The organism is Cyanobium sp. L1E-Cus (assembly GCF_024345755.1).
GTDB classification, from domain to species: Bacteria; Cyanobacteriota; Cyanobacteriia; order PCC-6307; family Cyanobiaceae; genus Cyanobium_A; species Cyanobium_A usitatum.
Window position 1 is genome coordinate 222,377 of record NZ_JAGQBS010000002.1, and the last position, 53,791, is coordinate 276,167.

Sequence of the window (53,791 nt, forward strand, 5' to 3'; positions counted from 1 at the left end):
ATCGCCACCGATGACCAGCAGATCTATCCCCGCGTAATCCAACCATCACTATTGAAGGCACTCAAATCAGTCTTTTCGCAGTACGAGTTGGTGACTATTGCCACCGAATGGAACTCCATTTCGGAGCTGGTGCAGGAGAAGGTGGCGGAGGAGCTGCGCAAATTTGATTACGTGAGCGTGCAAGGTCTCGATCTCACCGGCCTGCAAATTGCCGAGGAATACCGCGCCGCTATCGAACAAAAACAAATTGCCGAGCAGCAGCTTTTGCGTGCCCAGACCGAGGTCTTGATCGCCGAGCAGGAAGCCAAGCGCTACGAAACGCTCAACTCAAGCCTCGATGACCAGGTGCTCTACAAGCTCTTCCTCGACAAGTGGGATGGCCAGACCTCCGTGGTGCCAGCCCTGCCGGGTACGGCTGGGGGGAGCGGCAACTCGGTGATCGTCAACGGACGGCGCTGATGGCGGCTTTAATCAGCCAGTCTTGAGCAACTGCGCAGGCCAGCAATGTCAACTTTCCTAGTTACCGGCAGCAACCGCGGCATCGGCCTCGAGTACTGCAGACAACTACAGGCCCGCGGCGATCAGGTGATCGCCGTCTGCCGCACGCCATCGCCGGAACTGGAGGCGCTGGGGGTGCGCCTCGAGGCGGGGATCGAGCTCACCGCTGAAGAGGATCTTGATGCTCTGGTGCAACGGCTAGCTGGCCAGCCGCTTGATGGGGTGATCCTCAATGCCGGCATCCTCGAAGGCAACCGCCTGGAGAATCTCGACAGCGACAGCCTCAGGCGTCAGTTTGAGGTGAATGCCCTGGCGCCCCTGCGACTCGTGGCCGCCCTGCTGCCGAATCTGCAGCCCGGTTCCAAGCTGGCGCTGATGACAAGCCGCATGGGCTCGATTGACGACAACAGTTCCGGCTCCTCCTACGGCTACCGGATGTCAAAGGTGGCGCTGAACATGGCGGGGCGATCCCTGGCGATCGACCTGCGCCCCCGCGGCATCGCCGTGGCACTGCTGCACCCGGGGCTGGTGCGCACCCGCATGGTCAACTTCAACCCCCAGGGCATCAGCCCCGAGGAGGCGGTGCGGGGCCTGCTGGCCCGCATTGATGCTCTCAGCCTGGAAACCAGCGGAGGCTTCTGGCACGCCAACGGCGAGGTGCTGCCTTGGTAATACCGCTCAACCGCCCAAGCTGACGACGCCGCGCCGGTGAATCTCGCTGGCGTAGTCGGTCCAGACCCCCTGGCCCCAGTAGCGAAAGCAGCTCGTTTCCAGCAGCAGCAGGTGCAGCAGCGCCTGCTGGTAGGGCTGGGTCTGGGTAACTGAGGGATCGGCCGCCACCAGGGGATCGAAGTGCTGGTGAAAGGCGGCGCTGAGGCTGGTCATCGGCTCCAGCACGTTGGCGTAGCCCTCCACCCAGCTCAGGTTGTTGGTCCAGGAGGCACCGGCCATCGAGAAGGAGGGATCATGGGCCTGGAGCTCGGCGATGGCCGCCTCAACATTTGCAGAGTTGGAAGTCTCTCCCAGCTGCTGCCAGAGCTTGTGTTGCTGCACCGCCTGAATCGGCGGGAAATCGCGGGCTGACACCCCAACGGCCTCGAGCATCTCCAGGTATTCAGTTCCGTTGATCGCCACCGTGCCAGCACCACCGCCCTCGGCGGCGATGCGCTGGTGGGCCTGGATGAAGGCCTGGGGGAATTCGTTCATCATCACGCCACCGTTCTCGCCATCGGCGATCTGGGAGACGAGGGCCGGCACGGACTTGCCGCCAAGGGGTATGGGGCCACGCCCCAGGGCTTCGTAGTAAGGCTGCATCTGCCCCACCAGCTTGGTGTCGGAGCCTTGGGTTTTGATCAGCGCCGTGATCGAGGCCACCTCACCGCTGGAGCTGCGTGCCACCAATTGGTTGGGCACCAGCTTCTGCTCCTGGCTAAGGGCGGAACCATCGGGATTCTCAACGCTGTGCTCCTGCACCAGCAGCCAGCGGTAGCCGCACTCCCGCAGGGCCTTGATGAATTCGTAGAGCGTGTCTGGGTGGTTGGGTAGATGCATCTCCGGCGGCGAAAAACCCTTCACCCGCTGCAGGGCCTCATCGCCAAACATGGCCGCAAAGTGATGCTGCCAGGCCAGGATCTGCAGCTTGAGATCCGGGATTGGCGTGGAGGGTGCCACGGCATGGCTCCAAAAGGTGCCGAGCCACTCCACATGGGGTTGAAGGGCAGGATCACAGACCAGCCGCTGCAGGGCATCGAGGATGTCGTGGCGACCCATCTGCTGGAATCCCCACAGCAAATTGCCTGAGTAATCCAGCATGATCCGCGGATTGGCGCCCTCCGCAATCAACTGGGGGATGATGTCGGCCAAACGCCGATAGCAATGGGCGAAGGCTTCAGCGTTGTGGTTGTCACCCTCGCCGGGATGCTCAACCATGTATTGGAGGTGGGAGATCAGCTCTCCATTGGCACCAGCTGGAATCGTGGGCTGGTGCATGTGCAGGGCACAGGCGAAGCCTGAACGAAGCTGCTCTAGCTTGAGATTGGTGGTGGGCAGAAATACAGGCTGCTGCTGCTGCACCAGGGCGAGGATTTCTGCTTCGCGGCCAGCGATGGGCGGCAGGGAGGGATTGCTCACAGGTTTGAGATCGTCAAAGAGTGGCAATGCGCTGGCGAATCAGCGGCACTGATGAACTTGCAAGCTGCTGAGAAAGGATGGTTTGACCGCGCTCCCAAGCAGATCGGCGCGACAAAAGCTCCAAATCATCAAACCAAGCCGACTTGGTCATCTGGCCAACATGTAGGCGTATGTGATAGACATAATCGGAAATAAGTACGCCTGGGGCACTACTTGTAACCGCAATCATCATGCCTACATCTTCACCTTGTGGCAGGCCCATCCAGCCACCGACACGCTTGAGTAGGGCAGCCTGGACAAGCAGGGTTGTTGGCCCCAGGGGAATGCTGTCATGGGGGGATGGCCAGGCTCGCCAAACATCACCCGCTAGGCATGGCCCAGCGGCCACAATGGCAGGATCATTTTTGAGATCGTCAGTGCAATAACCGGCTGCCCACTGGGCCCCTGCCTGGCCATTGATTGCGGCCAGTCGCTTGTCGATGGAATGGGGGTAAAGCCAGTCGTCGTCGTCGGCACTGGTGATCCACTCCCCCCGAGCAACAAGCAGGCCAAGATTGCGCGCTGCCGCCTGACCAATCGGCCGGGCAGAAGCAATCACTGTGGCGTTGGCGGCAAGCTCGGCAGGCAGGGATTCGAGGTCGTTGCCATCAACGACAATCACATGTTCAATACTGCAATTATTTTCGTTCAGGCTACGATTAAGCTTGCTCAGCATAGGCAATCGATCAGGCAAAAGCCTGGTCGGAGTAATGACGCTAACGGTCGTCAAATTAGTTGAATTATTGCGAGCTCATCCATCCTAGTCGACCCTGGAGACCCCAAGCCCTTTGCTCGATGATCAAATAGGCAAAATCCGAATGATTTGACCACGAAAACTGATCAAATCAAACTTTCTAAAACTTGAGCGCAAAGGCGCCCAGCACGGATGTCGCCCTGGACCTTTGCGCACCACCAGGCCTGCGGCATCCTGGGTTGAGCCCCTGATCTACCCGCGGTGGACACTGCCCAGCTGCGCGCCTTGTTCAACAAGCCCTACGGCGCCCCCGGCCCGAGCGAGGCGCAATGGCGGCAGGTTTACGCCGAGGACGTGCACTTCAGCGATCCCACCCAAGAGAGAGAAGGCATTTCGGCCTACATCAAAGCCCAGGAGGGCCTGCTGAAACGCTGTGACGACACCTACCTCACCCCTGGCGCGATTGCGATCGAAGCCAATTCGGCCTTCGTGGAGTGGGAGATGGGTCTGAAGATCAAGGGCATTGAGTTTGTGTATCCAGGCACCTCCCGGCTGCTTTTCAACAGCGAGGGCAAAATCTGCGACCACCGCGACTACTTCGACTTCGTGGGCCCCACCTTCGGACCGGTGCCTGTGCTCGGCGGCTTTGTGCGCTGGCTTTACAAGCGCTTTGTGGGCTGAGGCAGCTGCAGGAGCCGTGATGCGCCCTTTCTCCACACTCGCTCTGCTCGCCCTGGCTACGGGGCTGTTCGGCTGCGGCACCAACAAGCAACCCAAACCAGGACCGGTCGCCGGTACCGGTCCCATCCGGATCGAGCTCGACCCAAAGGATCCCTCCAGGAGCTTCGGGGTGCTGCCACGGGGCGAGGACCGCACCATTTTTAAAGTGGGCTTCGGCCGCAACGGCATCACCTGCGCCGGCAGCCGCTTCCAGGAGGGCTACACACCCCTGGGCCGCTTCCGGGTGAATGCCATCCTCAGCGGCAACACCTTCGTGATGGATCCCGCCCTGATCGCCAAGTCGGGCAAGAGCGAGGCCGAGCTGCGCAAAACCCTTTTTGGCAACATGAACGCCATCGACTTCGACGGCGATGGCGAAAACGGCGAATACGGCAACGGCTACGTAAGCCTGGAGCCTGTGGACAGCGTCAAGCAGCCCTTCGCTTTCAACACCTACGACGGCAAGTTTCGCTGGTACAGCTTCGCCATTCACGGCAGCAACAACGACAAACGCATCGGCCAGAAGGTGACCGGCGGCTGCGTGAACGTGGCCGAACCAGATTTGAAGCTCCTACTCTCAGCCGTGAAGCTCGGCGATGAGGTGGTGATCAACGCCGCTGGCGGCAAGTGTGTTTAAGACGAACAGCTGTAGTGCGACACCCCACCAGCATTGAAGAACTCCCTGGGCTTGAGGCGGTCGTAGGTCGCCGCCAGCTCTGCTGAGGGCGCTTCGTAGGGATTGCTGAACACCGCTTGCAGCTCCTGAATCAGGCTGGTGTCTCCCTGCTCCGCCTGTTGATAGGCCGGTGCAATCAGCCACTCGCGCCAGGTGATGGCGGGGTTGCAGCGTTTCATGGCTGCGGAGGTCTCGAACAGGTCGCCAATCTGGGCACGCCAACGCTCCAGCCAGCCGCTCCATGCCGCGTCATGGGCTTCCGAACTCGGCTCATAGAAGCTCTGCTTCAGGGCTGAGAGGTGCTCGGGGGTGGTGACAGGAATCTCCGACAACCTTCGGAAGAAGATCGTGTAATCCGCCTGGGAGCGCAGCATCAGCTCCAGCAGCTCGTTCACCAGGGGAGCATCAGGGGCAGCCAGGCCCAGCTTGCGGGCCCACATCGCCTCGAGCTCCTGGTTCATCGCGCCGGCAAAGCCGTCACGGATGGAATCCAGCTGGGCCAGGGCCTCGCTGTTATCAGCCAGCAGGGGCCGCAGGGCCGACCAGAACATCTGGTAGTTGGCTCCGGCGGCCACGGGCTGGTTGAAGAAGCTGAAGTGCTCGCCGCCACCGGTCCAGGGCTGGAAGCCGGGATCGAACCGTTCGCAGAAACCGAACGGGCCGTAGTCGAGGGTGTAGCCACCGGCAGCGCAGTTATCGCTGTTGAAATTGCCCTGGCAAAACCCCACCCGCATCCATTGGGACACCAAGACAATCAGCCGCGTGCGAAACAGGCCGGCCAGCTCCAGCACCTGGTCGCTGAAGGGCAGGCTCGGATCGATCTCCGGCCGGTAGTTGCGCTCAATCAGGTGGGCCACGATCAGGCGCAGCTCGTTTAGCGCCTCCGGATGGGCCTGGCGGCGCACGCGGCGGGCAAACAGCTCCAGCTGCCCCACCCGCAGAAACGACGGCGCCACGCGGGTTGTGATCGCCGCTGGATTGTCGACCAGCACGTCGGGATCAAAGGAGGTGGACCCCAGCGCGTACCAGGGCCGGCGCACGGTTTCAGCGCCAGACCCATAGAGGGTCAAGGAGCGGGAGGTGGGAACGCCCAGGGCGTGCATGAACTCCTGGGCCAGAAATTCGCGCACGCTGGAGCGCAGCACGGCCCGACCATCGGCACCGCGGCAGTAGGGCGTGGGGCCACCGCCCTTGAGCTGCAGCTCCCAGCGCTGGCCGTTGAACACGCCTTCAAACACGGAAATGGCCCGGCCATCGCCGTAGCCATTGCCGGTGCCAAACGGACACTGCTGGATGTATTCAGCGCCGTAGATGGAGAGGGCGTAGCCGGTAGCCCAGCCGTAGGGGCGCATGGGCTGCCGCGCCACGCTGATGTCGCCGGAAAACAGCCGCAGGAAGGCCTCGTCGTGAGCCATGTCGTCGCTCAGGCCCAGCTCCTGGAACAGGCTGTGGCTGTGCGCCAGGTAGGCAGGTACTGGCAGGGGCGTGGGTGTGACCGGCACGTAATGGCCTGAGAACACCTGACGAGGGCGATGATCGTGGCCATCCAGCGTGGCCTGGGGATCCGGTTGCAGCGACTCCAGCAGCGAATAATCAGCCCGTTGCGCGAACTCAGCGAAGGATGTGATCGGAGTGGTGCTCACGGGGCTCGGGGGTTCTGGCCGGCAGGGATCAGTGGAGGCTAGGGATGGAGGCCTCAGCTTGAGCGATTGGGCGTCCCATGGATCAGACGACAAACCCAAGGATTTGCCCAACAACCGCCAACACCTCCTCCAGCTGGGAGTCCTGCAGTCGCCCAATCGGATGGGGACGAGCGCCCCTGGCGCGCCAGTCGAAGGATTTGAGTTGCTGGCACAGCACATAGCTGTGGGAGTCGGGCCGATCGGGGATGGGGCCAAGGTCCACAGAAAGGGTGGAACCACGGTTGTAGGGCGCTGAAGTCATGGCGCAGCCCACCACTAAGCCCACCTTGGTGTGGAAGGAAGCTGTGGACAAGACGGCAAAGGGATGGTGATCCTTCATCTCCCGACCAGCCTGGGGGTTGTGGTCGATCCAGATCACGTAGCCGCGATCGGGCACCCAGCCCTGAACCACTTGGCGGGGACTCACTCGGTGACCTCAACACCGAGCGGATGGAAGGCCATTGCTTCGGTGGGTTCGCCAGCCATGGGCTCGTACGCTGCGAGCCGCTCTGCCAGAGACAGGCGTCGCTGCACGGGCCTGATCATCACGCCTCCCTCCACAACGGAGAGTTCCACGGCCTGATCCTCCTGCAGCTGAGCCTCCCGGGCGATGGATGCGGGCAAGCGGATACCGAGGCTGTTGCCCCAGCGGCGCAGGGCCTGCCGGGAAGGGGTGGCGGCCATGAGAATCAGACGTATAAACAAAAGGATAAACGCCCCAGGCCGATGGGGCTGCACAGCAGCGACATCTACCCGGTGAGCGAGGGGCACACCCTGGCGATCCCGGGTCGTCATAAGGCCGACGGGAAGGCTTGCTCTACGCAAGGGGGGGCTGAAATCAGGCGAGACGCCGGGGCATTCGGTATTTCATGCGCATTGGCTTCTAATCCCCCGGCGAACAGGTGATGACAAATCCCCCCGTGGAGGCGTTCGGTGGGTTATCAAAGGCAATCAGCCCTACTGAGCCGTGGCCACCAAGACGCCAACGCGCAAGAAGCTCGATCGGACTGCGGTCTTAACAAGGATCGAAGAGATACTCTCGGCTGGGCCTCCGGATGCCGAAAGCCTGTTGGCGTTTGCAGAGTTAATTAACGGAAAGCCTTTCCCAGAACCAGTTATCACGCTGACCGAGCTCAAAGCATCAGTCTGCAAGGTATTTGGTAGCAAGAACGCTGCTGAGCTGCGCAAATCGAGTGAATTCAACCTTGCGATGGCGGGCCGAACATTTGATCTAAAAACAAAGGCTGATTGGCTCAAGCTCTATCGCGAGTGGGTTGGAGTTCCCCAGAACGAGCGTGCCAAAACGAGCAAAACATCCATTAACGGCATCCATGTTTTAGAAAATTTCAGACCGTGGCATGTGTTCTCGCTTGATCCATCAACAGCCAGCGCCGAAGACATAAAAGAGGCTTTTCGCAGGCTTGCCAAGGAACATCATCCCGATGTTGGCGGCGATCCGCGCGTGATGGAGCGGCTCCAAAAAATGCGTGACTCCCTCCTTGCCTTCCTGTAAAAAAGCAGATGACGACTACATCCAACCGATCACGTGATGCCTTTTCCTTTCAAGAGACAGCAAAAATACTTGGTATCAGCGCGAAGAAGCTCAGCGGCATCTGCCAGTTCTTTGATGCCGATGCTGATGATGAATGGGAGCTAATCGAAGGTGAATTCTTTGAATACGAATCTGGCCAAGCTCGCAGCCGCCGCTTTTACGAAGAAGGCGTGATGGCTATCGCCAAGTATCTGGAGGAAAAAGAAGTTGGAAGCATACTGGCCAAGATTTATGAGTTATTCACCCAGCATCGAGCGCGGGTGACACGCACGCTCGTTAAACGGCGCATCATTCAAGTCACACAAGATCGAAGCTCCATCCAGATTCGAGGTGATCTGGTTTTTCTGGAGCAGCGGTCTGTTGTGAGGGTACTGGGCACCAACGGCAAAGGGATCGCTGGCACCATTACAAGAATTCAAGAAGAAAGTTCTGGACTAGAAGGTGCTGAGGGATTAGAGATAGGTGTGCATTTTGATAGCTTTGAGGGCAAAGACCAGCGGCACTGGAGCCAGCGCGGAATCGTTCGTCTGGCGAAGACAATGAGGGATAAAGGCAGGATCACCAAGGCACGAAAGGCATGGGTTAAAGCAGTGGCCGATGTGGCAGAAGAGTGCTTTGAAGTCCAGCGAAAGCTGCTCGAAAGCCACGAAGCCAGGGTTAAGACAGCGAAGGACAAGGTTCGTCAGAGGGCACTACGCAAAGATGGATATGGCTGTGCCGTCTCCGGCCACAAACCATCTGAATCCGATCAGCATTCAGTTGAACTCGAAGCACATCATCTGTTCGATGCCAGCTCACGCCCCGATTTGGCAGCCTATGAAGAAAACCTTATCGCCATCAGCAGCAGTATTCATCGAAACTTCCACAAGTAGATGGGAGCCAAGCCTTGCGAGCCAAAAGACTTTGTTGACTATCTCTTGGGCAATGAGATGAGCCATTTTGATGGGTCACCTAGTGTCAAAAGGAGGAAGGAGCAGAAGCTCCAAAAGCTAATGAATCGGCTTGAGCTGCTACAGGCCAGATTTGAAGGAAATCACTTACTGTACTAACGGTTGAATCGAGTCGCGCCACGAAGCGGCGTCGGCTTGAATATATTGTTAGCCCGAAATCAAGGCTGCGATCACCACTTTACGATGCCAAGAGTTACCTTGATGCTACCAACAAGTGTTGAGCCTCCATAATCTTTTGCAAGGCGCATCAATGAGTCATGAAAACCTAAGTTTGGGAACTCCGACTCGACTTCTGCTATCGCAGCTCTGCTAATACCCTTACGGAGCATTCCTTTAGAAGCATCGATCCAGTCAGCCTTACGGCAGGCCTCAATGATTGCTCTATGTGGACCCGTGTAGGGAAAAATCTTGTGGTGCCAATGAATGGCGGCGCGAAGCAAATCAGGATCCAAACCAAGCCCCAACTTCTGATTGTCGGAAACTGCTACAGCCTCGGATGGCTCTAGATAGGCTAATTCGTGATCCGTCCAAAGACCGATGTCGTGATAGACAAACGCAGCTTCGACAAGCCTCTCGTGTTCTTTGGCATTGCCTAGAAAATGCATTGCATAAGTGATGGTGCGATACACATGGTTGCGATAGCCGGGAAAATCTCTGCCAATCAACACCTCGTATCGGGCGAATAGATCTTCGACGAAAGGTCTTTCTGTTTTGATCATGATTTCTGGCATGAACAATGGCTCCTTGGTTGATGTAGTTGCTGTCGAGTGTACCGAAGTGAAAGGGGCTAACGCTGCCCCTGAGTGGCAGGCAGGGAGCCTGGGGTGGCGCAGTAGAGGGTTGATGGAGGCCTGTCCACTCGAGGGGCTTGTTCGGAGGGAGCATGGTCAATAAATTAGGCTGTCTTAAATGCGTTGAGGTGCTTTCAGTCCATTCTTTATTTCATACCCGCGAAGCATAATTATGCTAGAACAATAAAGACCTTCTGTTATTATCTTATTTTATCAACTTGGTTCTCTATGTCTGCCAAGGGTAGACAAGCCGCATAAATTCAGGCAATGAGCAATCTCATTATTCGCTGAAGATATCGATAATTCAAGCAAGTGATTACTCTTGTTGCAGGATCCTGCAGCACTGGTCATAATTCTGGAGAGTCCCATCCTCCTATGCCGCTCCAACGTTTTCGGCAGGCCTTGACCATTGGCGCCACCCTGGTCCTAGCCGCCACGCCTGCCGCTTCCTTGGCCTGCTCCCGGGTGACCTGGACCGGCCCAAATCAGCAGGTGATCACAGGACGGTCGATGGATTGGCCCTACGGCTTCAACTCCCACTTCCATGTGATCCCCCGCGGCGAGGCAATCGAGGGTGCCGGCGGCATCAACAGCCTGCGCTTCAACAGCCGCTATGGTGCCGTGCTGGTGAGTGGCAGCACTGAGCCCGGCGGAGCCGTGGATGCGGTGTTCGATGGCATGAACGAGAAAGGACTGGCCGCCAACCTTCTTTACTTGGCCGAGAACGACTTCGGTCTCGCTACTGCTGGGGCAAAACGCCCTCGCCTCTCCTTTGCTGCCTGGACCCTCTATCTGCTCAGCCAATACGCCACAGTGAAGGAGCTAGTGGTGGCTGTGCAACAGGACCGCATCCAGATCGTTCCAGTGCCCTTCGGGCCCGGTGGAAAGGCAAAGGCCACAGTCCATATGGCGGTATCGGATGCTAGCGGTGATTCGGCGGTGATCGAATACCTCAGTGGCAAACCGGTGATTCACCATGGCCGACAGTATCAGGTGATGACGAACAGCCCGGTGTACAGCGAGCAGTTGAAGCTTAATGCCTTCTGGGCTACCAAGGATCGTACTCACGACCTTCCTGGCTCGATCCAGTCACCCGACCGCTTTGTGCGGGGTATGTACTACAACGAGCAGTTGCCGCCCACCACCGATCCACGCCAAGCCCTGGCCGGCGTAATGAGCGTGATGCGCAACATCTCCGTTCCCTGGGGCACCCCCGATCCCGAGCACCCCAACATATCTCCCACTTGGTGGCGCACCCTGCTCGATCAGAAGAACGGCGTTTATTACTTCGATTCAGCCCTCTCCCCACAGATGGTCTGGCTGAATCTGCGCCAAATCGATTTCAGCCCCGGCAGCGGTGTCCGCGCCATCGCTATCGAGAGCAATCCATCCCTTCAGGGCAATCTCAACGCCCAGCTCAAAGTTGCACCCCCGATCTCTTTCCTGGCTCCAAAACCCTAAGCCAGCGGCCCTAAGTTCAACTCACTTCTAACGGCTACTTCTCTCCACGCACCAGTTCCACTGACCATCCTTCGAACGCTTGCCATCACCTGGCCGCAAGAAATGCTCAGCGAAGAAGAAAAGCTTACGGCGGCGGCTCAGGTGGATTGTGGTGTTAGCTGACCAGTGCCTTTACCTGGGGCGCTGGCGCACCTCGAAGCAGGCCATCCACACTTAAATCCTCATCGATATCTGGCCAGTGGATTCCGTAGCCAGCCCCAGCAATCTCCCAGTTGTCACGCTCCTGGGAAGTTGCATGAAGAAGCCGTGGGAACCAAGCCAACGGCACCGAGATAGATCGTCCATCCGCCAAGTCGACGATCAGCCTGTCCTCAGTCAAGGCAACGTCAGTGACCTGCTCACCAGGGTTAGCCATGAAACTCCTCCCATGCCTTCAACAGGCTAGCTCTGTTCAAGCTGACCAGTCGTTCAATCTCTCGCTGCTCCCTGTCGCCAAAGCCAAGGCTCGATGCCAGTGCAACGGGAAAAAGCCAGACTTTGCATGACGCCTTATCTCTGTCAACATGAACATGGGGTGGCTCGTTTGGCTCGTGACTATAGAAGTAGATCCGGTAAGGTCCACTTCTGAGGATTGTGGGCATCCGAAATCGCTACCATCACCATGAGGATACCGACCACGGCCTTCCTGTGCAGCTAACGGCTGCCCCTGAGTGGCAGGCAAGGACTAATTGCGAAACGGAAAAAGGGTGGTGGTCTGTCCACTCCAGGGGCTTGTTATCCGTTCCTTTATGCCGTGACACTTCTCTGGAGTGCTTCTTGCGCGAGCGTATTGAGACTCTTTCCCTGCACCTCCGCAGTCATCGCCAATTTCTCGTGTAGTTCAGGCGGAATCCGAAGATTGAATCTGCCAGAAAATTGTCTGCGGGGCTCGATTCCTTGCTCCTTGCAGACCTGAAGAAAGACATCCAATGACTTTTTGAACTCTCGGCGAAGCTCATCCGGACTGGATCCATAGAAGTCCGCTCCACCAGAAAGGCCAAGAATTTCCCCGCGAAACTGATTCGTTTCTTCGTCGTACACAATTCTAGCGTGGTAAGCATCCACATTCATCAGGTTCATGGTGTCACTCCGTGTTCTTCAAACCATTTGCGGATTGAAGCAACAGCACCCTTGTCTGTATCAGGCGATGGGTGGGGTCTGTGAAAGACCCTGACTTCGCCAAACAGAACGACCGCGACTCGGCTGCCCGCCCGCTCACTGACATCCCCACCAAGCTCCTGAAACAGGGCTTCAATGTCCCTCCACGGCAAGCTGCCGCTTACGGGTCGGGAGAAGATCAGCTCAAGGGTGCGCTGGTGCTTCCGCTTCATCCATGCATGGTACTACCAATCGGTACCAGGTGCGACTTGCGGTCAACGGCTTGCTGGATACGGATAACGCTGCCCCTGAGTGGCAGGCAGGGAGTTTGTGGAGGTAGAACAGAGTGCTGCGGAGGCCTGTCCACTCAAGGGGCTTGTTCGGAGTCCGCTCGTGCCAAATGAACAACCTAGAAAACTCCGCCTTGGATTCCATGCCCAACCGATGTTCGCCGAGCAAGCTCACGCCGCAACTCAACATTCTTGAATATGCCGGCTCCATTCAGACCGTTGATTCTCTCAATATGAGCCTCAAGGGGGGAAAGATTAGAGTTTAGGTGAGCATAGTACATATGCGATGTTCCTCGTTCACACACAAACTCAACAAGGCTGATCCCAAATTTAGCCAATAAGCCTGCCATATACTCGGCTGAACGTAGATCTTGAGCGCTCGGAAGATTAGCCCTATAGCGAGAAGGGTTTGGATTTGGGTGGTTGTGCAAGATGGCGAGAGCGTCTGGCTTATGGAGACGGATGGCATTATCGAGGTAGCCTCCTCTTAGATGAGGAGAGACTGATTTTCCGTCACTCCCTTTATTCCACCACAGATATTCAGCGTGAGACTCACGGATAAAGACAATTACTATCCACTCATGCTTTTTATACTTGAGGAGTCCAGCTACTGCTGATGGCATTTCTGAATATGAAAGATCACATCTGACAAACTGTCCGGATCCTTTCATGGCTTTTTTCTCTGCTGGATCCGCAGGCCTTTGCGTTCCCGAGAATGCATAGGCTGTAAGCAATCTTTCCCACTGCCTTCTGCGGGCCAGCTCTTGAACCTCTTCGGGGCCTAGGGGATGCCTGTGCCTCAGAATATCGCTTATCCAGCCAATACCAAATAACGCAAAAACTAAAAAGAAGAATAGAAGTAGCCCCATATAGACCTAATAGGGGTTGCGGCTCTGGGAATCAGAGTACGATAGTCTGTTTGCAAGAGGGGGGCATGAGGCACTCCGAACGCTGCCCCTGAGTGGCAGGCAGGGAGCCTGGGGTGGCGCAGTAGAGGGTTGATGGAGGCCTGTCCACTCGAGGGGCTTGTTAGGAGGGAGCATGGTCAATAAATTAGGCTGTCTTAAATGCGTTGAGGTGCTTTCAGTCCATTCTTTATTTCATACCCGCGAAGCATAATTATGCTAGAACAATAAAGGCCTTCTGTTATTATCTTATTTTATCAACTTGGTTCTCTATGTCTGCCAAGGGTAGACAAGCCGCATAAATTCAGGCAATGAGCAATCTCATTATTGGCTGAAGATATCGATAATTCAAGCAAGTGATTACTCTTGTTGCCAGATCCTGCAGCACTGGTCATAATTCTGGAGAGTGCTTTCCTCCTATGCCGCTCCAACGTTTTCGGCAGGCCTTGACCATTGGCGCCACCCTGGTCCTAGCCGCCACGCCTGCCGCTTCCTTGGCCTGCTCCCGGGTGACCTGGACCGGCCCAAATCAGCAGGTGATCACAGGACGGTCGATGGATTGGCCCTACGGCTTCAACTCCCACTTCCATGTGATCCCCCGCGGCGAGGCAATCGAGGGTGCCGGCGGCATCAACAGCCTGCGCTTCAACAGCCGCTATGGTGCCGTGCTGGTGAGTGGCAGCACTGAGCCCGGCGGAGCCGTGGATGCGGTGTTCGATGGCATGAACGAGAAAGGACTGGCCGCCAACCTTCTTTACTTGGCCGAGAACGACTTCGGTCTCGCTACTGCTGGGGCAAAACGCCCTCGCCTCTCCTTTGCTGCCTGGACCCTCTATCTGCTCAGCCAATACGCCACAGTGAAGGAGCTAGTGGTGGCTGTGCAACAGGACCGCATCCAGATCGTTCCAGTGCCCTTCGGGCCCGGTGGAAAGGCAAAGGCCACAGTCCATATGGCGGTATCGGATGCTAGCGGTGATTCGGCGGTGATCGAATACCTCAGTGGCAAACCGGTGATTCACCATGGCCGACAGTATCAGGTGATGACGAACAGCCCGGTGTACAGCGAGCAGTTGAAGCTTAATGCCTTCTGGGCTACCAAGGATCGTACTCACGACCTTCCTGGCTCGATCCAGTCACCCGACCGCTTTGTGCGGGGTATGTACTACAACGAGCAGTTGCCGCCCACCACCGATCCACGCCAAGCCCTGGCCGGCGTAATGAGCGTGATGCGCAACATCTCCGTTCCCTGGGGCACCCCCGATCCCGAGCACCCCAACATATCTCCCACTTGGTGGCGCACCCTGCTCGATCAGAAGAACGGCGTTTATTACTTCGATTCAGCCCTCTCCCCACAGATGGTCTGGCTGAATCTGCGCCAAATCGATTTCAGCCCCGGCAGCGGTGTCCGCGCCATCGCTATCGAGAGCAATCCATCCCTTCAGGGCAATCTCAACGCCCAGCTCAAAGTTGCACCCCCGATCTCTTTCCTGGCTCCAAAACCCTAAGCCAGCGGCCCTAAGTTCAACTCACTTCTAACGGCTACTTCTCTCCACGCACCAGTTCCACTGACCATCCTTCGAACGCTGCCCCTGAGTGGCAGGCCAAGAGTGTAGATCGTGAACATGGACCTTATGGAGGCCTGTCCACTCAAGGGGCTTGTTAGCCATCTTACTATGCCTAGATCCCAAATCTTTCAGCCTTGGCGGCTTTAAGTGATTCAACATACTTTCGTCCAAAAGAATTTCTTTGCATACGCTCATCGTCGCGGTGTACGGTAAAAAAGCGACCCGTACTAGGCTCAAGCTTGAGATAGCCCATCCAATATTCATCAATCCATCTTACATATGGCTCGTAGTCTTGCAGAAATACGCATCCGAGTGTCCTTCCCTCGTGTAAATGGCAGACCAGGTCAAAAGGCTTGCAGGATGGATTGCCATCCAAGATCAAAAGGCTCTTTCCTGCCTCCGTGGTGAAGCGCTGGAGTTTGTCCATATACTCTTCTTGCTCAAACTTATCGAAGTCATCAGGCTTTACTTCCACGAAATACTCATCATTATTCGGCAGACGTATCTCGAAGTCAGGAAGGTAATGGCCTCCAGTCTCTAATTCATATCCTTGGTTTTCATATGTCCACTCCCAGTTCAAGTTCGTGAAGAATACAGCCCACCTTGCCTCGGTCCTGGACCGGAAGGTGGTGCCGTTGTACTTCGTGGGCAATGGTTTCATTTAGGCTTACTAGAATGGCTAACGCCCGCCTTGTGCCTCCGAGCGCCAGCCGCTGGCGCGAGGTAGGGCACCAAGGCGTGGTTAGCCCTTAATTCCAATAATAACCACGTGGTCCTCGGGGAACTGATCGCGCTCAAGCAGGATACATCTGCATCCGGCAGCCTTCATTATTCGCAGATACTCGTCCTCGTCCAGTGAACTGTGGTAAAAAGTCTCGCCCTGCATGGTGCCCATGATGACTCCGTCAGTGGCACCGACCGTAATCAGAATAACGCCCTTATCCGCAAGGGAACCGCAGAGGCTTCTCGTTACTTTCCTCTGCATGCGATACGGGATATGGATTAGACTGTCCCAAGCGATGATTATGTCAAATGCTTCAGATGACTCCCATGTGCAAACATCGCCCAGCACGAAATTGACGCCTCGATGATTGTCCCTTGCGATCTTCAGCATATTCTGTGAAACGTCTATTCCCGTGACGTCAAACCCCGCGTTTACGAGAGCCGTGACGATTCTTCCCCCTGTTCCGCAACCGACATCCAAGGCTTTCTGGCGTTTTGCGCATAGGCCAATGGCGCGCTCAATATACGGTAGCCCTCGGATAGACGTCTGCAACTCGCCGCTCCACCAAGAAGCGATTTTGTCATAGGCTTTGCCGATCTCTACTGGTTTCATAATCTTCTCCTATGGCTAACGCTCGCCATCACCTGGCCGCAGAGAATCGGTGGGGGAGACGAGAATCGCTGGCGGCGGCTCAGGTGCATGGCAGTGTTAGACAGTATTTTAAGCCAATACGACATGGTTGACAACCATGAAGCTGCAACAAGCTATGGCAGCATTTGAAGAATATCTCTAATAAATATGGCCTCAACTATCCCCGCATTTGTACTGTAGTCCCTCAGATCATCCTTCGTTTCGGGATTAATTGGATACTCTGTTCTGAAAGCAGAAATTGTTCCAAAGATCTGTGCCGGTCCCTTTGGGTTCATCGGATTTATCCAAACAGCAGGGCCACCTGAAAAGCCTCTGTTTGCATGGCCATCAAGATAAGTGATGACTATGCCTTCTTTTTCAGAGTGCATTCCTGATATTAAGCCTGCCTTGATGAGTGGGAGAGGAAAGCGTCGATTTATGTCCGATCCTCCCGTGGTCACCATATAAGGAAAGCCTAAGAAGTAGGCCCAGCTACCGAGGATCATCTTATCTGTAGTGTAAGCCACTGGAAGCCGTGGAGATAGATCAAATGTAAGCCGAAATACGATAGTATCGCCATCTCCCGTCCAGTTTCGGATCACATCTACAGGAACCGTCTTCCAGCTATTGTCATGATATATTGTAATTGCATCTAGCTCTTTTTCTCCTTCGAATACGTGCGATGCGGAAACTAGATATTGCTGGCCTCCTTTTTCGATTGTGTAAGCACTACCGGTTTTGTTGTTGTGCTGAACTCGGAAGACCCTGTGAAGAACGTTTGAAGTGATCATTGGAGTTTTTTGATTCTAGCCTATTGGCCATGCGTTGCTGTCTAACGCTGGCCATCACCTGCCCGCAAAGAGCTGCAGCGTCCGTGTCTCCGTGGGCTCACTAAAATAATTGAGGCGGATCAGGTGTATGGCAGGGTTGGGAAGTGCTCTTGGCCCTTAGCGGGAACCTTGCCGGATGCCGTATCGACTCGACAGACAAGTCAACATCTAGATCAGGCCAATAAAGATGGTCCGAGGTCGGACGCAGTACGTTAAGGATCTGATGAATAGTTGCCGCTTTAAACCAGGGAAACTCTGAATAGGGAAGCGCTAGCTCTTCATCATCGATAAGCATCCAAACACAATGTCCCGAGACGTTCGTAACCTCAGCCGCCAAAGTGGTTGTTCCAGGCATCGATGATCTCCTGTTGACGTGTCTCGACCAGGCGCTCTGCTTCTTTGATCCTCTGTGAGCTTAGCCCGATATTGCGCGCGAGTTCAACGGTTGGGCTGAGCCAGAACTTCGCCTCACCATCAGGATGACTCACATGGACGTGAGGACGGCTCTCCTCCCGTGAGAAGAAGAAGAAGAATCGAAATTCGCCATCCCTGAAGACGGTTGGTGACAAATTAAATATGGAACGCCTGTCTCAGAATAGCCGCGCCTGCAATGGCTGTTCACATCTTTCCAACGCCAAGATCAGAAGCGGCGAAGCCGTCTGCTGCATCTTGATGTTGGGCGGCGAATCAGGGTCTTTGGCAGTGCTCCTTGGATCATCCCGGGTACTGGAGATTCTAACGGTTTGCAGATATAAGAAGTTGGAGATTCTGGAGACTAAAACTGACTACCAGCACTGAGCTTGATACAAAGCTCAAGGCTTCATTTAAGCACTGAACTTCCAATTTCCTGTGGCTGCTGTTAGCGTCTGTAGTTTTTTCGGTTCGGCTATGCAATGTGTTTTTATCCATTATCAAAAGGCGCTGTGTCTATATGTTTTGATGTATTGATGATTAACTCTCTAAACTTATCTGTTTCAATCATGTGATACATTAACATCAACGACGGTTTTATTCTTAAAACTGGGTCGTGGCCATTTAGGTATAGGCCAGAAGCGACATTTATTTTTGCCTGCCAACCTTGACCCAAAAGCCCTTTTTGCTTCAGATATATAATTGTTTTCGAATGTGTATATGAGTTAGTCCTCTCTAAGGGGTCATAAAACACTTGCGAATAGCTGTCAAAGTCAGGAAATACGTTCAGAAGTCTTTCTTTGAGAAAGTCAACTCCTTTGCTGTTAGCTATTTCATTGTGTAGATTCAACTCCTCAATTGGCTGATTTAAAGTGGCTTTCTTCCAAACGTTTCTATCCAAGATAGTGATGCCGTCTTTAAAATGTAAAGCAAAAAGAGCTCCATTGCAAGTTGCCTCTGGAGCAATTAAATCCTGGTCAGAAAAGTCAATTCTCTTTCCTGGAGTTACTTTACTTGTCTGCTGATAAGCTTTGCCGTCTATTTTGACTAAATCATATCTGTAAAATCTATTTTTTCCGTAAACGGCACTTTTTTCGGAAATGTTGTAAGGCTGATTATTCCCAATTCCAATGTAAATTGGAACTATGCTGTCATCTTCAAAGACCAAAAATTCAGTATGGATTTTTTCTAGGTCTTCAAGTGCCATAAGGTTTCCTAGCTCTTTAAGGTCGTCCTTTGACCAATTGCCGTTAACCAAATATTCTTGGATAAAGTCTTTAAGCTCCTCGTTTTTAGAGTCTTCTAGCAATGAAGTCTTTTCATAAAACTCTATGTCAATTCGGGATACTGGCTTTTTCCCATCTTTCGTCACTTCCTGTAAATGCTCGGGAATTTTGTTTATTTTGTTGCTAATATCAATCCTAATTGGCGTTTTAACAACATCATTTTCGTTGAAAGAATAAACAGCAAAAGTTGTATTGTTGAACCTCTGCTTCTCCGCCTTTGTCTCATCTTCTAATAGTTGAAATGTTGGGTAGATTTCAAATTCTGTGTTAAACCTCTTGAATAAAAAGTCTGCGTTTGACTTTTGTGAAATCGTCTCAAGACCAGAGCATCTGTAGACATAATCTTCTAATGACTGTTGGAATTCTTTTGAAAAAAGCTCATCCTTTTTCTCCTGCCAAATGGCAACGTCTTTCAGTGTCTGCTCAAAGTCGATATTCATTCTGTTTGTACCTGTTGCTTATCGTATGAGTGCAGTGTTAATATTACTTGTCAACATAGTAATAAAAGCACCTTCTGCGATTGTGCGCCCTATGCATCTTTGATATTTGTAACGTTTAGTCGTCTTCCAGCCACAGCCAAGCGCTCCGAAACGATTGACCCCTCCGCCCAACGCTCAAGATCAGAAGCGGGCCAACACCTCGGCGATGTCGCCTCCTTCCGCTCCCGGCTTCTGCATCTTGATGTTAGGTGCTCTCCAGATGGTCAGGACTTACACTGTCTTCCGCCGGGGAAAGAATAGAAGAAATAGCATCCCTTCCAATGTAGTCCGCAAGTGATGTGCTGGAATCAGGGAGACACCGTGGATCAAGTCGTGCAATTGCCTGACCTACGACCACTTCCCAAGGCTTGTTAGAGCCAGAGGTTATCGGACAAATAAGATTGCGAATTGCCTTGATCTTTGAATGCCTCATCCTGTCTGATGAAGCGATAAGTGAGCTAAGCATGTCGATATCCTTGTGATTCTGGTTCTCGGCAATCCATTCGGTTGCGCGTTGGCAAAATATTACCCATGTAGAGCCAAGAAGATCTAAACACTCATCACTCAGGAGGCAGTTTTCTATTGCATAGCAGTTTAAGCGATACCTTTGCAGTGCACCAACAGGTGTAAGTCCATCAAGGATCCCATCCCCATCACGTACAGAATAGCCAATGGGTTTGTCGTATAGTGCGCCCAGCAAGCTAGAGCACAACTGCTCTAGGCTACCTTGATGGTCTACACTTTCTGCCAATACTGGGAACAGCCTTATCCGCCCTCCAGCAGATCTAGCAGCTTGCTGCCAAACTCTCTCATCGTCTTCACCTTCTAGAATCAGCATCGCATCACCGCTAAGACAAAGCGAAAGCGGATGCCCGAAGAAAGGAGCAACCTTCCTGAGCTGATCAGAAACTCTTGCAAAGCTTATACTGTTAACCCCAAACTGCTTTACTCCGATCGATACAAGGTCGGCTGATGCGAGTGCGCATACAAGGGAAGTACTATGCGTTGCAAGACAGATCGCAGTGTTTTCTCGCCGACTGTCGCTCAAGGAGCAAACCTCCTCGATAATCATCTGAGCAAGTCGTGCCTGTAGATCGGGATGCAAATGTACATCGGGTTCATCGAGTAGCAGAAGGTTAAACCTATTTTCATCAGTTGTTTCAAAGAAGTAGAGGATCTCTGCGGCGAGTGAGACTGCCTCTGACTCTCCACTACTAATCTCATCAGGTGGGATCTGCTGACCGGATAACGTCTTGAATACAAAGCTGGCTCCTTCTAGATCTAGGCTGATGTTGCTGAGTAGGCGATTAATCTTTTCAAGTCGATCAGTCTTGAAATTCCGATCAGGATCGTTTCGTAGTTCCGGAGTGTTTTGTAGCCTCCGAAGATAAGCTAGCTCGACATCCCGCAAGAAATATGCAGAGGCGGCCTTGAAGTTCTCAGCTTGATTCTTCCTCCGTACGTTTCGGAGCCATTGTGGATCTCTTTCTAAGTTCGTTTCAGTATTGCCATCTTTCCGGAAGACACCTGCTCTCTCGGGGCTTACATATCGTAAATTAAATTCGGCATTTCTCTCGAGCTCGGCATCAATACTGCGCAGAAGTCTGCTCTTCCCTGCGCCATTGCGTCCTAATATTATGTTGACGCTCGTAAGTGAATCAAGTTTTATTTCACCAGCCTCGATAAGTGTCCTGACTGGCATTGTTAAGAGCTACATGCTTTGTTGAGCTTAGAGCACTGACTGATGCACCTAACTCTTTATTGGACGGTTCCGTGAACCGAGGCGTGCAAGCTGTGCCTTTCCGATAACCAAAGACACCTCGGGTCGTCAATTCCCTGAGACTTTTTACCCTGCATAGGGTCTTTCAGAACATCCACCCAAGATAGCCGTGGTTCACGGGTCCGAGAACCAACGGTTCAGATGGTTACAGAACGTCCGCGGGGCTGCGTACACCGTGAGGGCCTCTATTAAGGACGTGGGTATAGATCATGGTGGTACTGACGTCCTTGTGGCCCAGCAGCTCCTGAATCGTTCGTATGTCCTGGCCCCTCTCCAGTAGGTGCGTGGCAAAAGAGTGGCGGAAGGTGTGACAGCTGGCCGCCTTGGTCACACCGGCTTCAAGTAGTGCCCGCTTCACAGCCTTCTGTACCACGCTCGGATCGATGTGGTGTCGCCCCTGAGCACCAGAATCTTTGTCGCACCATCGCTTTTGCTGGGGAAACACCCACTGCCACGCCCATTCACGTTCCGCATTCGGATACTTGCGGGCCAAGGCATAGGGCATCAACACGCGGCCCCAACCCGCCGCCAAATCGCTTCGGTGCAGCTGACGCACTTGCTCCAGATGCTCCTGCAGCCCAGGCACCAAGCTCTGGGGCACCATCGTCATCCGATCTTTGCCGCCTTTTCCATCGCGCACGACGAGCTCCCGCCGCTGGAAATCCAGATCCTTCACCCGCAGCCTCAGTGCCTCCATTAGCCGGAGACCACTGCCGTACAACAACCCAACCACTAGCGCAGGCTCACCCTCCAGCCGTTCCCGTACCGCCCTCACCTCGCCTTCACTGAGCACCACCGGCACCCGCTGACGCGTCCGGGCACGCACCACCCCATCGAGCTCCAGCTCGCGCTCCAACAGATCTCGGTAGAGAAAAAGCAATGCCGCCAGTGCCTGGTTCTGAGTGGAGGCACTCACCTGCTCCTCCACAGCTAGGTGGCTCAGAAAGGCATTCACCTCGTGGCTCCCCATCTCTCGGGGGTGGCGTAGGTGATGAAAGCGCAGAAACCGCCGCAGCCACTGCTCATAGGTCTTCACCGTGCGGCGCGCGTAGTGGCGTGTCTGAAGTAATTCCCGATAGCGCTGTATCAGTCCAGGAGGTTTGACTACAGGGGCCATGGTTGTTGGTAGTGGGTTCTCTACAGAGTTCCCCTACGCGACCATCAAGCGGCTCGCTACCTTCCCCATCAACTTGCACCCTGCTGCTAATGGGGGGATTCCCAGTAAGCCCGGGCCGGTTTTATGGGGTACAACAGGTCAATAGCCAGGCAGGATCAATGCCCTCCTACTGGTGGGTGAACCACAAACAGACCTACCGGCACGAAATCGACGGCGGCTACATCTGGTCGCCGAAGGCCAATGCCAACGGCGCCCGCAATGTGAGCTACGACAACCTCACCCGCTGCCAGCGGGGGGATGTGGTGTTTAGCTATGCCAATGGGCGGATCAGCCAGTTGGGCCTGGTGGAAACGGCGGCGGTCACGGCCACTAAGCCCCCAGAGTTCGGCTCAGCAGGGGAGAACTGGAGCCAGGAGGGCTGGCTGGTGCGGGTGAACTGGCAGCCGCTGCGCCAGGCCCTGGTGCCGCAGACGTTCTTTGAGCTGCTGCAGCCGCTACTGCCAGAACGCCACAGCCCTATCAGCACCAGCACAGGTCGGGGCAACCAAGGGGTGTACCTGGCGGGGCTGAGCGAAACCCTGGGATTGATGCTGCTGAAGCTGATCGAAGATCACGCCGATCCGGCGGTGCGAGTGCACCTGGTGGTGTTGGCGGAAGAGGGCGCCTACACCGAGGCCCTGCTCGATGACATGCAGCAGCTGCGGGAGGTGCCCAGCAGCACCGAGCGCGATGCGCTCACCAAGGCGCGGCTGGGGCAGGGGTTATTTCGCCATCGGGTGTCTGAACTGGAGCCGGCCTGCCGGGTCACGGGCCTGGCGCGGCAGCAGTTCCTGGTGGCGAGCCACATCAAACCCTGGCGATCCTGCGACAACAGCGAACGGCTGAGCGGAGCCAATGGCCTGCTGCTCTCCCCTCATGTGGACAAGCTGTTTGATCGCCATTGGATCAGCTTCGATTCAGGCGGCGAGCTGATCTGGCAGCACGAGGCAGCAGGGGAGGCCTTGCGCTGCTGGGGCATCGAAGGCGCGAATCTGATCCGGCCGTTCAGCCGGGAGCAGGAGATGTTTTTGAGTGCCCATCGGGATGCCTTGAGGCACTAAGTGTAATTAGGGCGCTGGTGCCAACATCGCCCGCGACTGCGCCACCGCCGAGTGCCTTGGCCTCAACCTTGTCTACGAATATCCCTTCGACTAACACCTCCTGGGCTAGCTAAACAAGCCATTCTTCGCAACAGCTTTGCGACAGGCAAGCGACAGCTCAATAGGCTGAATTCAGCTGCTTCCGATACGAGTGAAAATGCAGAATTGGGCGCTCAGCAGCTGGATGTTTCTCAAGCGGACGCCAACACTGGTGTTTGCCATGGCGGTGCTTGGACTCGGGCTCACCACCGCCAGTGGCGTCATGGTGAGGGGCATCCGCAACGCCAACGACACGATCACAGTTACTGGAGCCAGCACCGAGCGAATTACATCCGACTACGTCGACTGGTCGGTGAAGGTCTCCCAGAGCGGGGCCAGCCAGCAAGCTTCATACCAAGGGCTTCAGCCTGCAGTAGAGCAAACCGTGGCCTTCCTCAAGGCCCAGGGCATCGAGGCCGATGAGATGGAGCTCGACTCGGTCAAATCGGAAAAGCAGGAGGTGCGCGATCCCCGCACCGGGGAGCTGCGCTCCACCACCTGGACCACCACCCAAGCAGTGCTGATCGGCAGCTGGAATGTCGCCAAGATCTATAAGATTTCTGGTCAGATTGGAGAGTTGATCGGCAAGGGCGTGCCTCTATAGCGGGTCGACATGCTGGCGAAGGCCACCAAGGACGCCCGGGCTCGGGCGCGGGCCATAGCCTCGGAGGCCGGCGCCGGCATCGGAGCGATCACAAACGCCGACACCGGCTCGTTCCAGATCACCTCCCCCAACTCAACGGAGACCAGTGACAGCGGCTCCTACGACACCCGCACAATCGAGAAGGACATCACCGCAGTGATGGCCGTGACCTTCAGGGTTGAGTGAATGTGCCTGCAGCGCCGCGGCAGCAGTGTGCTGATACCTAAGGTCTCAGGGGCCTTTCGGGGTCGCCTCAAATCCTCCTTGCCCTGCGGCAGCTTCATTGACTCCACCTGTTTCCCTGCCGTCCCTCGCCACCGCGCAGGCCGCCACGCCAGCAGCCACCTATCCCAGCAAAGCTGAGCTGCTTGCCTGCCTCCCTTCTGAGTTAACCCAGATAAACCCGTTTAAAGCCTGGGGAAGTCTGGCCATGTCCCTTGGCCTGTCTGTTTTGGCCTATGGCCTGGGAACCCTGATCCCCCTGCAGCTCAGCGCTGCGCCCCTCTGGCTGCTCTACGCCGTGGTCACTGGAACAGTGGCGGGAGGTTGCTGGGTAATTGCCCATGAGTGCGGTCACCGTGCCTTCCATCCCAACCCCCGCGTCGAAGCGGTGGTGGGATTTGTGCTTCACAGCTTGCTGCTTGTGCCCTACTTCAGCTGGCAGCGCAGCCATGCGGTGCACCACGCCAACTGCAACCACCTCGAGGCAGGTGAAACCCATGTGCCGCCTCGCTCCGATTCCAGCTCGGGACGCTTCGTGGCTGGAACAAGACGGCAGCTGGGCCAGGGCCTCTACGGCGTGGCCTCCCTGTTTACCCACCTGGTGCTGGGTTGGCCCCTTTATCTGATGTTTGGTGTTGCCGGCGGCGAAGAGTACGGCAGCCCCACCTCCCATTTCACTACGGCTGCACCCTTCCGCAACGGTGGGCGCCAGCTATTTCCCGACTCCTGCCGTCGCCTGATGGTGATCTCAAACCTCGGCCTACTGGCGATGGTGGCGGCACTGGTGTGGGCCTCCATCCACACCTCCCCGGCGAGAGTGCTGCTGGTGTACGGCCTGCCCTATCTGGTGGTCAACGCTTGGTTGGTTGGCTACACCTGGCTGCAGCACACCGATACCGATATTCCCCACTTCTCCACCAGCGACTGGAATTGGGCGAAAGGTGCTCTACAGACGGTGGATCGTCCTTATGGCCCCCTGCTCAACCTGCTGCATCACGGCATCGGCTCAACCCATGTGTGCCATCACATCAACCCGAAAATCCCTCACTACAACGCCTGGCGGGCCAACGCCTTACTCAAGCAGCGTTTTCCCGAGCTAGTTCGCTACGACCCCACTCCTATCCATCGCGCCTTATGGCGGGTTGCAACTCAATGCACAGTTGTTAGTCAAACTGGAGTGAATGGTGGCTTCTATTACAGTTCGAGGCCAGCCAGCTAGATCTAGCTAAATCTAGCTAGATCTAGCCAACTGCCCATAAAAAAAGCCCGGAGCAAGAACTTCGGGCTTTTATTTTAGGGATTGAAATTACTGGTAAAAACCAGAGACTATGAGCTCTGGCAATCAGCCCAGGCCCAGTTGAGCAGCGATGCTTTGGCCGGTGAGCAGCTCGGTGCCAAGACCAATCACAAAGCCCATCATGGCCAAGCGGCCATTCCAGGTCTCAGCAAAAGCAACAAATCCGAAGCGAGCGGTGGATTCGGTCATGAGTGTTGAGGAATGTTTCAACAACTATAACTGGTTGTAAAGACGTCGGCCAGCCCAGATGTTGAAAGCAAGAGAGGAGCTGCTGGTCCTGTTGCGTCGTGGCGCCAGGGGGGACGCCCAACGCCAGGGGCCGCGGGTGCGGGAGTTGATTCTCGAGCTCGAGCGCACCTCTCCAATAGATCTCGCCGCCCCTGGTGCCCTCGAACTGCTGGAGGGGGTATGGGAGTTGCGCTGGAGCAGCAGCAGCCAGCCCTACCTCCAGGCTGTGCCATGGCTGGAGAACCTGCAGATACTGGCTCCATCGCGGGGGCGCGCCCTGAATCTGTTGAGGCCGCCAGGGCAGCTGGCCGGCCTGGGTGGCATAGCTGTAGAGGCGAGCATCCAGCTCGAATCAAGCCCTGGCGATATCAGCTCAACTCCACAGCAGCGGGTGCAGGTTCGCTTCCAGCGCGGTGGCTGGCGCGGTCCCCTGCTGGGCACCACACGCTTGCAGCTGCAACGGGAGGTGCAGCAAAGCTTTCCAGCCTGGCTCGACATCACCGTGCTCACCGAGGAGCTGAGGCTGTGCCGTGGCAACGCCGGCACCATCTTTGCCCTGCTGCGTCGCCCCGATCTAGCCGTTGCAGACTTTTTCGACAATCAATAAAAACGGTGCAAGACACCCCAAGCATGAGCAGCTCCCTGGTGCTGGCTGCAGACAATCCCCCTGCCCTGGCAATGTTTTACGCCGATTTGCTGGCGGTAGAGCCCCTGCAGGGGCTTGGTGCCAGCCATTGGCGGGTGCCCTGGCCCGCCGGTGGCTTCCTGGAGATCTACGCCCCATCCCAGAGCCGGCCCCAAGCGAAGCAACCAGGCCGGCTAGCAACGTGCCTGCAGCGCAGCGTGCCTGCCGGCAACAACCAGGCAGCTGCCATGGCCCTGCTGCAGGCCTGGCTGGCGAGCGCCATTGGGCTGGGCGCCACGCTTCTGGACGGTCCGCGCCAGGAGGCCTTCGGAGTGGAGGCCTGGCTGCTGGATCCGGAGGCAAACAGGCTGCTGCTGCTGGTGCAAAACCAGGTCAGTTAGGGCGGGCGTAGGGACCAAAGGCAACGGCGCACTCGGCGCCGCAGCGGGCGCCCAGGCCTATTGCTGCGGCTGCGCTCCAACCAGCCGCCAGTCCTGCCATCACCCCGGCTGCAAAGCTGTCGCCGCAGCCATAACTGTCGACCGGCGGGGCCACCAGGGCCTGGGCAGCGAAGCGCCCGCCGGGTTCGCTCCAGCCCCCAGCCGCCCCTTCGGTGGCGATTCGCAGTCGCGGGGGGCGCGATAGGACGCCAGCGGGCACCTGCTCACCCGGGTCGAGGGCGCTGCCGATCAGGGCATCGCAGCTCACCCCGCTGGCCTCCAAGAGCGGCAAGCCAACCCGTGGCGTGGCGCCGAGCAGCCGGGCCCGGCGGCATTGCTGCAGAGCTGCCGCGTCGGCCGCGGTCACAAAGACGCCATCGCAGTAAGCCAGATCAGCCCAGGGGAGTGGATCCCTAGCCAACGGGGCCAGTCGCTCGCCGATCACTGTGATGCTGCGGTCACCGGCCCGATCCACAAAGCTCACCCCCCGGCGGGTTGGGGCATCCCGCCAGGCCACCTCAAGATCAAGACCCAGCTCCGTGAGCCGCTCCGCTGAGCGCTCGCCGGTGGCGTCCCGGCCCAGGGAGGTGAAAAACCGCACCCGCTTGCCGCTGAGACGGGCCAGCTGCACCGCCACCACCGCCCCACCACCGGCGGGTTCCTCCAGAAAGGCGGTGGCCCGGTCGATCGAGCCAGCAACCGGCAGCTGCTCCACTGCCACAAAGCTCACCCACTCCACATGACCCACAACCGCCAGGTTGAGGGCAGCGAGGGCGGAATCCGGGGCCATGGCAAAAGGGCAACCTCACCAGCATGGGCCGGCGTAGCCTTGCACCCACCTATCTATGACTGCCATGCGTGCCGTGCCGCTGCACCTCGAAGCCGGCAGTGATGTGCGCCGCAGCCTGGAGCAGCTGGCCCTAGAGCACAACGCTGGCGGCTTTGTGCTGAGTGTGGTGGGCAACCTCTCCCAAGCCGCCTTTGCCTGCCCTGGCAAAAGCGCACCCACGGTTTTGGCTGGCGAGCTGGAGATCATCACCCTGCAGGGCACGATCAGCCCAGATGGGGTGCACCTGCACCTGAGCTTCTCCGATGCCAGCTGCCAGGTGTGGGGTGGCCACCTCGAGCACGGCACCCTGGTGTTGCGCGGCGCCGACCTGCTGGTGGGCCTGCTCAGCAACGGCACCAGCCCAGCGCCAAGTGCAGCGCCGATTAGATCAGTAAGCAGCGAACCGCGAGTTGAAATCGCCGGCCGGCCGGAATGTCCCTTTTCGCGCCGGGCCCTGCGCATGCTGCGCACCCTGGGCATTGCCTTCGTGGAAATCGAACCCGACGAGACGGGACCGGTGCCCCAGCTCTACATCGATGGCGTCGCCATTGGTGGCTACAACGAGCTGGCCGAACTGCACAGCCGCGGCGAATTAGACGCACTGCGCAGCCTGTGACCCCCGAGTTTGGGGTTGGCACGTTGCAGCTAGCCACCAGTAAGGGCTGTGGCCTGGCCATCGGCGCCTATCCTCACTTCAGCTACGACGCCAGCGGCGGCGGCGGAACCGGTGAGCTCGGCCCCGGCCCAGCTGGCGGCCCGCAAACCGTGAGCTTCGAGCCCGCCAGCCTGTTGATTCCGCCACTCAACTGGCGCACCACCCGGGTGCTGGGCCTGCCCCTGCCCCCGGGCCTGGAGATCGCCATCGCCCCTGAGCAGCTGGCGGGCAGCATCGATTCAGCAACAGGAGCTGTGCAACTGCACTTCCGGGCCCGCTTTCGCTTCCGCATTGCCGGGCTCTACCGCGCCCCCGACCTACTGATCGACACCCTGCTCAGCACGGGCGCAGCCCAGGGGCAACGCCACCGGGCCATGGGCCAGCCCCTCAGCGCCGATCGCACGGCCCTGCTGGTGGGGGTGGCAAGCGTGCCACCGTGCGGGGACCCCTGGCTGGATCGTCTGCTGGGCCTGCCTGATGAAGCCCTTGCCATGCTGCGCTGCAGCTTCAAGTGCGAGCCGTGAGCGAATCTCTGCCCCAACGTCTGGATCGCTTGATCGCCCGAGCAGGTTTCAATCTGCTGCTTCCGCCGCTGATCTTGCTGATTCCCTGGCTCCAGGAGCTGGTGGACCAGCTGGTTTTCGGTGGCAACTGGAACCTGCCGATGACGCCCGGAGGCTCCTTCCTCGGGGTGCTGACAGCCCCCTTCAGCCATAGCGGTTTTGGCCATCTCCTGGGCAATTCGCTCACCTTTCTGCCCCTCTCCTGGCTGGTATTGCTGCGCGGCCGCCGCGACTATCTGGCCGTTTGGTTGGGGGTTTATGCCACGGCTATTCCGGTATGGCTGCTCTGGCCCAACGGCAGTCACGGACTCTCCGGGGTCGTGTACGGGCTGCTGGGCTACCTGCTGCTGATCGGCTGGCTGGAGAAGCGGCCCCTCTCCCTGCTCCTTTCGGTGCTGGCCCTGGTCACCTATGCGGGGGTGCTGCCCAGCCTGCTGCCCATTTTTTCACCACCAGGGGTGAGCTGGATTGGCCACCTCAGCGGTTTTGGCGGCGGCCTGCTGGCGGCCCTGGCCGTAGCTCGCGAGTCGCCATAGGTGGCCAGGGCTAGCGGTTGAGCTAACGCATCTGCCAGGTAACCCAGGTGCCCACCGGGCTCCAGAGCAGGTAAGGCAGCAGCAAAGCAGCCGCCAGCAAGCTTTCGCTAGCCACAGCGAGGGTGAGGGCAATGCCCCACACCCAGCCAGCAAAGCCAATGGCAGTGCCCCTACCCAGGCTGCGGCTACGGCAGATCACAAGCGTGTAGCTCTGCACCAATACCAGCTGCACCAGGAAAGCCGCCATCCACAGGCCGCTCCAGCTGGCCTGCCAGGTGAGCCAAGCCGAGATGTAGAAGCAGGCGTAGATCAGCAACCAAATCACGGGAATCAAACCCTCAAACACCAGCCAGCGAGGGCGGCGCAGCCGGATAAACCAGGCAAAATCCTGCCGGCTTGGATTAAGGCTCCACGCCACCGCCACAATCACCAACAGAATCACCAGGGCGGCGAGCACTGCAAAAAGAATCAGCGGCACTCCAGCCTGCAGGTTCAACGCCCCTGATGCAGCAAACCAGGCCACGCCAAAAATGACCCCAACCAGCAATCCAGATCAAGCCAGCGAAGTACCCAGCCAGGAAGAAATCCTTGCCGCCTCCAGTCCCTGGGTGGCTGTAGTGCTCAACCTGGTGCCTGGTTTAGGTACGGGATACATCTATCAACGCCGCTGGCGGGCCTACTGGATCAGCTCAGGTATGGCAACGGCCTGGTTTGTGGCGGGAGGTGTCCTAAGCCAAAACGTGGACGAGGTGTTGATGCCCGATTTGGTGCAGCAAAATCAACTGATCGGGCTAGGCGGGCTGCTGCTGCTGGCTGTTGTAACTGCAACGGAGGCTGGCCTCGCCGCCCGCCGCGCTCAGCCCAGCTCCAGGCAGGCCAACCCGTAGACATCGCCAAGGGGAACCGGCGGCAGGCTGCCCCGGTACATCCTCAGCGTCTCGGCGACCACCGCAAAACCCAACTGCAGCAGCAGGGGCCCTGCCTCCGGATTGGCGGCAGGGGCATCGATTAACACCACGCCGGCATGGCGGGCCATCAGGGCGTTGAGAAGCTGGGCCGCCAGGGCAGGCGTGTCGGCTAGCAGGGGCCCGATCCGCCAACCCTCGCCTCGATGCAGCAGGCAGGGCCGGATCCGGCCAAAGCCATGGCAGGAGCCATCCGGGCCGATCAGGGCCAGCACCGTGCCGGCCGGATGGTGCAGCCAGTCGGCGAGGAAGTGGGGCCGAGGGCTGAGCTCCCGCTGGGCGTCATAGGCCTGCACGGCCCTGTCGGGTATGGCACTTCCCTCAAGCAGGCTCAGGCCCTCTGGAGTAGCGGCGGGCGGGAGGTTGCCATCACTGATCCGCTGCCAGCGCTGGGTTGGCGACGCCGGCGCAAACCCAGCGCTGGCGTAGTCACCGATGCGATCGGGGGCGGCCTCAATGCCGATGCAAGTAAGGCCCTCCAGATGCTGCAAGGCCCGCTGCCAAAGCTCACGGCCAAATCCCTGCCCCCGGTGCTCTGGTTGCACCAAAAACATGCCGATAAAGCCGTATTCGGCGTTGTAACGGACCCCGGCAATACAGCCGATCGGACGACCGTTGAGGCAACCAACCCAGAGCCCCTGGCGGTCCGTATGGCGGTAAATGGCTACGTCTCCCTGGCCCGGCGCGAAGTGTTCAGCGCGGGCCCAGGCGGTGACATCGGCGAGATCGCCCTTCTCCAGGGCCCGAATCCGCAAAAGGGATGGGGCCACCCCGCTCAGTTGGAGCCGTAGGCGATGTGGCAGCTGGCATTGAGCACCTGGGCCTGGTCGGCCGTGGTCGGTGCCATGCCATTGATCAGCCCTTGCTTGCAATCGCTGGTGGCTGTCATCAGGGGCATACCGGCAACGCCGTAGGCAAACTGAACTTGATTAGGTGGCAGCGCTTGAACCGAGCCGTAGTCGAGCTGCAAGCTGGTTTGGGGCACCACGATCACGGTCGACTGCTGATACGTAGCTGCGTTAACAGCACTGGTGATCGCAGCAGCAGTGGCCAAGCTGCCCACTCCCCAGGCCACCGAACTGGCTCGCCACCAGGGCCAGGCCGCTGGATAGGGCCGATACCAGCCGGTGTTCCAGGTGCGCGACGACCAGTACCCCCCTTGGCGGCCCCAGGCCGGATTCCAGGCAGAGGCCCCTGGGGCGCGGGTGAAACCAGCGCCAGGGGCACCCCAGCCCACACCAGGGCGAGCTCCCGCTCCGGGTGCTCCTACTCCGGGTGCTCCCACACCAACGCCCGGTCTCGTTCCGGCGCCAGGAGCACCCCAGCCCGCCCCTGGACGCACCCCCGCACCGGATCCCGGCCCGCCAAAGCCGCCGCCGCCCATGGGGCGGGCCAGAGCGGTGAAGCTGCCCGCAGCTGCTACGACGAGCCCTAAGCCAATCGCCGTGATCAGTTCCGTCCGCTTGGCCATGGTGTTGCCGATGCGTTTACTAAAGATGGTCTAACCGCGAACGAAGCCCACGGCACGGCAGCTAGTTGTATTCCCCGGGCAGGTCCTGCTTGGTAACCGTTACGCGGCCTACTTTTTTGCCTGAAAGCCTCAGCAGCTCGTCGCCAGAAAATTCAAAGCCCAGGCCTGCCCCGATCTTGGCCACGTCATCAGCAGTAGCAGCGGCTTGCACGGCTTGCCGAAGCGACTGGTCATCCTGAACCTTGCCCAGGAAGGCCTTCAGCTGATCGAGGGACATGGGGTCTAGTCGACAGTGCGATCCAGGATTGCGACCACATCTTGATCGACCTGGGCCAGCCGCTCGAGCACTAGCTGCAGATCAAGGGCGGTGAGCTCCCCATCGGGCTGCCATTTGAGGCAGGTGCGTCCCAGGCAGCTGGTTGTCAAAACTTGGGTGGTGTGGACCATGGCCCACCTCGGTTCTGTGTTCAATTCATCATCATCTGGATTGCTGCCCATGTATGCCCCCATCTGGGGGTGATTTCCACTGAAACAAGCCAAGGGCTGGTCAAAATGGCTCAAAAGCCGTCTCCTGCGCCATGACCCTTGAAACCGGGCCCAGCAGCTCGCAGCGAGATCGTCAGCTTGACCTGCTCAGGGTGGTTTGCTGCGTGGCCTGGGCCGATGGCGATGTTTCCGCAGACGAAAAGCGGCTGCTCGAGAAACTCGTGGCCAAGTACTTCCCCTGTGGAGATGGCTCGGGGGCAAACCAGGAAGCTGCGCTTCAGCTAGCTGCCTGGACAGTCGACTCGTCCGTGCTGGAAGATGTGATTCCCAGGCTCACTAGCGGGGAAGACCGGGCTCTGGCCCTGAAGCTCAGCTACATGATGGCCAAAGTGGGCCAACGCCCTCAGGACAGCTCGCCGATCAACCCAGCAGAGAAGGTGCTCTACAGACAGCTGGTGGAAGCTCTTGGCCTAAGCGAATCTGAAGTGGCAGAGGCCGAGTGGGCCGCTGAACAGGAGCTGTCCAGCGGCAAAGGAATATGGGCTGCCCTAGGGGCAGCCTTTGCAGGTCTCGGTGCCTGGCCCAGCCAGGAAATGCTGGAAACCCCGGGCATGCAGTGGCTTTGAAGCCAGCTGATCAGGCCCGATCGAAACTCAGCCCAGACCGATCTGGCTCAGGATGCCCTGGCCAGTAAGCAACTCGGTGCCCAAACCGATCACGAAACCGAGCATGGCCAGGCGGCCATTCCAGGTTTCGGCGAAGGCAACGAAGCCAAAGCGGGTTGTGGAGTCAGCCATGAGAAGAATCCTTAAGGAAACGTGAACTGAATGTAACGCCTCATGAAGCTGGCGTTTGTGTCCCCTGATGCAAAAGGGCAGCATCCAAGCTCGCCAGCAGTGCCGCGCCATAGCGATCGAGCTTGGCCTGGCCTACACCGCCGATCCCAGCCAGCTGCTCCAGGGAGCGGGGCCGGCGGGCCACCACCTCCACCAGGGTGCGGTCGTGAAACACCACGTAGGGCGGCACCCCCTGCTGCCGCGCCTGCTCGCGGCGCCAATCCTTCAGCGCCTGCAACACGGGCGCCTCGTCAGGGTTCAGCTCTGCCGCAGCAGGAGCGGGGCTCACCCCAGGCTGGCGGCGGCGCTCACGCTTCGCTGGCGGCAGCCGCAGCAGTAACTGGGTCTCACCCCGCAGCAACGGCTTGAGCCGCCCGTCCTCGCCGAATCCCAGAGCCCCATAGCGCTCGGAGTCGGCCTGCAGCAACCCCTGGGCCACCAGCTGGCGAAACAAGCTGCGCCACTGGCCGCGATCAAGCTCCTTGCCAATGCCATACACACCCAGCTGCTGGTGGCCGAGCTCGCGAATTCGGGCCGTTTCTGCCCCCAGCAGCACATCCACCAAATGGGCGGCACCAAAGCGGCTGCCCGTGCGGTACACAGCCGATAGGGCCTTGCGCACCGACTCGGTGGCATCGACGGCCGTATCTGGCTCTAAGCAGAGATCGCAATTGCCACAGGGCTCGGGCAGGGTCTCGCCGAAGTGGCTGAGCAACACCTGACGGCGGCAGCCGCTCGCCTCGGTGAAGCCAATCAGGGCATCGAGTTTGCCGTGCTCAACCCGTTTTTGCTGCTGCTCCGCGTCGGAGTCGTCGATGAAGCGGCGCAGCTGGGGCACATCGCCGCCGCCATGCACCATCCAGGCCAGGGCCGGCAGACCATCCCGGCCGGCGCGGCCGGTTTCCTGGTAGTAGGCCTCCAGGCTTTTGGGCAGGTCCACGTGGGCCACAAAGCGCACATCCGGCTTGTCGATGCCCATGCCAAAAGCGATCGTGGCAACCACCACCACGCCGCTATCGCGGCGGAAGCGCTCCAGAGCGGCGCTGCGCACCGCCCCATCCAATCCGGCGTGATAGGCAACGGCGTCATATCCCGCCGCCTGCAGGTCACGGCAGAAGCCATCCACCCGGTTGCGGGAGCGGGCATACACAATCCCTGAAGCGCCGCGGTGATCTGCGAGCAGCTCAAGCAATTGGCTGCGAACGTCGTCCTTATCGCGCAGCAAATAGCGAATGTTGGGGCGATCAAAGCTGGCCAGAAACACTCGCCCCTGCTCCAGCTGCAGCCGGGCACGGATCTCATCTCGGGTGCGGGGATCGGCCGTAGCGGTGAGTGCCAGCCGCGGCACGGCGGGAAATCGCTGGGCCAGCACCGAAAGCTGCAGGTATTCCGGGCGGAAGTCATGCCCCCACTGGGAAACGCAGTGGGCCTCATCAATGGCAAACAGGGCCAGGGGTAGGGCAGCAAGCCGCTCGAGGGTGTCCCCCGCCAGCAAGCGCTCGGGAGATAAATAAACCAAATCCAGTTGGCCCGCCCGCAGCAGGCGCCAGGTGTTGGCGGTTTCCTCAGCGCTACAGCCCGAATGCAGAGCCGCAGCCCGCACCCCCGCCTGACGCAGTCCCTCAACCTGGTCTTGCATCAGGGCGATCAGGGGCGAAATCACCACCGCCGTTCCCGCTCGGCAGAGGGCCGGGATCTGGTAGCAAAGCGATTTGCCCCCACCGGTGGGCATCAGCACCAGGGCCGAGCCACCAGCCACCACATGCTCAACAATCTCCTGCTGGGGCCCGCGAAAAGCTCCATAGCCAAAAACCTCGCGCAGCACCTGCTGGGGAGAGGCAGGGCTCGCCGCAACGGGCTCTGGCATGGGGATTTCCCTGATCAGACCTTGGCGAACTTCATCGCCGCCGGAGCACCCCAGTCACCAGTCACCTGATAGCCGCGGGGATTGGCGCAGAGGTGGCGCAGGATCCAGAACAGGCTCTCTGGGCTGTCCGTGCCCAAGGCCTGCTGCAACTCCTGCAAACTGCGCTCCTGGCCATCACTGAGCAGGGCTTCGAGCCGCTCTTGCAGGGCCAGGATCAGGGCTGCTGCCTTTTTGCCGGCCTCCACCCCAGGCTGGTCGTAGGCGTTGACGTTTACCAGTTCGGCGTAGAGACCCACGGCGCGCTCAAACAGGGCGATCAGGGCACCGAGGGCTGTGGCATCAAAGCGGCGCAGAGTGATCGAGAGGCTCTGGCGGCCCCCTTCCATCAGGGCCGAACGGGTGCCTTGCAGGAAGCCATCGAGGAAGTCGCCAGGGATCTCATCACCGATGGGCGGGATATCGCTGGGCTCTTCCAAGGCCTCGATGAAGGTCACAAAGAAGTTGTCGATGCCATCGCGCAGCTGCTGCACATAGGCGTGCTGGTCGGTAGAGCCCTTGTTGCCGTAAACGGCGATGCCCTGGTGCACCACCTCGCCGCCGCGGTCGTGCTTCTTACCAAGGCTCTCCATCACCAACTGCTGGAGATAACGGCTGAACACCTCCAGCCGATCGCGATAGGGGAGCACAACCATGTCGCGTTTGCCCTGGCCATGGCCGGCCACAAACCACGCGGCAGCCATCAGGGCAGCCGGGTTATGGAGCAGATCTGACACCCGGGTCAGGGCGTCCATTCGGGCGGCGCCAGCCAAAAAGCTGCGCAGATCGGCGCCCACCAGGGCCGCCGGCAGCAGGCCAACCGCACTGGTGATGCTGGTGCGGCCACCCACCCAATCGAACATGTCAAAGCGGCGCAACCACTGACCGGCCACGGCCACCTGGTCGAGCTTGCTGTCGAGCATGGTGACCGCCACAGCCTGGGCAGCCCACTGCCCGCCCCGGGCCTCGAGCCGAGCCTGGGCTTGCTCCATGCCGATATGGGGCTCAGGGGTGCCGCCCGACTTGCTCACCACCACAACCAAAGTGGTGGCCAGGCGGCCGTCCAGGCCCGCCAAGGTGCGGCTCATGCCGGCGGGGTCAACGTTGTCGAAGAAGTGGAAGGGGAGACCCTGACCCTCTTCCTGCAGGGCTCGCACCATCAGCAGCGGGCCGAGGCCGGAACCGCCAATACCGATCCAAAGCACGTCGGTGAACGGCTGGCCATTGGGAGCACAAAGGCTGCCATCGAGCACCTCGCGGCCAAAGGTCTCGATTCGCTCCACCTCGGCGTTGATGTGCGCGGTGGTGGTGGCGTCTGGTGCCAGCTCTGGGGTGCGCAGCCAGTAGTGGCCAACCTGGCGCTGTTCGTCCGGATTGGCGATTGCACCACCCTCCAGGGCCGCCATCGCCGCAAAGGCCAGCTCGAATCGAGGAGCCAAGGCATCGAGATCGGCCTGGCCGATCGCCATGCGACTCACATCGAGCCAGATACCAAGATCTCTTTCATACCAAAGCAAGTCGCAGAAGCGTTGCCATTGGATCTCGGCATTGGAGCCATCAAAGTTGGCAAGCATGGGCTTGCGGCTCAAGCCGCTCTCGTCGCCAGAACTTAGATCTGACCCCGCCCCAACACCAGCCCCAACACCACTACTAGCCCCAGCCCAAGCCCGAGGGACGGACGGAAGACCGTTCCGTAGTCAGGTGACTGACCCAAAAAAATTCCGTAATATAAAACCAAACTAATAAGTGTTTGTGCCTAACCCCACCAGCTACCCGCGCTGGCTTGCCCTAGGCAAGCGGCTGGTAGGGGTCCGGCGTCTCACCGGCGTTGCAGCAGCCCTACTGGCTGTTGCAAGCATCCCTCTCCTTAACGGTCCAAAAACGCCCCTGCTGCTGCTAGATCCCGGGCTGAGCGGCAGTATCAGCTCCGCCCCTGGAGAAGGTCAACTTGGTGATCCACTGCAATTTTCCACAGACGAACTGAAGGAGCTGCAGCGCCGCTTTGGTGTCCACGGCCCCCAGCCCCGCCTGGCCCAGTTATTCACCAGTGGCATCGACCAATTAGAACCTCTGCGCAGCCACACCCTGGGGCGCTTGGTAGAGCTTCGTCCCCTGATCCTGGCCGAATCCCAGCGCCAGAGGATCAATCCCGTGTTGGTGGCGGCAGTGTTGTTTGACGAAATGCGGCACGCCAAGCCGGGCGAAGATCTGCCCCTAGCGGCCCATTCCGGCTTATTCAGCACCCATGGCCCCGCCCAGCTAAGCCTCGGCGAAATGGTGCACCAGGGTCTGCTGCCGCCCAATGCCTCCGAAGCCGAAATCACCGAGGCCCGCAACCAGCTGCTCGATCCCGAACGCAACGTGGTGTTGCTGGTGGGCAAATTCGCCCGCCTCAGCCGCGCCCTCGAGCTGCCCCAGCGCCCCCTCCAGGCCAGCGGCAACCCCCGTGACGCCAAGGCCCTAGCCACCCTGGCTTACCTCCACAACGGCAAGCTCGACTATCCCCGCCGCATCCTGCGCACCATGCAGGATCCCGAACTCCATGCCCTGCTGTATGCCACCCGCAAACAGGTCCCTGCGCCACTGATCTAATCAAATATTTAATGAGTCAAATATTTAATTAGTGAATTAACAGTTTGAAAATTTAATTAACGGTTTAATAATTCAATCAATAGTTTACTAATCCAATCAAGGCTTGCAGAGCAGGCCGAGGATTTGCATTCGGGTTTGCAACTCAGACCAACGGAAGCTGCGGGGATCAGCTCGCTCGCCGCCCAGGTCCACCGCCCGGTGGGTTGTGATGTGGGAGGCCAGGATGGGGAAACGCTGCATCCAGCCGGCTAGCAGGGCCGCCAGGGCGTCGTATTGGGCTGAGGTGTACCCGCTATGGGCTGGTCCGTCGTTCTCGCCATCAAGGGGCGTTTCCAAGCTGATGTGCAGGGCGAAGTTATTGATCGAGCCACCCACCTTGGCGTTCGTTACTACCCAGCGGCCGTTGAAGGCCGAATTGCCAGCCCCAAAGGCCCGTTTGGAAGGATCGAGCACCTGCACCACCGAGCCATCGCCACCAATCAAGGTGTGGTAGCTCACCTGATCTTCATCGCGGGGATGGGGCGTCACGAAGGTGTTGATGGCTGAACCAATGCCATAAACCGTCTCGTGCAGCACCACCAGCTGGGGTGTGGGATCCACCGGATTGCCGTAGGCATCACGATTGAAGCGCTCGCCAAAGTTGGTGGGGTGGATCTGCACCCGCGCCGGTGAGGTTTGGACCCTTTCTGCCAATTGCTGCAGTCTTAAACGCTGGGCTGGATCGCCGGGAGCGCAACTCGCCCGCAGGGGGGATTGCCAAGGCGAGTGGTTAGGCGGCCCCGGTGCCGCCCGGCGGCCCGGCTCAGGTGCTGCCGGAGCTTGGCGCACCTCTTCAAGCAGCTCGAGCAGACTGGGTCGCTTCTGGCCGCCATTCGGTTGGGCTGAGAGATCCCGAGCCAGCCAGCCAAGCCCGCCAAGGGCGAGCATGGCGCCAGCGCCTAGGGCGATCCAGAGGGGCTGGGGGCTGGAATTCATGCAGCCTCAAGGCCCAGCCAGCGGCGGCGGCGCTCAGCACAAACTTCGGCAGTGCCCAGATCAACACTGCCCAGATCAGCAGTGCTGGCATCGAGCTGGAGCTGCCAGCTCTCCACCGCTGGTGCCGTTGGCAGCAGCACGGTGCTGCGCACCAAACCGTCCCGGCAGAACAGCAACTGGTGGGGAATCAGGGGGGCCTCCGGCCGCAGATGCACCATGAAATCGTCAATGCTGCGCAGGCGCATGCCATCGAGGGCAATCAATTCATCGCCCACTACCAGCCCCGCCCGTTGGGCCGGTCCATCGCGGCCCACCCGCTGCACCACCAACCCGCCACCACCTGGCTCCAAGCGGCAGCCCAGCTCCTGGCTGGCAGCCAGCCGGGGTTCAAGCCGCAGGCCCATATCGGCCAGATAGCCAAACAGGGGCGGATCCTCACAGGAGCTGAGCCAGCGGGGCAACAGCTCAGCTAGATCGGGCGCCTGGCTGGCAAAGGCAGCAATCAGGTCTGCCTCCTGGTAACCCCGGCCCACGGCGCCATGGCTGGCCCAAAGCTGCCGCAGCACCACGGGCAGACCGCTGCCGGCACGGCGTAGGTGCAGGTCCAGCACCAGGGCCAGCACCGCACCCTTGAGGTAGTAGCTCACCTGGCTATTGGGGGAGTAGGCATCGGGGCGGTAAAGCTTTACCCAAGCCTCCTCACTGCTGGCGCGCAGGCTCTGCAACCGCCGCCCAGCACTGAGCAGGTAGCGGCTCAGATCCGCGCCCAGATCCTCAAGCAGCTCCCCCTCGCTGCTGCAGCCAGCGCAGTGGGGCAAAAGCTGATCCACATAGCTGGTGATGCCCTCGGCAAACCAGAGGGTGGGCACCACCACGGCTTGGTCGTAGCGATAAGGGCTCAGCTCGGCGGGCCGCAGCCGGCGCACGTTCCACTGGTGCAGGTATTCATGGGCGGCTAGCTGCAGCAACTTGCGGCGGCCACCAGGCTTAGCCAGAGCCAGACGTCCAAACTGCAACACGGTGCTGCAATCGTGCTCCAGGCCGCCATAACCGCTTTCGGTGAGGTGCAGCACAAATAGGTAGTGGTCGGCCGCAGGTCGCTCCACGCCCATCAACCGGCAGCAGGCCAGGCAAACCTTTTCGAGATCGCTGAGCAGCTGGGGATCACTGTCGAGCAGATCGCCACCTTGAAGATCGCGGCCCCAAGTCACCCAACGGTGGGGCACGCCGGCGACGCTGAAGTGATGGGAGCGATGGGGACCAACCTCAATCGGCGTATCGATAAGTTGGTCGAAATCAGCAGCAAGCCAGCCCTTCGCCGGGCCCGGCAGCTCTGGCAGGGGCACGAAGGCATCCCAGCTGGGCGGAAGGCTGAGCTGCAGCCGGTGGGGCGACCAACGCTCCCCCGCCAGCTCCAGAACCACGGCTGCTAAGGCCAGAAAGCCGTGGTCGCCATCGAGATGGCAGGTGCGCACCGTGAGCTCGGCGGCCAGCACCGCGTAGCTGATTTCGACTGGTTCGAGGCTGGGCAGCTCTATCTGCCAACTGCTCGGGCTGGTGCGGCGCGACTCCAGCTGGTGTCCAGCCTGAGTGATTTCCAGACTCTCAAGCTGCCGCACATAGTCGCGGATCAGGTAGGAGCCGGGAGTCCAGGCCGGCAGGGCCAGGCGCAGGCTCAGGTGACGGGGAGTGTGAAGCAGGCGGACCCGCACCAGGTGCTGGTGGCAGGCGGTGAGGTCAAGATGCAGCTCAGGCACGGCGTCAGGACGCCACGCTCACCTGGGCCCCAGGGAAGGCGCTGGCGGCCTGGCGCAGGGCCAGCTCGGCGGCGTAGCGGCGGGTGATGGCGCCAAGCAGGCGCTGCAGGCTCTGGGAGCGGCTAAGGCGCTGCAGGTCGCCAACCAGGGCAAGGGAGCCGTCGCGGTGGCGCTGCCAACCCAGCCTTTCACCACCCGGCAAAACAACTTGCAGAAGAACGGGCTGGCGCTCGGTGGCAAAGCCCTTAAGCACCCCGCCATAGATGGGGGTGTGGCCCAGGGCCACCAAGCTGGCGGCGAGCCCCTCGGCATCGCGCAGCACTGTGGGCAGGATGGTGAGGTGGGACACGGCACAATGCCCGCTTTTTCAGACCCTAGCGATCAAGAGACCTGCGTCCAGTGGCCAATGCCACCGGAATTGCATCCGGAATTGCCACCGGATTGGGCCAGGGCCCAGCCAATCCTGCGGCTGGGGGTGATGGCTTCGGGAGCCGGCAGCAACTTTGAAGCCCTGGTGCAAGCCTGCACACACGGCCAGCTCCAGGCAGAGGTGGCCCTGCTGGTGGTCAACAATCCCGGCTGCGGTGCCCAGCAACGGGCCGAGCGCCTCGCCATACCTTGCCAAGTGCATGACCACCGCAGTGTGGCCAGCCGCGCGGCCCTCGACCAGGCCCTGGTGGCGGCTTTTCAGGCAGCCGGCGTTGATGTGGTGGTGATGGCGGGCTGGATGCGCGTCGTCACGAGCACCCTGATCGGCGCCTTCCCCGAGCGTCTGATCAACATTCATCCATCACTGCTGCCCAGCTTCCGCGGCCTTGATGCGGTGGGCCAGGCCCTGGCGGCGGGGGTCACCCTGGCCGGCTGCACCGCCCACCTGGTGTGCGAGGAAGTTGATGCAGGACGCATCCTGGTGCAGGCGGCGGTGCCGGTGTTTGCCACGGACGACCACGCCAGCCTCAACGCCCGCATCCAGCGCCAGGAGCACCGCATCCTGCCCCTGGCGGTAGCCCTCACCGCCCAGAACCTCTCAGCTCAGGGATAGAAGGGGAGTAAAGGCAGGCCGGCGGTGGGCTCAAGCCCAGCCATCAGGTTGAGACATTGCACCCCCTGGCCGGCCTGGCCCTTGACCAGGTTGTCGATGGCAGCCATCACGATCAGCTGGCCGGTGCGGCGATCCACCTGCACCGAGAGCAGGGCCCGGTTGGTCTGGCGCACCCATTTGGTGGAGGGGTAGGTACCCACCGGCAGCACCTCAACGCAGGGGGCCTGGCGGTAGGCGGAAGCCAGCAGGGTGACGCAGTCTTCAGCGGTGAGGCCTGGGTCGCGCAGACGGCAGTAGACGGTGGCCAGCAGGCCCCGCACCATCGGCATCAGGTGCGGGGTGAACTGCAGCTGGATCTCATGGCCCGCCACCCGGCTAGCCAGCTGCTCAATCTCACTGGTGTGGCGGTGGCCCACCACCCCATAGGGAGCAACCGCCTCGGAGCATTCCGCCAGCAGCAGGTGTTCCTTGGCAGCCCGACCACCACCGGAGGTGCCGGTTTTGGCATCGATGACGATGCCGGTGGTGTCGATCAGCCCCTGGTTCAAGAACGGCAGCAGCCCCAGCAGTGAGGCCGTGGGGAAACAACCAGGAGCCGCTATTAAGCGGGCGGTACGAATCGCCTCCGCCTCCCATTCGGGCAGGCCATAGACGGCCTCAGCGCAGAGGTCGTCATCACTGCGGGGCACCTCCCGGGCCTCGCTGGCATACACCTCCTGCCAGCGGCTGAGGCTGCTGAATCGGTAGTCGGCGGAAAGATCAACCACCCGCACACCCCGCTGCAGCAGGGGCGGCACCAGCTGGGCCGCCAGGCCGTTGGGCAGGCTGAGCACCGCGAAATCAGCCACCGCTGCGATGGCATCGGGGTCTGGGGTTTGCACCACCGGGTCGCCGGGCAGGGGCAAAAAGGGCACCAGCTCACTCCAGCGCTTGCCGCTGCTGCGCTCGCCGCCCAAGAAGCTGATATCCAGGGCAGGGTGCTGGTGGAGCAGGCGCAGGGTTTGCAGGCCGCCGTAGCCACTGGCGCCGATTACCGCAACACGCTTGTTGGCCATGGCAAGGCCCGGGGGCAGGACGAAGGGGCTTTATAAAGGATGATTGCGCTAGGGCCCGGTCCCCGCCCGCACTCCGTTGACCCTCCTGCGCGACTCGAGTTCCTCACCCCTGCCATCCGGTTCCAGCCCGGAGGTCGCTTTGAACGGGGAAGAGCGAATCGCTTTTGACTCAGTTGCCGATGGTCTCGCCGCGATCCGCAACGGCGAATCAATCGTGGTGGTAGACGATGAAAATCGGGAAAATGAAGGCGACCTGATCTGCGCTGCGCAGTTTGCAACTCCCGAGCAGATCAACTTCATGGCCACCGAGGCCCGGGGCCTGATCTGCCTGGCCATGGAGGGTGAACGGCTCGATGTCCTTGATTTGCCGCTGATGGTGGATCGCAACACCGACAGCAACCAGACCGCCTTCACGGTGAGCGTTGATGCGGGCCCAGAAAACGGCGTCAGCACTGGAATTTCCGCCGATGATCGCGCCCGCACCATCCAGGTGGCGATCCACCCCCACACCCGTCCGGCCGACCTGCGCCGGCCAGGCCACATCTTCCCGTTGCGGGCTAAGCAGGGCGGCGTACTGAAACGCGCTGGACACACCGAGGCCGCCGTAGATCTGGCCAGGCTTTCAGGTCTCTATCCCGCCGGGGTGATCTGCGAAATTCAAAACAGCGACGGCTCCATGGCCCGGCTACCCCAGCTGGCTGCCTACGCCCGACGCCACGGATTACGCCTGATCAGCATTGCCGAACTGATCAGTTACCGCCTCGACACCGAGCGCTTCGTGCAGCGCCAGGCGGAAGCGGCCATGCCAAGCGCCTTCGGCGACTTCCGCGCCATTGGCTACCGCAACGAACTCGATGGCAGCGAGCACGTTGCCATCATCAAGGGCCAACCGCAGCTGGCTAAGGAGCCGGTGCTGGTGCGGGTGCACAGCGAGTGTCTCACCGGCGATGCCTTTGGTTCGCTGCGCTGTGACTGCCGCCCCCAGCTGGAGGCGGCCCTGCGCATGATCGAAGCCGCCGGCGTTGGAGTGGTGGTGTATCTGCGCCAGGAGGGCCGGGGCATTGGCCTGATCAACAAGCTCAAGGCCTACTCCCTACAGGACACCGGCCTCGACACGGTGGAAGCCAACGAACGCCTTGGCTTTGCTGCCGACCTGCGCAACTACGGAGTTGGAGCTCAAATCCTCAGCGACCTGGGCGTGCACCGGCTACGCCTGATCACCAACAATCCGCGCAAGATCGCAGGCCTTGGTGGTTATGGCCTGCAGGTCGAAGACCGGGTGCCGCTGGTGATGGATGCCGGCAGCCACAACGCCGCTTACCTGCAAACCAAGCGCATCAAACTTGGCCATCTGATGGGTGATGGTCCCTCCTGCCCGATCGGCGGACCCACGGCAGTGCTGGCCTGGCACGGCCAGGTCCTGGCGAATGGCCAGCTTGAGCAATTGCAACGCTGGGCCCAGAAGCAGGGGCTGCAGGTGGAGCGAGAGGAGCATCCAAGGCTTCTGGCCCTGCTCGACCAGCCCCAGCTGGCGGTGCTGCTGGGCGGCCTCGACCATGCCAGCAGTGGAGTGGGGGCAGTTGCGGCGGCGCTGGTGCTGATGGGCGACTGGCCCCAAACCGAACGGCTGAGCCTGCTACTAGCCCCTGATGGTCAACGCAGCAGCCATCCCAGCGCTGATCTGGAGTCAGAGCAGCGGCCCCTTGCAGATCTGGGCACCGACCTGATACTTCAGCCCGGTGCCTTCCTGGTCTGGCGCTGAATCAGCCCTGAACTGTCACTTTGTTGATACGGCTGCCGTTCTTGAGGGCATTAACCACATCCATGTTGCCGGTGAGGCCAAACACGGTGTGCACACCGTCGAGGTGGGGCTGGGCTCCGTGGCAGATGTAAAACTGCGAGCCGCCAGTGTTCTTGCCGGCATGGGCCATGGCCAGGGTGCCCGCCTGGTGCTTCTGGCTATTGATCTCGCAGTCGATCTGGTAGCCGGGGCCGCCGGTGCCGGCGGGGCCGCGGGCGCCTTCACGGCTGTTGGGGCAACCACCCTGGGCCATGAAGCCGGGAATCACGCGGTGGAAGGCCAGTCCGTCGTAGAAGCCCTCCTTGGCGAGCTTGGTGAAGTTGGCCACGGTGTTGGGTGCATCGGCCTCGAACAGTTCGAGTTCGATGGTGCCGGCGTCGGTCTCCATCAAGGCTTTGGTCACGGCGGCAGGGGATAAAGGCCGACTTTATGGGGTGGCACGGGCCAACCGGCTGAAACCCCGTGCTGAGAATGGGGCAAGCTCTAGCCGGATAAACCCTTTTCAACGCCCCGTCGCCAGACCCCGCCGCCGATGAGCAGCCCCACCCCCAACTCCCCTAACGGCATCGATCTCAGCCGCGCCCGCCTGGGGATCCTGGGGGGCAGCGGTCTCTACGCCATGGAGGGCCTCGAAGACATTCAAGAGCTCACGATCGAAACGCCCTACGGAGCCCCCTCCGATGCCCTGCGCCTGGGCCGTATCGGCGATCTGGAGGTGGTGTTCCTGGCCCGTCATGGCCGCCACCACAGCCACACCCCCACCGAGGTGCCCTACCAGGCCAACCTCTGGGCCCTGCGCTCCCTCGGCGTGCGCTGGATCCTGTCCCTCTCGGCAGTGGGCTCCCTGCAGGAGCAGGTTCGGCCCCTGGACATGCTGGTGCCGGATCAATTCATCGATCGCACCCAGCAAAGGCCGCTGACGCTGTTTGGCGAGGGGCTGGTGGCCCATGTGGCTTTTGCCGAGCCCTTCTGCCCGGCGCTCAGCCGCCTGCTGGCCGATATAGCCGAAAGCCTGATGCCCGAGGGCCGCAAGCTGCACCGCGGCGGCACCTACCTCTGCATGGAGGGGCCGGCCTTCTCCACCCGGGCCGAATCGGAGCTCTACCGCTCCTGGGAGTGCGAAGTGATCGGCATGACCAATCACACCGAAGCGCGCCTGGCCCGGGAAGCCGAGATCGCCTACGCCACCCTGGCAATGGTGACCGACTACGACTGCTGGCACCAGGAACACGCCTCGGTGACGGTGGAAATGGTGATCGCCAACCTGCAGGCCAACGCCAGCCTGGCTCAGCAGATCGTGCGGCTAGCGGCCCAGCGGGTGGAGGCCCAGCGACCCACCAGCAGCGCCCACCAGGCCCTGCGCCATGCCCTGATGACCCCCAAGGAGCACGTGCCTGCCGCCACCCGCCGCAAGCTCGACCTGTTTACGGCTCCCTACTGGGGCCCATTCAGCTGAGCGCCGCAGGCCGCCAGCGCCTGGCGCAGGCTGGGGCCATGGCTGGCCAGGTGGGCTGAGGCTGAGGCCGCGTCCAGGCCAGTGGCCGCGATCAACAAGGCCAGCTTCACGGAGCCGCCGCTCTGCTGCAGCAGTTCCCGGCCGCGCTGCCGCTCCAGCCCAGCCAGATCGCGCAGGATGCGCAGGGCCCGATCCTCCAGCTTGCTGTTGGTGACGGCCACATCCACCATGCGGTTGCCGTGCACCTTGCCCAGGCGCACCATCACGCCGGTGGAGAGCAAATTCAGGGCCATCTTGGTGGCGGTGCCGGCCTTGAGCCGGGTGGAGCCCGCCAGCAACTCCGGGCCCGTCAGCAAGCGAATGTCGATGGAGCAGGGCATCGGCACCTGCTCGGCTGGCACGCAGGCCATGGCGATTGCCAGGGCTCCGATCGCCTGGGCGTGCTCCAGGGCCCCGAGCACGTAGGGGGTGGTGCCGCCAGCAGCGATGCCCACCAAACAATCGGCCGGGCCAAAGCCGCGCTCCTCCAGGTCGCTGCGGCCAGCAGCTGCCAGATCCTCCAGGCCCTCGGAGCTGCGCAGCAGGGCTGGGGCGCCTCCAGCGAGCACGCCCTGCACCAGCTCGGGCGCCGTGCAAAAAGTTGGCGGACACTCGGCCGCATCCAGCACCCCAAGCCGGCCGGAGGTGCCGGCCCCTAGGTAAAAAAGTCGCCCGCCGGCCTGCAAACGGGCAGCGATGGCATCAACGGCTGCAGCCAGGGCCGGGGCCGCCGCTTCCAGGGCCCGCTGGGGCTCCCGTTCGTTGGCACAAAAAAGGCCCACCAGCTCGTCGGTGGGCAGCTGGTCGAGCCGCTCGCTGAGGGGATTGGCCTGCTCGGTGAGCAGGTGGCCGCGATCAGGCCCGCTAACAGGAGGGTTGCTCACAGCAGGCCCTCCAGTTGACGGCGGAAAGCTTCGAGGCTGGGATCAGGGGTGCTCTCGCCCGCCTGCTCCTGCTGCTGCTCCTGCTGCTCCCGTTGCTCCTGCCAGTTGGTTACATCCATGTTGCGCTCGGGCGGCGCAATCAGCAGCCGGTCTTCAGCGCTCTGGGGCAGGAAGCCCGCCGGCACAAAGCGAGCCTCATAGCCAGCCTCGCCGCAGAAAAGCTCCATCTCCTCGCGGTCGAGCGGCTCCACGGTGGGCACGGGGAAGTCCTGGGCTTCGAGCAGGCCGGCGTAGCGCTCCGCATCGTCGCTGTCTTCAAACAGCAGCACCACCGTGCGGCCATTTAGCTCCAACGAATGGATGCCTTCCTGATCGGTTCCGGCATCAAACAGCAGCACATGCACCGGCATGGATCGCGGCATGGGGCAATGGCCCTCCAGTGTGTCACCGGTGCAGCTCGTCGGGGTCATCGGCGAGCTCCTGCAGCCGCTTGTAGAGGGCTGCCTCCGCCTCACCCAGCTGCTCCGGTACCAGGATGCGCACCTCCACAAGCTGGTCGCCGCGCTGCTCAGCCCACTCCTGGCCCCGCCCCCGCAGGCGCAGCAGGCGGCCGCTGGAGGAGCCGGCCGGCACCCGCAGCTTCACCGGCCCGCGCAGGGTGGGCACCACCACCTGGCAACCCAGGGCCGCTTCCGCTGGGGTCAGCTCGAGGGGGTAGAGCACCCGCAGGCCGTCGATGCGCAGGCCTTCCTCGGTGCGCACCCGCAACTGCAGGAAGTGATCGCCGCCGCCAGGGGTCACCCCCGCCAGCCGCAGTCGCCAGCCATCGCCGGCAAAAGGAGGGGTCCACACCTCCACCGCCGTGCCATCAGCCAGCTCCAGCTCCAGCCGCTCCCCCTGCAACGCCTGCTCCGGCGTGAGGTCCACCAGGCTCTCCTGGTCGCTGGAAGCCCGCACCGGTGGTGGTGGCGGCGGTGCGGCGGTTACCGATCCAGAAGCCTGAGGGCGATTTTCTGCAGGAGGCTCGGGCTCGGGTTCCTGCCACTCGGGTTCGGCGGCCCGGCGGGGACGGCGGCGCTCACCGAAAAGCACCTCGAGATATGCCTCGAAGTCCGGGAAACCGGAAGCAAAGGGATCCTGGGACTCCCGGCCCGAGCCGTCAGCGGGCATACCGGCCTCCCAGGCCTGGCGGCGGCGCGGATCTGAGAGCACCGCATAGGCCTCGTTGACCAGCTTGAAGCGCTCCTCCGCCAGCGGGTCGTTGCCGTTGAGATCGGGGTGCCAGCGGCGGGCCTGGGCCCGGAAAGCCCGCTTGAGGTTGCTGGCATCGGCGCCAGGCTCTAGGCCCAGCACCGACCAGTAGTCGGCAGGGGCGGCGGGGCTAGAGGTCACCGGTAGGAACTATCCCCCCAGGGATCTGAATCGCTGCGGGGCCGGCGCTCGCGGGCTACCGGTTCAGGTTCGCGATAGGGCTCCCTGTAGGGCTCTCTATAGGGATCCTTGTAGGGCTCGCGATAGGGATCCCGGTCGTAGCGACTGGGGGGAGCAGCCCAGGGATCGCTGCCAGGGCGGTTCCAGTCATCCCAATCGTCATCGGCAAACAACTCATCTTTGAGCGAGCCCAGGGTGTTCTTGAGCCCCTGCAGCGGCCCCTGCTCTGCCTTGCGTTCACTCTGCAAGCGACGGTTGAGGCCAAACAGAGCTTCCTGCAGCTGGCTCACGGCCAGCTCCAGCTCCACCAGGTCGTCGGCAGCCAGCAGATCCTGCACATCGCGCAGGGCCATCTCCACGGAGCGCTGCTGGCGCTCGGCGCCGTAGGGGCCCAGTTCAAGGGATGCGTCGCGCAAGCGGCGCTCCGCCTGGGCCACCAGGGTTTGGGCGCGGTTGCGGCGATCAATCTCGGCTCGCTTGCGCCGATCCTCGCTGGCCTTGAGATCGGCCTCCTCAATCAACTTGGTGATCTCCTCCTCGCTGAGGTTGGAGCCCCCCTGGATGCTGACGCTCTGCTGCCTCCCGGTGGTGCGATCGGTAGCCGACACCTGCAGCAGGCCGTTGGCATCGATGTCGAAGGACACCTGCACCTGGGGCACACCCCGAGGCGCCGGCGGAATGCCAGAGAGACGGAAACGACCCAGGCTCTTGTTATCAACCGCCATCTGCCGCTCCCCCTGCAGCACGTGGATCTCCACCGAGCTTTGGTTGGCCTCAGACGTGCTGAACAGGTCGCTCTTGCGCACCGGGATCGAGGTGTTGCGAGGGATCAGCACCTTCATCACGCCGCCAATGGTTTCCAGGCCAAGCGATAGGGGCGTGACGTCGTTGAGCATCAGATCGCGCAGCTCACCGGTGAGGATCCCCGCCTGCACCGCAGCACCGATCGCCACCACCTCATCGGGGTTCACCGACTGGAAGGGCTCCAGCGGAATGAGGGTGCGCACCATCTGCTGCACCATCGGCATACGGGTGCAGCCACCCACCAGCACGACGTCGTCGATGTCTTCGGCCGCGAAGGCCGAATCCCGCAGGGCGCGTTGCACCGGCCGCAGCAAGCGATCCAGCAGATCGGGGCAGAGGCCCTCAAACACCCGCCGCTCCAGGGTGGTTTCGATATGCAGCGGCCCGTCGGGGCCGGTGGCAATAAAAGGCAAGGAAATCGGCGTGCTCTGGACACCGCTGAGCTCGATCTTGGCTTTCTCCGCTGCTTCGGTGAGCCGCTGCAGGGCCTGGCGATCGCGGCGTAGATCAATGCTGTGCTCCGCCAGGAAGGCATCGGCCAGCCAATCGACGATGCGCCGGTCCCAGTCGTTGCCGCCCAGCTGGGTGTCGCCGCTGGTGGCCTTCACATCGAACACCCCTTGGGCGATGCGCAGCACGGACACATCAAAGGTGCCGCCGCCCAGGTCAAACACCAGCACCCGCTTGACGGTGCTGCGATCAAAGCCGTAGGCCAGGGCTGCCGAGGTGGGCTCATTGAGGATCCGCTCAACGCTGATCCCAGCCAGACGGCCGGCGTCGCGGGTGGCCTGGCGCTGGGCGTCGTTGAAGTAGGCCGGCACTGTGATCACCGCCGCTTCCACGGGCTCGCCGAGGTAGGTGGCGGCGTCATCACAGAGCTTGCGCAGCACGCTGGCAACCAGCTCTTCAGGGGCGTATTCCCGTTCAGTGGCTGGGCACACCACCCGCACGTTGCCCTGGTCGTTGGCCCGCACGCTGTAGGGCACCGACAGGCTGTCTTCCTCAAGCTCGTCCCACTGACGACCAACGAAACGCTTGAGGTTGGCGAACGTATTGCGGGGGTTGAGCACAAGCTGACGCCGGGCCAGCTGGCCGACGAGCAACTCCTGGTCGCGGCTGAAGCCCACCACCGAGGGGGTGGTGCGGCCGCCTTCAGCGCTGGCGATCACCTGGGGACGGCCGCCCTCCAGTACCGCCACCACTGAGTTTGTGGTGCCTAGGTCGATGCCAACTATCCGGGACATGGCACCCCTTTACTTAGAAGCATGCGCCTAGAACCCCGTCGACCCATGAAAACGGCGGCTCAGCCCCGCGCTGTTGGTCCCCAAACTAACGGTCTCCCAGACGTTAATCACTGCTTAAACAGCTGCGAGGGGGCCCTTCGTAGATTTCGATTGGATCGGCCGCTTAGCGCTGACCGATGCAAAGCCATCCCTACCCATGCTGACGGACTCCAGCCAAGCGGGCTCAAGCCCAACGAATCCCAATCGCAATCTAGATGCTGACGCCTTCACCCTGCGTCGCCGCCCACCCTCAGAAAAGTTGCTCGACCTGGGCTTTCGCCAGCTAACCCTGGCGCTCGCCTCAGTTGTCGCGATCGTTCTGCTTGGCATTTTCATCACGGTGTTCCAGGGTGCGCGGGAGGCGATGGCCAGTTTTGGCCTCAGCTTCCTAACCATCTCCAGCTGGGATCCCGTCAACGAGCAATACGGGGCATTCACCGCCATCTACGGCACTGTGGTGACCTCGATCCTGTCTCTGTCCATCGCCATTCCCCTCGGTGTGGGCACCGCGATCTTCATCACCGAAGACCTGATCCCCAGCTCCGTGCGGGAGGGGATTGGCCTGATGGTCGAACTGCTTGCAGCCATTCCATCGGTGGTGCTCGGACTTTGGGCAATCTTTGTGATGGGGCCGGCCATCCGGCCTGTCCTCAATTGGCTGCACGAACTGTTGGGCTGGAGCCCTTTCTTTGACACCGCTCCCCAGGGCCCTGGCATGGCCCCGGCCATCCTGATCCTAGTGGTGATGGTGCTACCAATCATCACGGCCATCTCACGAGATGCCCTGAATCAAGTGCCAATTGAACTGCGGCAGGGGGCCTACGGGGTAGGAACTACCCGCTGGGGAGCCATATTTAGCGTGATCTTGCCGGCAGCTATTTCATCCATAACTGGCGGCGTGATGCTTGCACTAGGCAGGGCCATGGGGGAAACCATGGCGGTCACGATGATTATTGGCAACTCCTTCAACTTCAGCTTTTCACTGCTGGCGCCTAGTAACACGATCGCCTCGATGCTCGCCAATCAGTTCGGTGAAGCCGATGGCATCCAGGTGTCGGCCCTTATGTATGCCGCCCTCATCCTGATGGTGCTCACATTCGCGGTGAATGTGGCGGCCCAGTGGATCGTCCGTCGCCTCAGCCTGCGTTACTGATCACCACCATGGCCAATCCTTCTCCGATCACTTACGACAACACCGCCCTTTTTGAGCGGCGGCCATTGCGCTACGACCCCTGGCTGACGCGCAACTTACGCAATCTGCTGTTCACCGGCATTGCTTCCATATTTGCTGCTATTGCGGTTTTACCGCTAGTTTTAGTTTTGTTCTACGTTTTGATGCAAGGCGGCCGCCTGATCAGCGTGGGCTTGTTCACCCAACTGCCACCCGACATCGGAATGGAGGGTGGAGGTATTGGTAACGCCATCATCGGCACCTTACTTGTAACCCTGATCGCCTCTCTGATTGCCATCCCCGTGGGAGTGGGGGGCGGCATTTTCCTCAGCGAATACTCCACCGGCGGCTGGTTTGCCAATTTCGTTGCTTTCGGCAATGACGTTTTGGCTGGTGTGCCTTCAATCATCGCCGGTGTATTCGTCTACGGCATTGTTGTAACCACCCGTGTGTTTTTCGGTCAGAGTTACAGCGCCATGGCTGGCGGTATCGCCCTGGCCGTGTTGATGCTGCCGACTGTGATTAAAACCACCTATGAGGGGCTCAAACTGGTGCCCCAGGAGATGCGCTGGGGTGCCTACGGCGTAGGCGCTTCCAAATTTGTGACCGTGATGCGGATCACCCTGCCATCGGCCTTCACTCCGATCGCCACTGGTGTAGTGCTGGCAATCGCCCGAGCCGCCGGTGAAACGGCTCCGTTGATCTTCACGGCTCTCTTCTCCTCATTCTGGCCTGATGGGGTGTTTGATCCGATCGCAACCATGTCGGTGTTGATCTTCAATTTCGCGATCATGCCCTATGAAGCCCAAAACGAACTCGCTTGGGCTGCCTCCTTTGTGCTGGTGATGATGATCCTGGCCGCCAACCTGCTGGCGCGCTGGATAGCCCGGATGACCAAAGTCTGAAGTCCGAACCTCCAGCTCTTCTATTTCCCCCATTCCCTCCAGTGCAATGACCAGCAGCTCCCTCTCCAGCCAGGCCGCCGATTCCTCCACGGGGGATGCCTGCATGTCCCTGCAGAACGTCACCATCTCCTACGGCAAGTTTGAGGCGGTGAAAAATGTGTTCATGGATATTCCCCGCGGCCGGGTGACCGCCTTTATCGGACCTTCAGGCTGCGGTAAGTCGACCGTATTGCGCGGCCTCAATCGGATGAACGATCTGATTCCGGGCTGCAAGCTCAAGGGCAGAGTTGTTTTTGACGGCCACGATCTCTACGACCCCAAAGTGGATCCAGTGGAGGTGCGCAGGCGCATTGGCATGGTGTTCCAGAAGCCCAATCCCTTCCCAAAATCGATCTACGAGAACATCGCCTTCGGCGCGCGGATCAACGGCTTCAAGGGTGATATGGATGAGCTGGTGGAGCGCTCCCTGCGCAAGGCTGCAGTGTGGGACGAATGCAAGGACAAGCTTAGGGAGAGCGGATTTGCCCTCTCGGGCGGCCAGCAGCAGCGCCTCTGCATCGCCCGCGCCATCGCCACCGAGCCTGAGGTGATCTTGATGGACGAGCCTTGCTCAGCGCTTGATCCGATCTCCACATTGAAGATTGAAGAAACAATGCATGAGCTGAAGCGCAGCTACACGATCATCATCGTGACCCACAACATGCAGCAAGCCGTGCGTGTGGCTGATCAAACGGCCTTCTTCAATGCCGAAGCAGTGGAAGGTGGCACAGGCAAGGTGGGCTACCTGGTGGAGTTCAACGACACCGAACGGATCTTCAATGCCCCCGGCCAGCAGGCCACCCAGGACTACGTGAGCGGCCGATTCGGCTGATATACAACGATAAGGGTTTAAAATAGAAATTTATATCAAAATCAGCAACTTGGCTAAGCATGGATTGATTCATTCAATCTCTGAAGGCCATGAAAAAGCCGGCCGCAAGGCCGGCTTTATAACGGAGAGGGAGGGATTCGAACCCTCGATAGAGTTGCCCCTATACAGCATTTCCAGTGCTGCGCCTTCGACCACTCGGCCACCTCTCCAGGGGCAAAATGGGGCAACCAGATGGCAATGTAGCAGCATGACTCGCACCCATCCGATCACGGTTCACTGGCTCCAAACCGGCCAGGTGATTCGCCATGAGGTTCCCGAAGGGGAATACATCCTGCGCAGCTTTGAGCAGCAGGGCGATCCCTTGCCTTTTAGTTGCCGCAACGGCTGCTGCACCGCCTGCGCCGTGCGCGTGATCAGCGGCGAAATCGATCAGCGCGAGGCCCTGGGGCTGTCGCGGGAGCTGCGCGGGCGTGGCTACGGACTTCTCTGCGTGGCCCGGGC

63 protein-coding genes, 1 tRNA gene and 1 pseudogene (2 of these 65 cut by a window edge) are annotated in these 53,791 nt (G+C 60.1%); 26 read left to right on the forward strand and 39 right to left on the reverse strand.

Annotated features, from left to right (window positions below):
- Positions 1–459 carry the 3' portion of a prohibitin family protein gene (locus KBZ22_RS01180; protein WP_106501758.1) on the forward strand. The gene continues 351 nt to the left of window position 1, outside the view, so the window shows 459 of its 810 coding nt (coding positions 352–810); the start codon falls outside the window, past its left edge; the stop codon is at positions 457–459.
- A 45-nt stretch (positions 460–504) separates the two neighbouring features.
- Positions 505–1,170: an SDR family oxidoreductase gene (locus KBZ22_RS01185; protein WP_255020711.1), complete on the forward strand. Its 666-nt coding sequence runs from the start codon at positions 505–507 to the stop codon at positions 1,168–1,170.
- A gap of 6 nt (positions 1,171–1,176) precedes the next feature.
- Here the strand turns inward: KBZ22_RS01185 and KBZ22_RS01190 are convergent, their stop codons facing one another.
- Positions 1,177–2,628, reverse strand: a complete 1,452-nt coding sequence (locus KBZ22_RS01190; protein WP_255020712.1) for a glycosyl hydrolase family 57 — start codon at positions 2,626–2,628, stop codon at positions 1,177–1,179.
- A gap of 13 nt (positions 2,629–2,641) precedes the next feature.
- Positions 2,642–3,397 carry a glycosyltransferase gene (locus KBZ22_RS01195; RefSeq protein WP_255020713.1) on the reverse strand — a complete coding sequence of 252 codons (756 nt, stop codon included), beginning with the start codon at positions 3,395–3,397 and terminating at the stop codon, positions 2,642–2,644.
- A gap of 225 nt (positions 3,398–3,622) precedes the next feature.
- On the opposite strand from KBZ22_RS01195, the gene KBZ22_RS01200 reads away from it, so the two are divergent.
- Together KBZ22_RS01200 and KBZ22_RS01205 are read left to right on the forward strand one after the other, a co-directional pair.
- Entirely contained in the window at positions 3,623–4,042 is a 420-nt protein-coding gene (locus KBZ22_RS01200) for a nuclear transport factor 2 family protein (RefSeq protein WP_255020714.1), read from the forward strand.
- Positions 4,043–4,061: 19 nt separating this feature from the next.
- On the forward strand, positions 4,062–4,718 hold the full coding sequence (locus KBZ22_RS01205) for a L,D-transpeptidase (RefSeq protein WP_255020715.1): 657 nt from the start codon (positions 4,062–4,064) through the stop codon (positions 4,716–4,718).
- On the opposite strand, the gene KBZ22_RS01210 is transcribed toward KBZ22_RS01205, so the two are convergent.
- The 3 genes from KBZ22_RS01210 to KBZ22_RS01220 form a co-directional block, all read right to left on the reverse strand.
- Positions 4,715–6,400 (reverse strand): protein adenylyltransferase SelO family protein, encoded by a 1,686-nt coding sequence (locus tag KBZ22_RS01210; protein ID WP_255020716.1) that lies wholly within the window; start codon positions 6,398–6,400, stop codon positions 4,715–4,717. The genes KBZ22_RS01205 and KBZ22_RS01210 overlap by 4 nt on opposite strands.
- 82 nt (positions 6,401–6,482) lie before the next feature.
- Positions 6,483–6,866: a type II toxin-antitoxin system PemK/MazF family toxin gene (locus KBZ22_RS01215; RefSeq protein ID WP_255020717.1), complete on the reverse strand. Its 384-nt coding sequence runs from the start codon at positions 6,864–6,866 to the stop codon at positions 6,483–6,485.
- Positions 6,863–7,123: an AbrB/MazE/SpoVT family DNA-binding domain-containing protein gene (locus KBZ22_RS01220; protein WP_255020718.1), complete on the reverse strand. Its 261-nt coding sequence runs from the start codon at positions 7,121–7,123 to the stop codon at positions 6,863–6,865. Before KBZ22_RS01220 ends, KBZ22_RS01215 begins: the two co-directional genes overlap by 4 nt.
- A 283-nt stretch (positions 7,124–7,406) precedes the next feature.
- Here KBZ22_RS01220 and KBZ22_RS14325 point away from each other — a divergent pair, with 283 nt between their 5' ends.
- A complete protein-coding gene (locus tag KBZ22_RS14325; RefSeq protein WP_255020719.1) occupies positions 7,407–7,952 on the forward strand; it encodes a DnaJ domain-containing protein in 546 nt (181 codons plus the stop codon).
- 8 nt (positions 7,953–7,960) lie between these two features.
- Entirely contained in the window at positions 7,961–8,863 is a 903-nt protein-coding gene (locus KBZ22_RS01230; RefSeq protein ID WP_255020720.1) for a hypothetical protein, read from the forward strand.
- Between the two features lie 248 nt (positions 8,864–9,111).
- Here the strand turns inward: KBZ22_RS01230 and KBZ22_RS01235 are convergent, their stop codons facing one another.
- A complete protein-coding gene (locus KBZ22_RS01235) occupies positions 9,112–9,660 on the reverse strand; it encodes a hypothetical protein (RefSeq protein ID WP_255020721.1) in 549 nt (182 codons plus the stop codon).
- Between the two features lie 474 nt (positions 9,661–10,134).
- Between KBZ22_RS01235 and KBZ22_RS01240 the strand changes: the two genes are divergently transcribed.
- Positions 10,135–11,193, forward strand: coding sequence for a linear amide C-N hydrolase (locus tag KBZ22_RS01240; protein WP_255020722.1), 1,059 nt, complete (start codon positions 10,135–10,137; stop codon positions 11,191–11,193).
- A 154-nt stretch (positions 11,194–11,347) separates the two neighbouring features.
- Here the strand turns inward: KBZ22_RS01240 and KBZ22_RS01245 are convergent, their stop codons facing one another.
- The 5 genes from KBZ22_RS01245 to KBZ22_RS01265 all read right to left on the reverse strand — a co-directional run bounded on the left by KBZ22_RS01245 (position 11,348) and on the right by KBZ22_RS01265 (position 13,489).
- The gene (locus KBZ22_RS01245) at positions 11,348–11,608 is read right to left on the reverse strand and encodes a DUF2442 domain-containing protein (protein ID WP_254999336.1); all 261 of its coding nucleotides are present in this window, start codon (positions 11,606–11,608) and stop codon (positions 11,348–11,350) included.
- Entirely contained in the window at positions 11,601–11,834 is a 234-nt protein-coding gene (locus KBZ22_RS01250) for a DUF4160 domain-containing protein (protein WP_255020723.1), read from the reverse strand. The genes KBZ22_RS01245 and KBZ22_RS01250 overlap by 8 nt, the downstream gene beginning before the upstream one ends.
- Before the next feature lie 145 nt (positions 11,835–11,979).
- Positions 11,980–12,312: a type II toxin-antitoxin system HicB family antitoxin gene (locus KBZ22_RS01255; RefSeq protein ID WP_255020724.1), complete on the reverse strand. Its 333-nt coding sequence runs from the start codon at positions 12,310–12,312 to the stop codon at positions 11,980–11,982.
- Complete coding sequence (locus tag KBZ22_RS01260; protein ID WP_193913882.1) at positions 12,309–12,563, reverse strand: type II toxin-antitoxin system HicA family toxin; 255 nt, start codon at positions 12,561–12,563, stop codon at positions 12,309–12,311. The genes KBZ22_RS01255 and KBZ22_RS01260 overlap by 4 nt, the downstream gene beginning before the upstream one ends.
- 176 nt (positions 12,564–12,739) lie before the next feature.
- A complete protein-coding gene (locus tag KBZ22_RS01265; protein WP_255020725.1) occupies positions 12,740–13,489 on the reverse strand; it encodes a hypothetical protein in 750 nt (249 codons plus the stop codon).
- Between the two features lie 482 nt (positions 13,490–13,971).
- On the opposite strand from KBZ22_RS01265, the gene KBZ22_RS01270 reads away from it, so the two are divergent.
- The gene (locus KBZ22_RS01270) at positions 13,972–15,030 is read left to right on the forward strand and encodes a linear amide C-N hydrolase (protein ID WP_255020722.1); all 1,059 of its coding nucleotides are present in this window, start codon (positions 13,972–13,974) and stop codon (positions 15,028–15,030) included.
- Positions 15,031–15,202: 172 nt separating this feature from the next.
- Here KBZ22_RS01270 and KBZ22_RS01275 read toward each other — a convergent pair whose 3' ends face one another.
- The 8 genes from KBZ22_RS01275 to KBZ22_RS01310 all read right to left on the reverse strand — a co-directional run bounded on the left by KBZ22_RS01275 (position 15,203) and on the right by KBZ22_RS01310 (position 22,347).
- Complete coding sequence (locus KBZ22_RS01275; RefSeq protein WP_255020726.1) at positions 15,203–15,751, reverse strand: hypothetical protein; 549 nt, start codon at positions 15,749–15,751, stop codon at positions 15,203–15,205.
- An 81-nt stretch (positions 15,752–15,832) separates the two neighbouring features.
- On the reverse strand, positions 15,833–16,426 hold the full coding sequence (locus KBZ22_RS01280) for a class I SAM-dependent methyltransferase (RefSeq protein ID WP_255020727.1): 594 nt from the start codon (positions 16,424–16,426) through the stop codon (positions 15,833–15,835).
- 152 nt (positions 16,427–16,578) lie between these two features.
- Positions 16,579–17,235 carry a hypothetical protein gene (locus tag KBZ22_RS01285; RefSeq protein ID WP_255020728.1) on the reverse strand — a complete coding sequence of 219 codons (657 nt, stop codon included), beginning with the start codon at positions 17,233–17,235 and terminating at the stop codon, positions 16,579–16,581.
- A 100-nt stretch (positions 17,236–17,335) separates the two neighbouring features.
- Positions 17,336–17,629: a DUF2442 domain-containing protein gene (locus tag KBZ22_RS01290; protein ID WP_315858588.1), complete on the reverse strand. Its 294-nt coding sequence runs from the start codon at positions 17,627–17,629 to the stop codon at positions 17,336–17,338.
- On the reverse strand, positions 17,601–17,843 hold the full coding sequence (locus tag KBZ22_RS01295; RefSeq protein WP_255020729.1) for a DUF4160 domain-containing protein: 243 nt from the start codon (positions 17,841–17,843) through the stop codon (positions 17,601–17,603). The genes KBZ22_RS01290 and KBZ22_RS01295 overlap by 29 nt, the downstream gene beginning before the upstream one ends.
- A gap of 332 nt (positions 17,844–18,175) precedes the next feature.
- The gene (locus KBZ22_RS01300; RefSeq protein ID WP_255020730.1) at positions 18,176–19,411 is read right to left on the reverse strand and encodes a hypothetical protein; all 1,236 of its coding nucleotides are present in this window, start codon (positions 19,409–19,411) and stop codon (positions 18,176–18,178) included.
- A gap of 244 nt (positions 19,412–19,655) precedes the next feature.
- Positions 19,656–21,152, reverse strand: a complete 1,497-nt coding sequence (locus KBZ22_RS01305) for an AAA family ATPase (protein WP_255020731.1) — start codon at positions 21,150–21,152, stop codon at positions 19,656–19,658.
- Between the two features lie 223 nt (positions 21,153–21,375).
- Positions 21,376–22,347: an integron integrase gene (locus KBZ22_RS01310; protein WP_255020732.1), complete on the reverse strand. Its 972-nt coding sequence runs from the start codon at positions 22,345–22,347 to the stop codon at positions 21,376–21,378.
- A 158-nt stretch (positions 22,348–22,505) separates the two neighbouring features.
- On the opposite strand from KBZ22_RS01310, the gene KBZ22_RS01315 reads away from it, so the two are divergent.
- The 3 genes and pseudogenes from KBZ22_RS01315 (at position 22,506) to KBZ22_RS01325 (ending at position 25,609) form a co-directional block, all read left to right on the forward strand.
- Entirely contained in the window at positions 22,506–23,447 is a 942-nt protein-coding gene (locus tag KBZ22_RS01315; RefSeq protein ID WP_255020733.1) for an HNH endonuclease, read from the forward strand.
- Positions 23,448–23,748: 301 nt separating this feature from the next.
- Positions 23,749–24,354 (forward strand): annotated as a pseudogene (locus tag KBZ22_RS01320) (SIMPL domain-containing protein).
- Positions 24,355–24,598: 244 nt separating this feature from the next.
- Positions 24,599–25,609 carry a fatty acid desaturase gene (locus KBZ22_RS01325; protein ID WP_255020734.1) on the forward strand — a complete coding sequence of 337 codons (1,011 nt, stop codon included), beginning with the start codon at positions 24,599–24,601 and terminating at the stop codon, positions 25,607–25,609.
- Positions 25,610–25,732: 123 nt separating this feature from the next.
- Here the strand turns inward: KBZ22_RS01325 and KBZ22_RS01330 are convergent, their stop codons facing one another.
- Positions 25,733–25,876 carry a chlorophyll a/b-binding protein gene (locus KBZ22_RS01330; protein WP_254993856.1) on the reverse strand — a complete coding sequence of 48 codons (144 nt, stop codon included), beginning with the start codon at positions 25,874–25,876 and terminating at the stop codon, positions 25,733–25,735.
- Positions 25,877–25,934: 58 nt separating this feature from the next.
- On the opposite strand from KBZ22_RS01330, the gene KBZ22_RS01335 reads away from it, so the two are divergent.
- On the forward strand, positions 25,935–26,522 hold the full coding sequence (locus tag KBZ22_RS01335; RefSeq protein WP_255020735.1) for a PAP/fibrillin family protein: 588 nt from the start codon (positions 25,935–25,937) through the stop codon (positions 26,520–26,522).
- A 23-nt stretch (positions 26,523–26,545) separates the two neighbouring features.
- Positions 26,546–26,941: a VOC family protein gene (locus KBZ22_RS01340; RefSeq protein ID WP_255020736.1), complete on the forward strand. Its 396-nt coding sequence runs from the start codon at positions 26,546–26,548 to the stop codon at positions 26,939–26,941.
- Here the strand turns inward: KBZ22_RS01340 and KBZ22_RS01345 are convergent.
- On the reverse strand, positions 26,934–27,770 hold the full coding sequence (locus KBZ22_RS01345) for a PfkB family carbohydrate kinase (protein WP_255020737.1): 837 nt from the start codon (positions 27,768–27,770) through the stop codon (positions 26,934–26,936). The two genes, KBZ22_RS01340 and KBZ22_RS01345, sit on opposite strands and share 8 nt — an antisense overlap.
- A 64-nt stretch (positions 27,771–27,834) precedes the next feature.
- Between KBZ22_RS01345 and KBZ22_RS01350 the strand changes: the two genes are divergently transcribed.
- The 3 genes from KBZ22_RS01350 to KBZ22_RS01360 are packed head-to-tail and all read left to right on the forward strand — an operon-like array spanning position 27,835 to position 29,563.
- Positions 27,835–28,425 (forward strand): PCC domain-containing protein, encoded by a 591-nt coding sequence (locus KBZ22_RS01350; RefSeq protein WP_255020738.1) that lies wholly within the window; start codon positions 27,835–27,837, stop codon positions 28,423–28,425.
- A complete protein-coding gene (locus KBZ22_RS01355) occupies positions 28,422–28,988 on the forward strand; it encodes a hypothetical protein (RefSeq protein WP_255020739.1) in 567 nt (188 codons plus the stop codon). The genes KBZ22_RS01350 and KBZ22_RS01355 overlap by 4 nt, the downstream gene beginning before the upstream one ends.
- Positions 28,985–29,563: a rhomboid family intramembrane serine protease gene (locus tag KBZ22_RS01360; protein WP_254999321.1), complete on the forward strand. Its 579-nt coding sequence runs from the start codon at positions 28,985–28,987 to the stop codon at positions 29,561–29,563. Before KBZ22_RS01355 ends, KBZ22_RS01360 begins: the two co-directional genes overlap by 4 nt.
- A 22-nt stretch (positions 29,564–29,585) precedes the next feature.
- Here KBZ22_RS01360 and KBZ22_RS01365 read toward each other — a convergent pair whose 3' ends face one another.
- Positions 29,586–30,086, reverse strand: a complete 501-nt coding sequence (locus tag KBZ22_RS01365; RefSeq protein ID WP_255020740.1) for a tryptophan-rich sensory protein — start codon at positions 30,084–30,086, stop codon at positions 29,586–29,588.
- Positions 30,087–30,093: 7 nt separating this feature from the next.
- Between KBZ22_RS01365 and KBZ22_RS01370 the strand changes: the two genes are divergently transcribed.
- Positions 30,094–30,450 (forward strand): hypothetical protein, encoded by a 357-nt coding sequence (locus tag KBZ22_RS01370; RefSeq protein WP_255020741.1) that lies wholly within the window; start codon positions 30,094–30,096, stop codon positions 30,448–30,450.
- Here KBZ22_RS01370 and KBZ22_RS01375 read toward each other — a convergent pair.
- From KBZ22_RS01375 to KBZ22_RS01395, 4 genes are all read right to left on the reverse strand, one after another.
- Positions 30,420–31,298, reverse strand: a complete 879-nt coding sequence (locus KBZ22_RS01375; protein ID WP_255020742.1) for a GNAT family N-acetyltransferase — start codon at positions 31,296–31,298, stop codon at positions 30,420–30,422. The two genes, KBZ22_RS01370 and KBZ22_RS01375, sit on opposite strands and share 31 nt — an antisense overlap.
- A 5-nt stretch (positions 31,299–31,303) precedes the next feature.
- Positions 31,304–31,999, reverse strand: coding sequence for a hypothetical protein (locus KBZ22_RS14290; RefSeq protein WP_261353821.1), 696 nt, complete (start codon positions 31,997–31,999; stop codon positions 31,304–31,306).
- 61 nt (positions 32,000–32,060) lie between these two features.
- Positions 32,061–32,276 carry a Nif11-like leader peptide family natural product precursor gene (locus KBZ22_RS01390; protein ID WP_106501664.1) on the reverse strand — a complete coding sequence of 72 codons (216 nt, stop codon included), beginning with the start codon at positions 32,274–32,276 and terminating at the stop codon, positions 32,061–32,063.
- Positions 32,277–32,281: 5 nt separating this feature from the next.
- A complete protein-coding gene (locus KBZ22_RS01395; protein WP_255020744.1) occupies positions 32,282–32,446 on the reverse strand; it encodes a hypothetical protein in 165 nt (54 codons plus the stop codon).
- 131 nt (positions 32,447–32,577) lie between these two features.
- On the opposite strand from KBZ22_RS01395, the gene KBZ22_RS01400 reads away from it, so the two are divergent.
- On the forward strand, positions 32,578–33,111 hold the full coding sequence (locus tag KBZ22_RS01400) for a TerB family tellurite resistance protein (RefSeq protein ID WP_255020745.1): 534 nt from the start codon (positions 32,578–32,580) through the stop codon (positions 33,109–33,111).
- 27 nt (positions 33,112–33,138) lie between these two features.
- On the opposite strand, the gene KBZ22_RS01405 is transcribed toward KBZ22_RS01400, so the two are convergent.
- From KBZ22_RS01405 to KBZ22_RS01415, 3 genes are read right to left on the reverse strand one after another with little or no spacing between them, the layout of a single operon-like run.
- Positions 33,139–33,282, reverse strand: coding sequence for a chlorophyll a/b-binding protein (locus KBZ22_RS01405; RefSeq protein ID WP_106501661.1), 144 nt, complete (start codon positions 33,280–33,282; stop codon positions 33,139–33,141).
- Between the two features lie 40 nt (positions 33,283–33,322).
- Complete coding sequence (recQ, locus tag KBZ22_RS01410; protein ID WP_255020746.1) at positions 33,323–35,188, reverse strand: DNA helicase RecQ; 1,866 nt, start codon at positions 35,186–35,188, stop codon at positions 33,323–33,325.
- A gap of 14 nt (positions 35,189–35,202) precedes the next feature.
- Positions 35,203–36,798 (reverse strand): glucose-6-phosphate isomerase, encoded by a 1,596-nt coding sequence (locus KBZ22_RS01415; protein WP_255020942.1) that lies wholly within the window; start codon positions 36,796–36,798, stop codon positions 35,203–35,205.
- A gap of 178 nt (positions 36,799–36,976) precedes the next feature.
- Here KBZ22_RS01415 and KBZ22_RS01420 point away from each other — a divergent pair, with 178 nt between their 5' ends.
- Positions 36,977–37,816: a helicase DnaB gene (locus tag KBZ22_RS01420; protein ID WP_396111457.1), complete on the forward strand. Its 840-nt coding sequence runs from the start codon at positions 36,977–36,979 to the stop codon at positions 37,814–37,816.
- 96 nt (positions 37,817–37,912) lie between these two features.
- Here the strand turns inward: KBZ22_RS01420 and KBZ22_RS01425 are convergent, their stop codons facing one another.
- From KBZ22_RS01425 to KBZ22_RS01435, 3 genes are read right to left on the reverse strand one after another with little or no spacing between them, the layout of a single operon-like run.
- Positions 37,913–38,791 (reverse strand): N-acetylmuramoyl-L-alanine amidase, encoded by an 879-nt coding sequence (locus KBZ22_RS01425; RefSeq protein WP_255020747.1) that lies wholly within the window; start codon positions 38,789–38,791, stop codon positions 37,913–37,915.
- Entirely contained in the window at positions 38,788–40,548 is a 1,761-nt protein-coding gene (locus tag KBZ22_RS01430) for a M61 family metallopeptidase (RefSeq protein ID WP_255020748.1), read from the reverse strand. Before KBZ22_RS01430 ends, KBZ22_RS01425 begins: the two co-directional genes overlap by 4 nt.
- A gap of 4 nt (positions 40,549–40,552) precedes the next feature.
- Positions 40,553–40,897 (reverse strand): DUF1257 domain-containing protein, encoded by a 345-nt coding sequence (locus KBZ22_RS01435; protein ID WP_254941509.1) that lies wholly within the window; start codon positions 40,895–40,897, stop codon positions 40,553–40,555.
- A 57-nt stretch (positions 40,898–40,954) separates the two neighbouring features.
- Here KBZ22_RS01435 and purN point away from each other — a divergent pair, with 57 nt between their 5' ends.
- The gene (purN, locus tag KBZ22_RS01440; protein WP_255020749.1) at positions 40,955–41,590 is read left to right on the forward strand and encodes a phosphoribosylglycinamide formyltransferase; all 636 of its coding nucleotides are present in this window, start codon (positions 40,955–40,957) and stop codon (positions 41,588–41,590) included.
- Here the strand turns inward: purN and argC are convergent.
- Complete coding sequence (argC, locus tag KBZ22_RS01445) at positions 41,581–42,645, reverse strand: N-acetyl-gamma-glutamyl-phosphate reductase (protein WP_255020750.1); 1,065 nt, start codon at positions 42,643–42,645, stop codon at positions 41,581–41,583. The genes purN and argC overlap by 10 nt on opposite strands.
- Positions 42,646–42,802: 157 nt before the next feature.
- Between argC and ribBA the strand changes: the two genes are divergently transcribed.
- Positions 42,803–44,407, forward strand: coding sequence for a bifunctional 3,4-dihydroxy-2-butanone-4-phosphate synthase/GTP cyclohydrolase II (ribBA, locus tag KBZ22_RS01450; protein WP_255020944.1), 1,605 nt, complete (start codon positions 42,803–42,805; stop codon positions 44,405–44,407).
- 1 nt (position 44,408) lies between these two features.
- On the opposite strand, the gene KBZ22_RS01455 is transcribed toward ribBA, so the two are convergent.
- Positions 44,409–44,849, reverse strand: coding sequence for a peptidylprolyl isomerase (locus KBZ22_RS01455; RefSeq protein WP_255020751.1), 441 nt, complete (start codon positions 44,847–44,849; stop codon positions 44,409–44,411).
- A 129-nt stretch (positions 44,850–44,978) separates the two neighbouring features.
- Between KBZ22_RS01455 and mtnP the strand changes: the two genes are divergently transcribed.
- Positions 44,979–45,902, forward strand: a complete 924-nt coding sequence (gene mtnP / locus KBZ22_RS01460) for an S-methyl-5'-thioadenosine phosphorylase (RefSeq protein WP_255020752.1) — start codon at positions 44,979–44,981, stop codon at positions 45,900–45,902.
- Here mtnP and murQ read toward each other — a convergent pair.
- The 4 genes from murQ to dnaK are packed head-to-tail and all read right to left on the reverse strand — an operon-like array spanning position 45,881 to position 50,304.
- Positions 45,881–46,825, reverse strand: a complete 945-nt coding sequence (gene murQ / locus KBZ22_RS01465) for an N-acetylmuramic acid 6-phosphate etherase (protein WP_255020753.1) — start codon at positions 46,823–46,825, stop codon at positions 45,881–45,883. The two genes, mtnP and murQ, sit on opposite strands and share 22 nt — an antisense overlap.
- On the reverse strand, positions 46,822–47,235 hold the full coding sequence (locus tag KBZ22_RS01470; protein WP_255020945.1) for a DUF3110 domain-containing protein: 414 nt from the start codon (positions 47,233–47,235) through the stop codon (positions 46,822–46,824). Before KBZ22_RS01470 ends, murQ begins: the two co-directional genes overlap by 4 nt.
- Positions 47,236–47,269: 34 nt before the next feature.
- Positions 47,270–48,217 carry a DnaJ domain-containing protein gene (locus KBZ22_RS01475; RefSeq protein ID WP_255020754.1) on the reverse strand — a complete coding sequence of 316 codons (948 nt, stop codon included), beginning with the start codon at positions 48,215–48,217 and terminating at the stop codon, positions 47,270–47,272.
- The gene (gene dnaK / locus KBZ22_RS01480) at positions 48,214–50,304 is read right to left on the reverse strand and encodes a molecular chaperone DnaK (protein WP_255020755.1); all 2,091 of its coding nucleotides are present in this window, start codon (positions 50,302–50,304) and stop codon (positions 48,214–48,216) included. The genes KBZ22_RS01475 and dnaK overlap by 4 nt, the downstream gene beginning before the upstream one ends.
- A 196-nt stretch (positions 50,305–50,500) precedes the next feature.
- On the opposite strand from dnaK, the gene pstC reads away from it, so the two are divergent.
- The 3 genes from pstC to pstB are packed head-to-tail and all read left to right on the forward strand — an operon-like array spanning position 50,501 to position 53,290.
- A complete protein-coding gene (pstC, locus tag KBZ22_RS01485; protein ID WP_255020756.1) occupies positions 50,501–51,496 on the forward strand; it encodes a phosphate ABC transporter permease subunit PstC in 996 nt (331 codons plus the stop codon).
- Between the two features lie 8 nt (positions 51,497–51,504).
- Positions 51,505–52,419 carry a phosphate ABC transporter permease PstA gene (gene pstA / locus KBZ22_RS01490; RefSeq protein ID WP_255020757.1) on the forward strand — a complete coding sequence of 305 codons (915 nt, stop codon included), beginning with the start codon at positions 51,505–51,507 and terminating at the stop codon, positions 52,417–52,419.
- 46 nt (positions 52,420–52,465) lie between these two features.
- Positions 52,466–53,290: a phosphate ABC transporter ATP-binding protein PstB gene (gene pstB / locus KBZ22_RS01495; RefSeq protein WP_255020758.1), complete on the forward strand. Its 825-nt coding sequence runs from the start codon at positions 52,466–52,468 to the stop codon at positions 53,288–53,290.
- A gap of 122 nt (positions 53,291–53,412) precedes the next feature.
- Here pstB and KBZ22_RS01500 read toward each other — a convergent pair.
- Positions 53,413–53,499, reverse strand: a tRNA-Ser gene (locus tag KBZ22_RS01500).
- Positions 53,500–53,537: 38 nt separating this feature from the next.
- Between KBZ22_RS01500 and KBZ22_RS01505 the strand changes: the two genes are divergently transcribed.
- Positions 53,538–53,791, forward strand: partial view of a 2Fe-2S iron-sulfur cluster-binding protein gene (locus KBZ22_RS01505; protein ID WP_254941498.1) — the 5' portion only. 115 nt of this gene lie beyond the right edge of the window; the window shows 254 of its 369 coding nt (coding positions 1–254); the start codon lies at positions 53,538–53,540; its stop codon lies beyond the right edge, outside the window.

Coding starts and splice junctions, on each gene's coding strand:
- KBZ22_RS01185 (WP_255020711.1), top strand. CDS start 505: ATGTCAACTTTCCTAGTTACCGGCAGCAACCGCGGCATCGGCCTCGAG.
- KBZ22_RS01205 (WP_255020715.1), top strand. CDS start 4,062: ATGCGCCCTTTCTCCACACTCGCTCTGCTCGCCCTGGCTACGGGGCTG.
- KBZ22_RS01220 (WP_255020718.1), bottom strand. CDS start 7,123: ATGGCCGCCACCCCTTCCCGGCAGGCCCTGCGCCGCTGGGGCAACAGC.
- KBZ22_RS01230 (WP_255020720.1), top strand. CDS start 7,961: ATGACGACTACATCCAACCGATCACGTGATGCCTTTTCCTTTCAAGAG.
- KBZ22_RS01235 (WP_255020721.1), bottom strand. CDS start 9,660: ATGATCAAAACAGAAAGACCTTTCGTCGAAGATCTATTCGCCCGATAC.
- KBZ22_RS01245 (WP_254999336.1), bottom strand. CDS start 11,608: ATGGCTAACCCTGGTGAGCAGGTCACTGACGTTGCCTTGACTGAGGAC.
- KBZ22_RS01250 (WP_255020723.1), bottom strand. CDS start 11,834: ATGCCCACAATCCTCAGAAGTGGACCTTACCGGATCTACTTCTATAGT.
- KBZ22_RS01255 (WP_255020724.1), bottom strand. CDS start 12,312: ATGAACCTGATGAATGTGGATGCTTACCACGCTAGAATTGTGTACGAC.
- KBZ22_RS01260 (WP_193913882.1), bottom strand. CDS start 12,563: ATGAAGCGGAAGCACCAGCGCACCCTTGAGCTGATCTTCTCCCGACCC.
- KBZ22_RS01265 (WP_255020725.1), bottom strand. CDS start 13,489: ATGGGGCTACTTCTATTCTTCTTTTTAGTTTTTGCGTTATTTGGTATT.
- KBZ22_RS01275 (WP_255020726.1), bottom strand. CDS start 15,751: ATGAAACCATTGCCCACGAAGTACAACGGCACCACCTTCCGGTCCAGG.
- KBZ22_RS01280 (WP_255020727.1), bottom strand. CDS start 16,426: ATGAAACCAGTAGAGATCGGCAAAGCCTATGACAAAATCGCTTCTTGG.
- KBZ22_RS01285 (WP_255020728.1), bottom strand. CDS start 17,235: ATGATCACTTCAAACGTTCTTCACAGGGTCTTCCGAGTTCAGCACAAC.
- KBZ22_RS01290 (WP_315858588.1), bottom strand. CDS start 17,629: ATGCCTGGAACAACCACTTTGGCGGCTGAGGTTACGAACGTCTCGGGA.
- KBZ22_RS01300 (WP_255020730.1), bottom strand. CDS start 19,411: ATGAATATCGACTTTGAGCAGACACTGAAAGACGTTGCCATTTGGCAG.
- KBZ22_RS01305 (WP_255020731.1), bottom strand. CDS start 21,152: ATGCCAGTCAGGACACTTATCGAGGCTGGTGAAATAAAACTTGATTCA.
- KBZ22_RS01310 (WP_255020732.1), bottom strand. CDS start 22,347: ATGGCCCCTGTAGTCAAACCTCCTGGACTGATACAGCGCTATCGGGAA.
- KBZ22_RS01315 (WP_255020733.1), top strand. CDS start 22,506: ATGCCCTCCTACTGGTGGGTGAACCACAAACAGACCTACCGGCACGAA.
- KBZ22_RS01325 (WP_255020734.1), top strand. CDS start 24,599: ATGTCCCTTGGCCTGTCTGTTTTGGCCTATGGCCTGGGAACCCTGATC.
- KBZ22_RS01330 (WP_254993856.1), bottom strand. CDS start 25,876: ATGACCGAATCCACCGCTCGCTTCGGATTTGTTGCTTTTGCTGAGACC.
- KBZ22_RS01335 (WP_255020735.1), top strand. CDS start 25,935: ATGTTGAAAGCAAGAGAGGAGCTGCTGGTCCTGTTGCGTCGTGGCGCC.
- KBZ22_RS01340 (WP_255020736.1), top strand. CDS start 26,546: ATGAGCAGCTCCCTGGTGCTGGCTGCAGACAATCCCCCTGCCCTGGCA.
- KBZ22_RS01345 (WP_255020737.1), bottom strand. CDS start 27,770: ATGGCCCCGGATTCCGCCCTCGCTGCCCTCAACCTGGCGGTTGTGGGT.
- KBZ22_RS01350 (WP_255020738.1), top strand. CDS start 27,835: ATGCGTGCCGTGCCGCTGCACCTCGAAGCCGGCAGTGATGTGCGCCGC.
- KBZ22_RS01370 (WP_255020741.1), top strand. CDS start 30,094: ATGACCCCAACCAGCAATCCAGATCAAGCCAGCGAAGTACCCAGCCAG.
- KBZ22_RS14290 (WP_261353821.1), bottom strand. CDS start 31,999: ATGGCCAAGCGGACGGAACTGATCACGGCGATTGGCTTAGGGCTCGTC.
- KBZ22_RS01390 (WP_106501664.1), bottom strand. CDS start 32,276: ATGTCCCTCGATCAGCTGAAGGCCTTCCTGGGCAAGGTTCAGGATGAC.
- KBZ22_RS01395 (WP_255020744.1), bottom strand. CDS start 32,446: ATGGTCCACACCACCCAAGTTTTGACAACCAGCTGCCTGGGACGCACC.
- KBZ22_RS01400 (WP_255020745.1), top strand. CDS start 32,578: ATGACCCTTGAAACCGGGCCCAGCAGCTCGCAGCGAGATCGTCAGCTT.
- KBZ22_RS01405 (WP_106501661.1), bottom strand. CDS start 33,282: ATGGCTGACTCCACAACCCGCTTTGGCTTCGTTGCCTTCGCCGAAACC.
- recQ (WP_255020746.1), bottom strand. CDS start 35,188: ATGCCAGAGCCCGTTGCGGCGAGCCCTGCCTCTCCCCAGCAGGTGCTG.
- KBZ22_RS01415 (WP_255020942.1), bottom strand. CDS start 36,798: ATGCTTGCCAACTTTGATGGCTCCAATGCCGAGATCCAATGGCAACGC.
- KBZ22_RS01425 (WP_255020747.1), bottom strand. CDS start 38,791: ATGAATTCCAGCCCCCAGCCCCTCTGGATCGCCCTAGGCGCTGGCGCC.
- purN (WP_255020749.1), top strand. CDS start 40,955: ATGCCACCGGAATTGCATCCGGAATTGCCACCGGATTGGGCCAGGGCC.
- argC (WP_255020750.1), bottom strand. CDS start 42,645: ATGGCCAACAAGCGTGTTGCGGTAATCGGCGCCAGTGGCTACGGCGGC.
- mtnP (WP_255020752.1), top strand. CDS start 44,979: ATGAGCAGCCCCACCCCCAACTCCCCTAACGGCATCGATCTCAGCCGC.
- KBZ22_RS01470 (WP_255020945.1), bottom strand. CDS start 47,235: ATGCCGGTGCATGTGCTGCTGTTTGATGCCGGAACCGATCAGGAAGGC.
- dnaK (WP_255020755.1), bottom strand. CDS start 50,304: ATGTCCCGGATAGTTGGCATCGACCTAGGCACCACAAACTCAGTGGTG.
- pstC (WP_255020756.1), top strand. CDS start 50,501: ATGCTGACGGACTCCAGCCAAGCGGGCTCAAGCCCAACGAATCCCAAT.
- pstA (WP_255020757.1), top strand. CDS start 51,505: ATGGCCAATCCTTCTCCGATCACTTACGACAACACCGCCCTTTTTGAG.
- pstB (WP_255020758.1), top strand. CDS start 52,466: ATGACCAGCAGCTCCCTCTCCAGCCAGGCCGCCGATTCCTCCACGGGG.